This window comes from Enterocloster citroniae, from assembly GCF_040545455.1.
Taxonomy (GTDB): domain Bacteria; phylum Bacillota; class Clostridia; order Lachnospirales; family Lachnospiraceae; genus Enterocloster; species Enterocloster citroniae.
Genome location: NZ_JBEPLZ010000032.1, coordinates 1 through 53,638, shown reverse-complemented (window position 1 = coordinate 53,638; position 53,638 = coordinate 1). Strand labels below are relative to the sequence as shown.

The following is a 53,638-nucleotide window of genomic DNA, read 5'->3' as shown; positions in this document are numbered from 1 at the left end:
TCTTTTGTCTGGATATTCGAACCAATATATCTCTATATAAAATTCAAAATGGTTCCGGGTGCATCGCACCAGGAACCATTTTGTCTACAGTCTGAACCCCTGTAAACACAGGGGTTTTAATCAAGCCACTGGCCGGACTCGAACCGGCGACCCACGCATTACGAATGCGTTGCGCTACCAACTGCGCTACAGTGGCATCCGAACAGCTTTCACTGTCCAATAAGATGACACGAGGCTGTCGCATCAGCAACAGCCTCATCATCATGACCTGACCGGGAATCGAACCCGGGTTTACGCCGTGAGAGGGCGTCGTCTTAGCCGCTTGACCATCAGGCCTTAAGGTACATCGAGGCGACGTGATTCGAACACGCGGCCTCTGCGTCCCGAACGCAGCGCTCTACCAAACTGAGCCACGCCTCGATACCTTTGGTAGTATAATACAATTAAGCTGGAATGTCAACCATAAATTGTCAAAGTTTTTAAAATAATTTTGAAAATATTATACTTCCACTGCCGAGAAACCCAATCCGTCCAAAATCTCCACTGCTTTTGCCTCACAGGAACCGCATCCGTCAATGGTCACTGTCTTGGAATCCAGATCCACCTTATTGTTAATATCAGCGGCATCCAGCCCTTTTTTTATCCTGTTTACACAGCCCCCGCACATCATTTCCTCGCATTTGAACGTCTTCATCTCAGTCTCCTTTTCAGTCGTCATTTTATCAGTAGATATCATTGTAGTCATAGTTTGCATAGAAATCAGTGATTCTATCAAAATATTCCTCTTTATTTTCCCTGGTCAGCCGGTGCTCTCCCGCTGCCATCCATTCCAGAAGCTGGTCTCCCACCTTTTCCGAGTAGTGGATGACATCCATGTAATTGTCCAGATCACAGATAATTGAGAACTGGTCGTCAAAACCAAAAAGCCGGATATTGTCACACTCCGTCAGCATGTCCGTCATAAGCCTGAGAGCGGAAAGCTGCCGTTCAAACTCGCCTTTTGCGATCAGCTCACTGTGCCAATAGGCAATGCTGTAGGGCGGGATAAAACAATAAAAGGTAATGTCCGGGTTCGCCCTGGCTGTGGCCAGGATATTCTGCTCCACATTCTCCCGGACCAGTTCACGGTCCTCCTGGGTAAAGGGAACCGGCTCCTTGACTGAGTCAGGACGATCAAATGTTTTTAGCACTGCCTCCCTTCCCCATTCCTTGTCCGGAGCCCAGTGCATGTATTCGTCAAAGGTGGTCGTGCGCCCGCCCGCTCTGGTCCTGGCAAAGACGCCCCTCACATTTCCAAAGATCACTTCCTTGTTCCATATGTAATTCACATCATTCCAGGGATTCCTGTCATTTAAGTAATCGGGCGCCGGCGCCGTGGTATTCCAGGCATCCTTGTCATACATGAGGAAGCTTTTATCCAGGCTCCTGAACACCATTTTGATCCGGGGATGATAGGAAACAGCCCGCCTGACCGCCTCATCCACCTCTTTATAATATGCGCCTCCGTATGGTATCTTGATGGAGGTCACTCCAAACAGCCGGTCGAACTGGGACGCTTTAAAGTTCTCCGTCATAGAGGTGCCTGTCAGCACCGCGTCATATGTAAAATGCCGGCTGATGCCGTCATTCTGATAGCGCTCACTGTCAATGGAATAGGCCAGCCCCCGAAGGGGTTTGTGGTAATGGAAAAATGGATCCACAGCCACTACAATACCCCCCAGCAGGACCAGACCTGCCAGAAATATTCCCAGCGTAGCCCAAAGCCACCTTCCCCAGCCCCCCTGCTCTGCTTTTTTGCGTGTCCCCGGTTCACCGGTCTGTGTCTTTTCCCGGCCTTTGCCTGTTTTGTCCTCTGTCCGCATATCCAATGTCTTTTCTCCCGTAGCTCTTTTTAAAATTGAAAATAGATAAAGGTGGAGATCCCAGCAAGTGAGATCACCGACCACACCAAAAGCAGCGCGGTGCCTATACTCCTTAACAGGGTGGGCTTAAGTTCAGCTTCCCCCATATTCCTGGTATTCATCACCAGGTAAAGGGCTATGGCATGAATTAAAACTACACAAAAAACCCTGTGGCTCTGGATTGCCAGGGGCAGCTCTACCAGTTTAAAGCTTCCCAGCCATCCGGGACTCAGCTGCATGTTGTCAAGCCGCACCAGCTGTTTAAGGAACTGCTTTGCCTGGGAAATGCTGTCCGCCCGGAATATGACCCAGGTCATATTCACAAACAGAAAGGTTGCCATCCATTGGAATGCCGTGTGAAGCTGGTTCCACTGCTTCTCAAAGGCCCTGTTAAGGGCCTGGACCGCCCCGTGCAGTGCGCCCCAAAGGATAAAAGTCCAGTTGGCCCCGTGCCACAGGCCGCTGGCCAGAAACACAATCATGATATTCACATAGGTCCGCACTGTCCCCTTTCTGCTTCCCCCCAGGGGGAAATATATGTAAGTCCGCAGAAAACGCGTCAGCGTCATATGCCAGCGTTTCCAGAAATCCACGGGCGACAGCGCCTTGTAGGGCGAATCGAAATTTGGGGGCAGTTCCAGATTAAACATCCGGGATATCCCCATTGCCATATCACAGTAGCCGCTGAAATCAAAATACAGCTGGAACGCGTAGGCCAGCATTACAAGAAATGCATCCGTGGAGCTTAACATTTCCACCTGAGCATATCCCCAGGCGACAGGACTGGCAAAAAACTCGGCCAGGATCACTTTTTTAAACAGGCCCACTGCAAATACCATCAGTCCCTTGGACATGTGTTCCGGATTCATGTTCCTGCGGGATTCATCCCAAAGCTGTGGTATAAATTCCCTGTGCAACAGGATCGGACCCATGGCGATCTTCGGAAAATAGACCGTAAAGAGAACATAATCCAAAAAGCCGTATTCTCCCGTCTCACCGCGCCAGGAGTCCACCAGCCATGCAATCTGCTGGAAGGTAAAAAAGCTGATTCCCACGGGCAGGAGGATTTTTGACAGCACCAGATCCTGACGGAAGATCAGGTTCAGGTTTTCAATGAAAAAATTAAAATATTTATAATAGAATAAAAGGCCCAGATTGGCCGCAATTGCAATGGTAAGAAGCGCTTTGCCAAAACTGGGGCTTTGGGCAGGACGGTTGCCGTCATTTGCCCCGCTTCTATAAAACATACGTGAGATCCACCAGTTAAACACTGCACTGATCAAAAGGAGCACCAGATACCACGGGTTCCCATAGGCAAAAAACAGTAAGGACATGGCTGCCAGAAACATTCTGGCCGCCCTCTCCTTGCCAAAGTGGTGCAATCCGAAATACCCTGTCAGGGCCGCCGGAAGAAAGATCATTATAAAGAGATAAGAGTTAAACTGCATGGGTGTCATTTCCTTTGTCATTGGTTTTTACAATCAGAGTTTCAGATTCTTAAGCCGCAAAGCGTTTCCAACCACGCACACGGAGCTTAAGGACATGGCAAATCCGCCAAGCATGGGGCTTAACAGCGGGCCGCCCATCAGGTACAGCAGCCCGGCCGCCACCGGGATCCCCAGCGTATTATAGAAAAAAGCCCAGAACAGGTTCTGCCTGATATTGCGTATGGTGGCTTTGCTGAGCTTAATGGCCCGGTACACATCCATCAGATCGGATTTCATCAGCACCACATCACCTGATTCCAGGGCAATATCGCTGCCGTTTCCAATGGCGCATCCCACGTCCGCCTGGACCAAGGCCGGCGCATCGTTGATGCCGTCACCTACCATCATAACTGTTTTTCCTTCTTTCTGCAACCGGTTTACCACATCAGCCTTGTCCTCAGGCAGAACTTCCGCCACCACGTGATCCACATGGGCCAGCTTTCCGATATAACGTGCCGTTTTCTCATTATCGCCTGTGACCATGTGGACCTGGACACCCAGGCTTTTGATCTTTTCCACGGCCGCCACGCTTGTTTCCTTGATGGTATCCGCAACACAGATCAGCCCGGCCAGACGGCCGTCAATTACAATATACATGGGCGTCTTTCCCATTCCCGCAAATTCCGCGGCCTGGTTCCCTGTTTCCTCGGATACCGGTACATTCAGATGTTCCACCAGCCTGCGGTTGCCCACAGCCACCTTCCATCCCTTCCAGGCGGTAATAATGCCCGCTCCCGTCACACTCTCAAATGCTTCCGGCATCACCAGATCCATCTGCTTATCCCTGGCAGCGCGGACAATGGCCTGCCCCAATGGATGTTCCGACATCTGCTCACAGGAGGCTGCCAGGAAAAGCAGGTGTTCCTTCTTCTCAGCATCGGACGGCGGTGCTGCTTTGGTGGTGTCTGCGGGAGCGGATGCAGGCACGGTTCCGGGCACCAACGCGCTTTCCAGCTTCCATACCTGTTCCACCACCGCACTGCTGATCACGCTCACATCCGTCACCTTCGGCCTGCCCTCAGTGATCGTTCCTGTTTTATCCAGAATCACCGCGTCCACTTTATGACATATTTCCAGCGCTTCGCCGCTCTTGATCAAGATTCCGTGTCCTGCTCCCACCCCGGTTCCCACCATGATGGCAGTGGGTGTGGCAAGCCCCAGGGCACAGGGGCAGGCGATGACCAGCACCGCCACAAAGATGGTCAGCACAAATGCCAGATCCTTGCCGCCCACCAGCCACCACAAAAGTGCGGCCACCACAGCGATGCCCATTACTGCCGGCACAAAGTAACCCGCCACCTGGTCGGCCAGCTTGGAAATGGGTGCTTTCTTTCCCTGGGCATCCTCTATCATACGGATGATTCTGGAAAGCGTGGTATCATTTCCCACATGGGTCACTTCCACCTCCATGGCCCCGTTGTAGTTCATGCTTCCGCCGATCACCCGGTCACCGGACTGCTTTTCCACCGGAACGCTCTCCCCTGTCAGCATGGACTCGTCCACACTGCTGTTTCCGTTGATAAGGACACCGTCCAGCGGGATCCGGCTGCCCGGCTTGATCAGTATGTGCTGCCCCACACCCACCTGCGCTGTCTCCACCTCACGCTCCACTCCATTTTCATAAAGAATGGCTGTGTCGGGCGCCAGTTCCATCAGCTTGCGGATGGCTTCGGACGTCTTTCCCTTGCTTCTGGTCTCCATATACTTGCCCAGCATCACAAGTGTTACGACCACGGCCGCTGATTCGTAGTAGAGCTGATGGGCCCTCATATGGTTGTCCGGTACTCCCAGGGTCATCACAAGACTGTAAACAAACGCGCTTCCTGTTCCAATAGCCACCAGGGAGTCCATGTTGGGGTTTCCCTTTAAAAGGGAGCGGATACCCACCACATAGAATTTGCGCCCGCAGATCAGGATGGGCACTGTGAGGATCAGCTGTGCCAATGAAAAGTTCAGGGGATTTTGATCCATGGCGATCATACTGGGAAGGGGCAGTGTAAAGGGCAGCATATGTCCCATGGAAATATACAGCAGAGGGATGGCAAAGCAGACCGCGATCACCACCTGGCGCCTGGCGGCCTGCTGGTGTTTCTCCTGCCTTTGCCACTCCTCTTCCTCCGCCTTCCCGGTCAGGTCCTCCTTCTCCATCAGACTGGCGGCAAATCCGGCCTTTGCCACCCTGTCGCTGATCATGTCCGGGGTCACCTTACTCTCATCATAAGTAATGACCATACGGCCCGTGGTCAGGTTCACATCACTGCTCTCCACTCCGCCAAGTTTTCTTGTGACCCGTTCCACCGCACTGCTGCACGCCGCGCAGGTCATTCCGTCTATGTGATACTGCTTTGTTGTCATATGCTCTGCTCCTTTCCGGTTTTCCACGGTTAGTATGTCCTGCACGGAAAGGCTTTATCAGATTTTCTGTCCATATTGCTAAAAATTTCATACCGGCCTTTTTACTGCAAACCGGATCGTCCATGGTTTACATGGCCTTCTGCAGCATCCGGCGGAATATCACCAGGATCACCCCATAGCACGCGATCACTGCCATCAGGGTTCTGGATACGGTCAGGCTGATGAATCCGCTCACCAGAATGCCGATATAGAGCAGGATCATCACCGTATACCCGGTGTAGGCCCAGCAGCGCAGCCCCAACAGGCGGTTTCTCTCATCTGTCTCATAGATCTTCCTGGCCTTTCTAAGCTCCGGGTCCTTCAGATACCGCATATTCCTCATCACGGTTATGATGCCCGCAGCCATCAGCCCCACTCCGGTTCCTCCGTAGAATCCCGGGATGTATTCCCGGTAACCCGGTTCCAGATACAAAACAAACACATGACTTTTGGATATAAACGCCATTCCCAGGGCCGCCGCTCCTAAAAGTGCAAACAGGATTCCCGTTATTATGCGGCTTCTGCACCGCTTTTCAAAGTTAATTGGATTATCAATAAATAATTGACTCAGCCACATGGTCATTCCTCCTCATATAAAAAAATATCCTCAATGCTTTTCTCAAAAAACCTGGCGATCTTAAACGCCAGCTGAAGGGATGCGTTATACTTCCCATTCTCCAGGGAAATGATGGTCTGCCTGGTCACTCCCAGGGCAGACGCCAGCTCTTCCTGGGTCACCTTGTTCTGCTTTCGCAGCTCCTGTATCCTTGTCTTCAATCACATCACCCCTTGCCTGACTGTCATTTTATGCTTCGTAAATGTAAATCATGCTTTACATTTTTAGTATAGTCTGCTTTACATTAAATGTCAAGCTAATTTTACATTTACTGATAGATACATAAAAATACCCTTTTTTCCTCCACTATAAAAACAAACAGGCTGCCTGACCGCTTCCATGGCCAGGCTGCCTGTTGATCGTCTGTTATTTCTGACTCTGAATTAAAACTTATTTCACCATAAATTTTGATACATACCCCTGTATAAAGATGCCCAGCACGATCAGGGGCAGGATATAACTCACGTAAATCCTGGCCCAGGCCGGGAACTTGATCCCCTCACCCTCATTGGCCTCGGCCATAAATTTCTTAAAACCCCATCCATACCTGCTGGTACAGAACAGAAGGTACAGCATACTGCCAATGGGCAAAAGATTATTGCTGAGAATAAAATCCTCCAGATCAAGCACCGTGCTGCCCTCCCCCAGAGGCGCAAAGCCGCTCCACAGGTTAAAGCCCAATACACAGGGGACCGATAAAAGGATGATGACCACAATATTGCAGATGACTGCTTTTTTGATGGTGCATCCCGTCAGATCCGTTGCAAAGGATATGATGTTCTGGAACACTGCAATGATGGTGGAAAATGCAGCAAAGGACATAAACAGGAAAAACAGGGTCCCCCATATCCTTCCGCCAGCCATATGGTTAAATACATTGGGAAGGGTAATAAAGATCAGGGACGGACCTGCCTTGGACTCAATGTTGTAAGCAAAGCATGCCGGGAAAATGATCAGTCCGGCCATAAACGCCACCAGGGTATCTAACAGAGCAACACTGATCGCCTCACCTGTCAGAGTCCTCTCTTTTCCAATATAGCTTCCGAATATGGCCAGCGCGCCAATTCCAATGCTCAGTGTAAAAAAGGACTGTCCCAGAGCGGCAAATACAGCTTCGCCGATCCCTGCCTCCGCCATCTTGCCAAAATCAGGCATCAGGTAAAATTTAAGGCCGGGGCCGCCTCCGGGAAGGATCATGGAATGAACGGCCAATACCACCATAAGCACAAGCAGACATAACATCATGACCTTGGTGATCCGCTCCACGCCTTTTTGAAGACCCATGGCGCAGACGCCAAAGCACAGGAATACCACCGCCACCATAAAACCGCCCATGAGGGCCGGGTTTGCAAGCATGGATCCAAACTCCCCTGCCACCGCATCCGCCTCAAGTCCGGTAAAATCACCTTTCATCATCTTAAAAAAGTAAAGGAGCATCCATCCGCCAACCGTGGTATAGAACATCATTAACAGGTAGTTGCCTGCCATGGCGATATACTTGGTCAGGTGCCACTTGCTCTCCTTTGGCTCCAGCACATCAAATGACAGAGCAGCACTTTTCCGGCTGGCCCGTCCCACTGCAAATTCCATTACCACAATAGGCAGTCCCAAGATCAGGAGGAACACCAGGTAGACCAGCACAAATGCAGCGCCTCCGTATTCTCCCACGATATATGGGAAACGCCACACATTTCCCAGACCAATGGCACATCCGGCTGATATCAGGATAAAACCCAGTCTGGATGAAAACTTTTCGCGTTCCATATTTAATCCCCCGTTTCGTAATATAAACCTAAAGCGCCTTTACGGTGTGCTAAAACACACCTGAATCAAAGGCGCTTTCATATATTATCATATTATCGGTCAAATATCAACCGGGGATTCTCCAGAGCCCCCTTGTCTCTGTGAGCCCTCTGTGAACAGTGACAGGTTCATACATTTACCCCTTGTCTCTATAGATCTTATCTCTTAGATCTTACCTCTGCCCCTTGTCATAGGGAATGCCAGAGGCCCTTGGGGCCTGGGAATTTTTAGATGTGAATACCAGGACCACCAGGGTTGCCAGGTAAGGGATCATCTTATACACATAGCTGGGGATCCCGGTGGCTGCCAGGAAGGGGATCCCTGAATACGCTGCCGCCACTGCCTTCATCAGACCAAAAAACAGGGATGCCCACATGATCTTTACCGGTTTCCACTGGCCAAAGATCAGCACGGCCAGGGCCAGGAATCCATATCCCGCCACATCGGCATTAAAATTCGTGGAAGTGGGGACCACAAACACCAGCCCGCCAAGTCCGCCAAGCATACCGGAGATCAGCACCCCCGCGTACTGCATCCTGTACACATTAATGCCGGCCGCATCAGCTGCCTGGGGATGCTCCCCGCAGGAGCGCAGCCGAAGCCCAAACCTGGTTTTGTACAGCACCAGCGTGGACACGACCAGGATCAGGATCCCCAGGTAGGTGGTGATATAGGTATTCTGGAACAGCAGCGGCCCAAAAAACGGGATCTTTCCCAACAGGGGTACGGATTCAATCCGGAAGGTGTTGCTGAACTGGATCTGCTGCACCCCCTGGATCACCCTTGCCACAAAGATGGCAAAGGCCGGCGCAAACATATTAAGGGCCGTGCCGCTGATGGTCTGGTTAGCCTTCATGTTAATGGATGCATATGCATGGAAAAAGGCAAATGCCGCCCCGGTGGCCGTGGATATGAGGATGGCCAGAAGCAGCTGCGACTGACCGCTCATCCTTCCCCCGGTCAGGTTCAGAAACAGGATCCCCGTAAATGCCCCCATGGTCATGATTCCCTCCAGGGCAATGTTCACAACGCCGCTCCGCTCGGAGAACATACCGCCCAAAGCCACGATCATCAGCGGAATGGTAAACAGCATGGTCTGCTGGAAAATAAAATAGATCACACTCATGCCTGCCCGCCCCCTTTCTCCCGGTCCCTGTGGATCCGGCTCAGGATGGTCTTTACGATCAGTGCAAAGGCACTGAAGTAAATGATCACTGCCACAATGATATCAATGATCTCCGTGGAAAATTCAAAGAGCTGCAGATAAAATCCTCCCGCTGTCAGATATGCGATAAACAGCCCTGAAAAAAGTACTCCAATGGGATGGCTCAGTCCCAAAAGGGCTACTGATATTCCCGTAAATCCTTCGGAAGCCAGGACATCCTTAATTTCAATATGTTTTCCCGTACCGGCCAGGTACAGCAGTCCGCCCGCCATTCCCGCAATGGCTCCTGCGATCACCATACTCATGACAATACTCTTTTTCTCATTGATCCCCGCGTATTTGCTGGCGTCACGGTTAAAGCCCACTGCCTTCAGTTCAAAGCCAAAGGTAGTCTTATTGAGAATGATCCAGATCAAAAACACGGTGGCAATGGCAATCAGGATTCCCCCGTTGACGCTGGACTCAGGAAACAGCTTATCCATCCCCATCTTGGGGATCTGGGCCGTGACCGCCACATTCTTGGACTCATTGCGCAGGTTATTAAACAACGGCTTATAGCTTTTTGTAATCCAGTTGACCATGTACATTCCGATATAGTTCATCATAATGGAGGCGATGACCTCGTTTACATTAAAGTATGCTTTTAACAATCCAGGAACCAATCCCCAGACCGCGCCTCCCAGCACTGCCGCAAACAGGGCTGCGATCCAATGGACAGGTCCCAGTCCGCCGCACATGATCCCCACATACACAGCAGCAAAGGCTCCCACTATGAATTGTCCCGGAGTCCCGATATTAAACAGGCCTGTCTTAAATGCAAATCCCACGGAAAGTCCGGTGAGGATTATGGGGGTGGCATAATAAAACACCTGCCCAACGCCCTTTAACCCGTGGGTGAAGGCGCCTGTCAGGATGGTAATGAATCCCGGAAACGCCTGGGATGGATTGCAGATCAAAAGTATGATGAGTCCCACCAGCAAACCGATGATAATGGCAAATACAGATGACAGCACACCCACATGATCCTGTTTACCCGATCTTTTACCCTTGCTCATTACGTGTCACCTGCCTCTCCGTCCGCCTCTTTGTGCGCTTCTCTGTCCGCTTCGCTCTGCCGCTTGGCGCCTGCCATATACAATCCCAGTTCCTGGACCGTGACTTCATGGGGATTCAGATCCGCCACAATGGCTCCCTCAAACATCACAAGGATGCGGTCACTCAGGTTCATGACCTCCTCCAGCTCCAGGGATATGAGAAGGATGGCGGTCCCCGCGTCCCTCTGTTTTACCAATTCCCTGTGGATGTACTCAATGGCGCCCACGTCCAGTCCCCTGGTGGGCTGTACGGCCAGCAGGATGTCATGTTTCCTGGAAATCTCACGGGCCACAATGGCCTTTTGCTGGTTTCCTCCCGACATGCTGCGGGTCACGGTGTCCGCTCCTTCACCGCTGCGGATGTCAAAATCCTGGATCAGCCGGTCCGCATACCGGTAGATCTCCTCATTGTCCAGAAAGCCGCAACGCTGGAATCCGGGCTCAAAATACTGCTGCAGCACCAGGTTGTATGCCAGATTATAATCCAGGACCAGGCCGTGCTTGTGCCTGTCCTCGGGAATGTGGCTGAGTCCCTGAGTGTTGCGCCGGCGTATACTCTTTCCTGTAATGTCCTCCCCGTTTAATGTGACCTTGCCGGCGCTTATAGTCCCCAGACCTGTAATGGCATGGACCAGCTCAGCCTGACCATTGCCGTCAATCCCGGCAATACAGACGATTTCTCCCCTCTGCACCCGGAAGCTTACGTCATTTACAAGGAGCTTGGCGTGACCTTCCATGCTGGACTGGACGGACAGATGCTCCACTTCCAGAACGGTCCGGTCCGGCTTTGCCTCGGTCTTTTCCACGGTGAGACTCACCTTTCGCCCCACCATCATCTCCGACATCTCCTCTTTGGAAATGGAATCCACCTCCACGGTACCGATATATTTTCCACGGCGCAGCACCGAGCACCGGTCAGCTACCGCCTTGATTTCTTCCAGTTTATGGGTAATGAACAGGATGGATTTCCCCTCTGCCACCAGACTGCGCATGATCTGCATAAGTTCGTCTATCTCCTGGGGCGTCAGCACCGCAGTGGGCTCATCAAAGATCATGATTTCATTGTCCCTGTACAGCATTTTGAGGATCTCCACCCTCTGCTGCATGCCCACGGTGATGTCTTCGGTCAGGGCGTCCGGATCAATATAAAGCCCGTACCGTTGGCTCAGTTCTATCACCTTTTTCCTTGCATCATCCATCTTTAAAAAGCCGTGTTTGACAGTCTCCATGCCCAGAACAATATTCTGCAGCACGGTAAAATTATGCACCAGCTTAAAATGCTGGTGGACCATACCAATCCCCAGGGCATTGGCGTCCAGCGGCCCCTTGATTTTCACTTCCCTGCCCCTGACCTTTATGCTTCCTTTTTCCGGCTGATAAAGCCCGAACAATACACTCATCAGCGTGGACTTACCTGCTCCGTTTTCACCTAACAGGGCATGTATCTCCCCTTTTCTCAGCTGAAGGGTAATGTTGTCATTGGCAATAATGCCGGGAAATTCTTTTGTAATGCCTGACATCTCAATAATATAATCATCCATATGGTTCTCCATATACTAAAACAGGGTGCCGCGCAAAACGGCACCCTGTGTGTCATGAATCCCTGCCGCAGGTTATGTCAGGCGGACGTTTCTGTCCGCTGTCCTGTCTGCATTTATTCTACAAATGTAACTTTACTGTTAGTCAGTGAGGTCAGATCCATGGTAGGATTATTGTTATCCTGTGAGAACTGGACCAGGGTGATCTCCCCGTCCGCCAGTTTCTTATAGATGGCATCGTACTGCTCCTGGGTAAATTTCTCAAACTTGGAGGTGTCCATGGGAAGACCCACGCCGTTGTTTGCCACTGTAAAAACAGAAGTCTTGCCCCCTGGGAAGGATCCGTCATAGAAATCCTTTACCCCGTCATAGACGGAGTTGGAAAGCAGCTTCATAGCCGATGTGATCACTGTCTCGGATTCGCTGCTCTGGTCAACGTCCACGCCGATCACCTTGGCATTCTTCTCCTGGGCCGCTGCCATAACAGAGTTTCCAACCGCGCCTCCGCAGCCAAAGATCACTTCCGTCCCATTCTGATACCAGGAAGCTGCCATGGACTGTGCCTCAGGTGTCGCGGCAAAACCGCCTGTGTAATTGTACATGATCTCAATGCCTGTAACACCGTCTTCTTCCGCCGCATACTCAGCGCCCTGTACAAAGCCGTAGCCAAAACGGATCACGGCAGGAACAGCCATGCCGCCCATGAATCCCATCTTGGTATAGCCGTCCTTCACAGCCGCATAACCGGCCAGGAAACCGGCCTGGTCTTCCTGGAACAGGATGGGCATTACATTGTCGCCCGTCTTATAGTTATAGTCCGCGTCATGGGGCTCACCGTCCAACAGGATAAAGTGGATATCCGGATACTTATCCTGGGCCATGAAAATAGGTTCCTCAAACAGGAAACCGGGACACACCACCAGTTTGGCACCGCCCTCTATGGCCAGTCCGATGGTCTCCAGGTATGAATCCGTAGTCCCTTCCTGGGGCTGGTAATACTTATATGAAATGCTGTTCTCCTCGGCGTACTTTTTCAGTCCCTCCCAGGCGCCCTGGTTAAAGGATTTATCGTCAATGGTTCCAAGGTCTGTCACAAGGGCCAGTTCGTACCCGCCGGAACCGGACTGGGATGAAGCTGCCTCTGAAGCTGCCTTTGTGGCTGCCCCGCTCTCTTCGCCGCTCTTTTGTTCAGGAGCCTGGGTGGCAGCTGGTGCCGCCGTGGTGGTACCTCCGCCTGAGCCGCCGCATGCAGCCAGGGAACCGGCCATAACTGCTGTCAGCGCCAATGCCAAAAGTCTTTTTTTCATAAGCTTAATTCCTCCTCTTAAGATGTGGTTGAATGTTGCTATGTACCATTGTAGCTGTTCAGGACGGCTCATCTTTTTGACCGGAAAAGCCGGTCATGAACTGTTACGTATAATTTAAATTTACCATATATTACAAATTAATACAACCATTCTCTTACAAATCGAACAGGGACAGCTGGTTGGAGCGGGGAAGGTCCTTTAAAAGTCCCAGGTCTGACATCAGGGTGCAAAGGGTGCCGTTGACCTTGGAACGGTTGCTGAAATCCTCAATGGACAGAAAGGCGCCGTCCTTTACCGCATCCACCACTGCGTCGGCCGCCTTTTCGCCCAAACCGTCAATACTGCTGAGTGAGGGCATCAGCTTTCCGTCAATGATCTGGAAATGCCTTGCCTTTGCACGGTAAATATCAATGGGCATAAAATCATATCCCCTGGCATACATCTCCTGGACAATACGCATATCCCTCAGGGTATCCTGCTCTTTCTTGGACAGGGTATCCACCCTCTTTTTGTAATCCGCCAGATAGTACTCCAGCTTATCCCGGCCCTGGCACATGATCTCATAGGAAAACGCATTGGCACGGATACTGAAAAAAGCCGCATAGTAAGCCTGGGGATAAAAGATCTTACAGTAAGCAATACGCCACGCCATCATAACATAGGCGGCCGCATGGGCTTTGGGGAACATGTATTTGATCTTTTTACAGGACCAGATATACCAGTCCGGAACATCATGGGCCTTCATTTCCGTCTCCCACTCGGGCTTAAGCCCCTTGCCCTTACGCACGCTCTCCATAATGGTAAAGGACAATCCTTCCTCCAAGCCCTGGGCAATGAGATAGACCATAATGTCATCTCGCGTACAGATAGCTGTCTGAATGGTGGCCTTTCCCTCCTGGATCAGGGTCTGGGCATTGCCCAGCCACACATCCGTACCATGGGCCAGACCGGCAATACGCACCAAGTCGGAAAAATACTTTGGTTTGGTATCCAAAAGCATCTGCATGGCAAAATCCGTACCAAACTCCGGCACTCCCAGGGCGCCCAGGGGACAGCCCCCAATGTCGTCCGGCGTGATCCCCAGGGCCGATGTGTTCTGGAACAGGCTCATGACCTCCCTGCTGTCCAGGGGAATATCTTTAACCGGGTCAATGCCGATCAGGTCCTGAAGCATACGGATCATGGTGGGATCATCATGTCCCAGTATATCCAGTTTCAGCAGGTTATGGTCAATGGAGTGGTAATCAAAATGGGTGGTTATGGTGGAGGTGGTCATATCATTGGCCGGGTGCTGCACCGGGGTAAAGGAATAGATCTCCTCCCCCAGGGGAAGTACAATAATGCCGCCCGGGTGCTGCCCCGTTGTACGCCTGACCCCCACGCAGCCCTGGACAATGCGGTTGATCTCGCAGTTGCGTTTCCTGGTCCCCCGCTCCTCATAGTATTTTTTCACATAACCAAATGCAGTCTTATCCGCCAATGTACCGATGGTCCCGGCCCTGAAGGTCTGTCCCTTTCCAAAGATAACCTCCGTGTAGTCATGGGCCTTACTCTGATATTCTCCGGAAAAGTTAAGGTCGATATCCGGCTCCTTATCCCCCTTAAATCCAAGGAACGTCTCAAAGGGGATATCAAATCCATCCTTTTCAAGGGGTGTGCCGCACACAGGGCAGGATTTGTCCGGCATATCGCAGCCCGCCATACCGGAGAACTTTTTTACTTCCTCTGAATCAAAGTCATAGTAACGGCAGTTTGGACAGTGGTAATGAGGGCTTAAGGGATTTACCTCCGTGATACCCGACATGGTGGCCACAAAGGAGGAGCCTACGGAGCCACGGGAGCCAACCAGGTATCCGTCCTCATTGGATTTCCATACCAGCTTCTGGGCAATGATGTACATAACCGCAAACCCGTTGGTGATAATGGAATGAAGCTCCCTCTCCAGGCGGTCCACTACGATCTTGGGCAGATCCTCGCCGTACATCTCGTGGGCTCTGTCATAGCAGATCTTGGTCAGCGTCTTATCGGAATCCTCAATGACAGGAGGGCACTTATCCGGGCGGACAGGGGAAATCTTCTCACACATATCCGAAATCTTCCTGGTATTGGTGACCACCACCTCATGGGCTTTGTCCGGTCCCAGGTAAGAAAATTCCTTCAGCATCTCTTCCGTAGTCCTAAGATACAGGGGCGCCTGGTCATCCGAATCCTTAAATCCCTGGCCCGCCATGATGATCCGCCGGTACACCTCGTCCTGGGGGTCCAGGAAATGCACATCGCAGGTGGCACATACCAGTTTGTTAAACTGTGTGCCCAGCTCCACTATCTTTTTATTGATCTCGATCAGGTCGTCCTCGGACTTTACCGTACTCTTCTCATCCCGGAGCATGAATCCGTTATTGCCCAGGGGCTGTATTTCCAGATAATCATAGAAGTTCACCAGCCTTGCGATCTCCGCATCCGGGGCACCGCGAAGCAGGGCCTGATACAGCTCACCCGCCTCACAGGCGGAACCGATGATAAGGCCCTCCCTGTACTTGTCAAGGATGCTCTTGGGAATCCTGGGCCTTCTTGCATAGTACTCCAGGTGGGACCAACTCACCAGGCGGTACAGGTTGACCCTCCCGATATCATTCTTGGCCAGGATGATCACATGATAGGTGGGCAGCTTTCGGATGGTGGCCGTATCCATGGTGCTCAGCCCATTCAGGCCGTCCAGATCCGTCACCGACCGATCCCTGAGCATTTTTACAAAGGCAGCAAATATCTCTGCCGTGGCTCCTGCATCATCCACTGCCCGGTGATGGTTTGCCAGGGAAATGTTCAGCGCCTTTGCCACTGTGTCCAGCTTAAAACGGTTCAGGTTGGGAAGCAGCAGCCTTGCGATGGTCACCGTATCCAGGACCGTGGGGTTAAAAGGCAGCCCCTGCTCTTCGGCAAAATGGCTGATAAATCCCACATCAAACCCTGCATTATGGGCTACAAGGACCGAATCCCCCACAAACTCCAAAAATCGCGGCAAAATCACATCGATTTTTGGGTGAGGAAGCACCATTGCATCATTGATGCCCGTAAGTTTTTCTATGTCAAAGGGAATGGGCACATCCGGGTTTACAAAGGCTGAAAACCGGTCGGTTATCTTACCGTCCACCACCTTCACTGCGCCGATCTCTATGATCTTATTTTTCTTGGGACTGAATCCAGTGGTTTCTATGTCAAATACCACAAAACTGTCCTCAAAGCTCTGTCCCTTTGAGTTTTCAACCAGCTGCTTGGTGTCATCTACCAGGTATCCCTCCACGCCGTATATGACCTTAAAGGTATCCCCTTTGTCCAGGGAGTGGTTGGCGTCCGGGAATGCCTGGACGCAGCCATGGTCAGTCACCGCCACTGCCGGCATCCCCCACTGTTTGGCCCTTTTGATGATGTGTTTTACCTCCGACACGCCGTCCATATCGCTCATCTTGGTGTGGCAGTGGAGTTCCACCCTTTTCTCCAGGCTGTTGTCCATGCGCTTACTGGTAAAATCATCCGTCTTTTTGATGCCCACAATGGAGCCCAGAGTCAGTTCACCGTCAAATTTATCAATGGTGGTCACGCCCTTTACCTTGATAAAGATTCCGGGGGTGATCACTGACTTTACCTCGTCAAAAAGTTCGGGCCGGATAAACATTTTTACGGTCAATGTGTCCGTAAAATCACTGACATCAAAAGTCAGGATAAATTTACCGCTGCGCAGTTCCCGGTTTTCACAGGTAAGGATCTTTCCTCTTAAGGTCACCTCACCCATTTCCCCGTCCACTTTCTCGATCTCCATGGGTTCATCCTCAAAATCACGACCATACAGCACATCGGGATTATTGGAACGCTTGACGGAATACTTCTTGTCATCCCCAAAACCGTTATCCCTATCCTTGCCCCAGCCCTTCCTGCCTTTATTAAGCTGCGGTTTTTCCCTAGCAGCACCTTGTGCCCCTTTTTGGGAAGCCGCTGCGCCTGGTGCGCCGGAACTGTCAGGACCTGCGCCTATATCGCCGCTGGCAGCCTGGGCCATAAGGGTATCCCAGGGAGCGCTATCCGCCGCGCCGGAGTCCATGAATTCCTGCTTTCCTCCTGTGGCGCCTCCGGATACCAGTTCCTGGCCCTCCAGCCCCTCGGTGGAAAAGGAAGCCCCCATGGCTGCCAGCTCCTCCTTGTGATTCTGCCAGTAAATGGCTTGGGCCTCCCGCTCCATTTTAAGCTCAATCTGCCGCCTGCGGTCACTTCCCTGCGGTTCCACAAAGGCAAATCCCACCTCTACGGGAAGGCCGCAGCGCTCAGCAAACACTTTTTCAAGCACACGTTTAAGCTCACCGGTCTTATCCCGGTTGACAATGGTGTCCTCCACTGACAATACCATCAGATCTTCCTTGTCAAAGCGGATATCCGCCTTGCGGAACATGGTATATTCAATGATGCTGTAATTCTTAAGTTCCAAAAGCAGGCTTTCCTTGTACATATCCAAAAGCTTCTTTGGGGTATACTGCTCCGACAGCCTGTACTTTTCCTGGATCTTTATGGTCACCTGCTTGTCCGGGAACAGCTGGTCCTTGATCCCTTTTTCCAGGTCATATATATTCTGTTTATGTATCAGTCTTGGACTTTTCAGATAAATGCGGATAGAGCTTCTATCCCTGGTGGTGGTAACCTTTTCCACCAGCACCAGGCCTAAAAGCTCTTTTAATGATTCCGCGATATTGAGAGTTGGAAATACTTCCAGGAAACTTTTTTCCATATATCCCTACTTCTTTCTGTATGCTCTCCGTTGTTTATTCCTTTTTTGATTCATCAGTTTTATGCGGCTGTTTAGGACCGCATGGACTCCAGTTCTGAGCGCAGCACCGGCAGCAGCTCTGCCTCCGGTACCTTTCGAATGATCTCCCCTTTCTTAATGAGAAGGCCCTCACCCACACCGCCTGCAATACCGATATCCGCTTCCCTGGCCTCACCCGGTCCGTTTACCACGCAGCCCATAACAGCTACCTTCACATCCAGGTCGTCAAACTCAGAGACCATGGTTTCCACCTGGTTTGCCAGCCCGATCAGATCGATCCGCGTGCGGCCGCAGGTGGGACAGGATACCACTTCTATCCCCCCGCTCCTCAGTCCCAGGGTGCGCAGGATCAGTTTGGCCGACTTGATCTCTTCCACCGGATCCCCTGTGAGGGACACCCTTATGGTATCCCCGATCCCCTGGTAAAGGATGATCCCCAGGCCCACCGATGACTTGATATTGCCGGAAGAAAGGGTTCCTGACTCCGTGATTCCCACATGAAGGGGATATCCGGTTCTGGAGGCGATCAGTTCATGGGCTTTGACACACATCATCACATCAGATGATTTGATACTGATCACCAGGTTGTCATACCCCATATCCTCAATCAGCCTTACCTTATCCAGCGCGCTCTCCACGATCCCTTCCGCCGTCACACCGCCGTACTTTTCAAGCAAAGATTTCTCCAGGGAACCGCTGTTCACACCCACCCTGATGGGAATGTCATATTCCCTTGCCTTATCCACAACTGCCTTTACCTTTTCACGGTCTCCGATATTGCCGGGATTGATGCGTATCTTATCCGCCCCGTTCTCAATGGAGGCAATGGCCAGACGGTAATCAAAATGGATATCCGCCACCAGGGGAATGTGTATCTCCTTCCTGATGCAGGATAAGGCCCTTGCAGCCTCCATGGTGGGGACCGCCACCCGGATGATGTCGCAGCCCGCCTGCTCCAGTCTGTGGATCTGGTTCACAGTGGCGTTTATATCCTCTGTCTTTGTATTGCACATGGACTGGATCAGGACGGGATTGCCGCCCCCTATGACCCTGTCTCCAATTTTGATTGTTTTTGTATGATTCCTGAACATGTATCTTTCATCTCCCTTTGCTAAAACAGCTTGCGTACATCATTAAACAGGATGAGTACCATCAGCGCCAGGAGCACTACCATTCCCGCCATGTGTACCATTCCCTCTTTCTCCTTGTCAATCGGCTTTCCTCTTACCGCCTCAATGATCAGGAACACCAGTCTTCCGCCGTCCAGAGCCGGAATGGGCAAAAGGTTCATCACTCCCAGATTGGCGCTGAGCAGGATGGTCAGCTGCATCAGCATCAGGACCACGGCCGATACGCCGTAGGAGGACGCCTCGTCCACAGAGCTGTCTATTACCGTAACGATCCCCACCGGACCGCTGATATCATTAAGGGACACCAGCCCGTGGAACATCATATAAAATGTGTCAAACACATAGTGGATCCAATACTGGACCTCATACAAACCGTGAAGGAGCAGCTGTCCCACATGTTCCACCTGTCTGGGGGCCGGGTCAAACTGCACACCGATCATATACTGATCGTTCTCCTGGGAATAAGCAGGCGCCAGCTCTGCGCTGTAGGTCTGCTTTGCCCCGGACGGATCAGTCCTGCTCCAGGTGACCTCCACCTGTTTTTGGGGGTGAGTGAACAGGTACATATTAATGTCCCGGTAGGAATGCACCCTTCTGCCATTGATGGACCGGATCACATCCCCTGCCTGCATTCCCGCGGCCTGGGCCGGATAGCCGTCCAGCACACCGTTTAACTGTGTAGTGTCATATCCGGTAGCCCCGATCAGGGCCATGGACAAAAGGAAGGCCAGAAGAAAGTTGAAGATGGGTCCTGCCGCCACCACGGAGATCCTGGCCCAAACAGATTTGTTGTTGAATGCGTGCTCATCCGCTTCATTTTCATCTTCTCCCAGCATCATGCAGGAGCCGCCAAAGGGCAGTATCTTAAAGGAATACCTGGTGCCGCCTTTTTCAAAGCTTATAAGCCTTGGTCCCATACCAAGGGAAAATTCGATCACACCTATCCCATTTAATTTTGCAAATAAAAAATGGCCGAACTCGTGAATCATGATAATGATTCCCAGCATCAGCACCGCTATGATTAAGCTCATCCGGCTGTCACCTGTCCATCTAACCTTTCTGTTTCATTTTTATACCACAGTCTAAAATCCGCTCTTTATGAATTAAATCTGCTCTTTATGAATTAAATCTGCTCTTTATGAATTCGTATGTTTCCTGTTCCGCTTCCAGGATCCCCGCAACATCCGGGTTCTTTTGTATCTTGTGATGGGCCATGGCTTCCCCGATCATATCGACAATGGTCAAAAACCCGATCTCACGCCTTAAAAACATTGCAACCGCCATCTCATTGGCTGCATTAAATACCGTGGGCATGGAACCGCCCTGCCTTCCGGCCTCATATGCCAGTTTAAGTCCGTGGAAATTTTCCATGTCCGGCACCTCAAAAGAGATCTGGGTCAGCTTTGTAAAATCCAGCCGGTCCCCGGGAAGATACCGGCGCTTAGGATAATAGATGGCGTACTGGATCGGAAGCTTCATATCCGGCGTGCCCATCTGCGCGATCACCGCACCGTCCTCATATTCTACCATGGAATGAATAATACTGGCAGGCTGTACCACCACCTGTACATGATCAATGGGAACATGAAACAGCCAGTGTGCCTCCATTACCTCCAGGCCCTTGTTCACAAGGGTGGCGGAATCAATGGTGATCTTATGCCCCATGGACCAGTTGGGATGTTTAAGGGCATCCTCCACCCGGACAGAAGCCATCTGCTCTCTGGTCCATCCCCTGAACGGCCCGCCCGATGCTGTCAGGAGTATCTTATGGATTGCACTCTGCCCCTCTCCTCTCAAGCACTGAAAGATGGCTGAGTGTTCCGAATCAACCGGCAGGATCTTCACGCCCTTTTCTTCAGCCAAAGGCATTATGATGTGGCCCGCTGTGACAAGTGTCTCCTTATTTGCCAGGGCAATGTCCTTGCCCGCTTCCATGGCGGCAATGGTGGGTTTGATGCCGATCATGCCGACCACACCGGTGACCACGGTCTCTGCGTGGCTCTCCGTTGCCGCCTCGATCAGTCCGTTCATCCCGCTGACCACCTTCACATCCAGATCAGACACCCGCGCCTTCAGTTCCATGGCCTTGTTCTCATCCCAGAGACAGGCCAGCCTGGGTTTAAATTCCCGGATCTGCCGCTCCATAAGACAGACATTGCCGCCTGCCGCCAGGGCTGTTACCCGGACATCCTGATTGTATCTTACAATATCCAATGTCTGGGTCCCTATAGAACCTGTGGAACCCAGAATTGCAATGTTCTTCATCATAACTTATATTCTCCCTATCCCGAAGAAATACTCTTTTCGTTTCATTTATTTTAAAAAAGTCAGGGCAAAATAAATGGCAGGCGCTGTAAATATCATGCTGTCAAATCTGTCCAGAATGCCTCCATGGCCGGGAATCAGCTTGCCGTAATCCTTTATCCCGTGATTCCTCTTAATAGCAGAAGCCGCCAGATCCCCGATCTGGGAGATGACCGCAGCTATGGCACAGGCTATGGCGCAGGATGCCTGGGGGTTTTGGAACTCCGACATCCGGGCGCCAAAAAAGGCAGCGTACACAAACCCCAGCAGCGCGGCTCCCAGGGCGCCTCCCACCGCGCCCTCTATGGATTTCTTTGGGCTTAAAACAGGCGCCAGCTTATGGCGTCCCAAAAGCATACCGCTGCAGTAAGCACAGGTATCGCATCCCCAGGAACTGATAAGGATCAGCCATACCAGGTAAGCACCGTCACTCATAACCCTTGTCTGGTACAGAAAAGAGAGCATCACCGGTACATAACACACGCCGAAAAACGCTCCTGTAATCTCTTCCGTCTTATATTTGGGAAAGGTGAACACATAAAGCGCCATCATGACCATCAGTGACGCAATAATTAAAAGGGTCATATAACGCTGACCCTCAAACCACAAAATTCCGTAGTAGGAACAGGCCGTGGCATATCCGATGACCGCCAGGGATCTTTTCTCTATGCCAAGAACCCGGTACAGTTCAAACAGACCAATAACGGAAATCAGCGCCGTAACACCAAAAAGCAGGGCACCTCCCTGCCCGACAATCACAATGGACAGAAGCACCAGTATGATTCCGCTTATTAATCGGGTCGTAAACATGGCCTTCTCCTTTCTTGCAATGCATTACTTTACCGCTCCGAACCGCCGGTCTCTTTTATTATATTGCACAATAGCTTTTTCTAATTCCTCCTGATCAAAATCAGGCCACAGGCAGTCTGTCACAACAATTTCCGTATATGCCAGCTGCCACAGCAGGTAGTTGGAAAGCCTCAACTCGCCGCTGGTGCGGATCAGCAGATCCGGATCCGGCATATCCGCAGTGTCCAGGTAGGAGGCAATGACCGCCTCATCGATCCGGGATGCATCCGCCTTTCCAGCCACACAGTCCTGGGCAAGCCGGGCCGCTGCCCTGCGTATCTCATCCCGTCCTCCGTAATTCACGGCGATCACAAAGGTGAGTCCTGTATTATCCTTTGTCTGGCTCTCCAGACGGTTGATCCCTTCTATGATATCTGAATCAAATCTGGTCCTGTCCCCAATCATCCTCACCCGCACATTGTTTGCAGTCGCGATCTTAAGAAGACGTACCATGTAATACCTGAAAAGCTGCATCAGCGCCCCTACTTCTTCCTTGGAACGCTTCCAGTTTTCAGTGGAAAAACCATATACGGTGAGATAGCGGATGCCCATTCTGGCAGCGATCTCCACTGTTTTCTCCACTGTGACACACCCTTCCTTATGGCCCATGGTCCGGGGAAGTCCGCGCTTTTTCGCCCACCTTCCATTGCCGTCCAGAATCAGCGCCACATGCTCCGGTATTACCATATTCTCATCTAATGCCATGCTCCTCCGCCTTTCCATTTGTCATGGGTAATCCGCATTTGAATGTTGGAAAGTACTTGCACCTGACCGGCAGTTTAGCCCTCAGGTGCAATGATCTTCCAAACACGCTCCAGCGTGAAACAAGAGGCAGGAGTCCCTCCTGCCCCCTGTATTCACTTATATGGATTAAACTGTCATGATTTCCTTTGTCTTTTCTTCTACCGCCTTGTCGATCTTCTCAACCATCTTATCGGTCAGCTTCTGCATACGCTCGGTAGCCTCGGTCAGATCATCCTCGGACATATCCCCTGCCTTTTCCGCTTTCTTAAAAGCTTCATTGGCATCGCGGCGGATATTGCGCAGTGCAACCTTGGCTCCCTCGCCTTTTTTCTTTACATCCTTGGAAACAGCCTTTCTGCGTTCCTCTGTCATCTCAGGGAATACAAGGCGGATGCAGTTTCCGTCATTAGTTGGGTTGATACCCAGTTCAGAGGTAAGGATCGCCTTCTCGATGGGCTTTAAAAGGCTCTTCTCCCATGGCTGGATCACGATCATGCGGGCTTCGGGAACAGATACGTTCCCCACCTGCTGAAGGGGGGTCGGAGTCCCGTAATAGTCCACTTTGATCTTATCCAGCACATGGGGATTGGCACGTCCCGCGCGGATGGTTCCAAAATCGGATAACAGCACATCCAGTGTCTTATTCATCTTGTCCTCATAAAGTTTTAATTCTTCCATAAGTTCCTCCTGTTAATGCAGCCTCATCGCTGCTTAATAATATTCCTTCTTAAGCTGTCACAATGGTTCCGTTGATCCGTCCCTGCATTGCATTGGCGATTCCATTCTTCTCATTCAGGCTGAATACCGCCATGGGCATCTTGTGCTCCATGCACATGATGGATGCGGTGAGATCCACCACTGCCAGCTGCTGATCGATCACTTCCTGAATGGATATGGTGTCGTACTTCTTAGCCTGTGGATTTACCTTGGGATCACTGTCATATACGCCGTCAATGGCTTTCGCAAGGAGAATACAGTCAGCATCCATCTCAATGGCCCTGAGAGCGATTCCGGTATCTGTTGAAAAATACGGATGGCCTGTCCCTCCTGCAAAGAATACCACCATCCCTTTTTGAAAGTACTTATTTGCCCTGTCCTTGGAAAACAGTTTGGTCATGGAGCCGCACTCAAAGGGAGTGAGGATCTGTGTCATCATCCCCTCGTTCCTAAACAGTTCCGACACATAAATGCAGTTCATCACAGTTGCCAGCATTCCGATCTGGTCTGCTTTCGTCCTGTCAATGGCCTCACTGGTGCGTCCCCTCCAGAAGTTACCCCCGCCGATCACAATTCCTACCTGTATACCTGCATCTACAGAGAGTTTCACCTGTCTGGCTACTTCCTTCACGGTTTCTTCATCAAAACCGGTCTTTTTAGGGCCTGCAAGAGCCTCTCCGCTCAATTTCAAAAACACACGATTCATCTTCATAAAAGCTTTTTCTCCTTGTTGCAATATCTGTCGCTATTATAACATAGTTGGGTCAATTTGCAAAGAAAAAGAAAATATTTCTGTTTTTTTCCTTTTCGTCTCACATTTCACAAATAAAAATTGAGATTTTCTGGCTTTTATATTATAATGGAGGAAACGTATTACAGGCAGGTCACTGCCTGTGAAGCATAAAGGAGGAAACAATCATGGGTTTGTTTCAGCACAAAAAAGATAAAGTCCAGGCAGAACTGCCACCCAATCCACCTGAATTCACTCCATCGGAACCTGTTGGGGAGGGACGGGCCGCCTGTATGAACAGGTTGGAGACAATTCTGGGCGCACCTTCTTCCAAGGGCGTTGTGTTAAAACTCTATCTGGAAAACTTTAAAAGCCTGAACAAGACATTTGGCTATGAATACTGCGAGGAACTCCTGTCACAGATCACAGGATACCTGACCGAACTGGCCGAAGGCAATATATACCGTTACATAGGCGTTGAATTCATTGTTGTATTGGAGCAGTTCAGCGAAGGCCAGGCATCGGATCTGGCTGACGAGATCCTGGAACGCTTTGGGAATGTTTGGAAGATACGGGATGTGGACTGTCTCTGCTCCGCACAGATCGGTCTCTGCTCCTATCCGGGCCACGCAACGGCCGTGGACGAGCTGATCAAGCGTCTGGATCTGGCTGTGGCATCTGCAGCTGAATGCGGTCCTAACCAGATGTCTGTATATGACAGCAACATGCACACCCAGTTCGTGCGCCGTCAGGCTATTGCCATGTATTTACAGACCGCTCTGGAAAAGCATGAGCTGGAAGTCCGCTACCGTCCCACCTATAATTTGAAGGAAGGCCGGTTTACAAGAGCCGACTCCTATATGAGGATCTTTATCCAGGGAATCGGGCTTGTGGGCGCAGGCGAATTTCTTCCCATTGCAGAGGATTCCGGCCAGATCCGCGCCATTGGCTATTATGCCCTGGATCATGCCGGTCAGTGCATTGCAGACCTGATCGCCTCGGGCAAGGAATTTGATTCCATCTGTATCCCGGTATCCCCCATTCTTCTGGTACAGGAGGATTTCATTGATCAGGTAAGGCTGGTCATTGAAAAATATGATATCCCGGAACGCAAGCTGGCCCTTGAAATCGATGACAGCGCACTTTCAAGCGTATACCTGAACGTAAATATTACCATGCAGGAACTGTACGACATGGGAGTGGAATTGGTCATGAATAATTTTGGTTCCGGCTGTGCGCCTGTTACCAGCATCCTGGACCTGCCGGTCCACACCGTAAAGCTGGAGCGCATGTTCGTATGGCAGCTGGAGACCAATCCCAAGTCAGCCTCCATTGCAGGCGGCCTGATCCAGATCGCCAAGGAGCTTGGCATCCACATCATTGCCGAGGGCGTGGAAACAGAGAATCAGCTGAACGCCCTTAACAGTTACTCCTGCGAGTATCAGCAGGGATTCTACTACGCTCCTACCATGGAGCTGGATGTACTGAAAAAGGTACTGGGAACCACCCTGGAGGAATCCCGGGTAACGGTTGAGGAAGAAAAGATGAAGATGAAGCGTTAAAGCTTGGCTTTAACATGATTCTTGTATAAAAGATCGAAACGGACATGGCACTGCGGCAGTATTACGCAGTGCCATGTTTTTGTATGGATCCTCTCTTTTTCCGTATAATTTCCGCCTGATCCGGACTTTTTCCAACAAAAAAAGTGTTGGCTTCTTGTCCAACACTTCTTTCTGACATCCAACACTTCTTTTCTTAACAAGGTCACCCCTTGTCACCAAAGGCTCTCCGGCAGATCGGAAGTCCCCTGTCCGTAATACCGGAATATCTCTACTGCCCTGTCCACCTGCTCTTTAGTGAGCAGGGGAACATGGTGGTTCATTCCGTACGCAATACTGTAGGTTTTTGCTGCCTCCTCCAGGTAAACACAGGCATACAGGGCCTGCTTCAGACTGTCGCCCACGCTGATCACCCCATGGTGTTTCAGAATGACAGCCAGCCTGTCGCCGATATTTTCCACAACTTCAATCCCCATCTGCATGCTTGCAGCAGAGGAATAAGGGCATACCTTCACAGCGCCTCGGGTAGCGTTTGCCAGGGTCGTGAGATTACAGGGAAGTTCATCTGTCACCAGCCCCACGGCCGTGGCATAGGGCTGATGGGTGTGGATGACGGCGTTCACCTCAGGCTTATGGGTTAATATGTAAAGCAGGGCTCTCACATCCACTGATGGTTTCCGTTCCCCCTCAAGCACATTTCCCTCCAGATCCATGACCAGGATATCCCCGGGAACCATGTCCTCATACACCATGCCGGATGGGGTGACCAGAACGGTCCCGTCAGTCATGCGCAGGGTCACGTTTCCCCCGGACAGGGCAACCAGCCCATAGCGGTCCAGTTTGATCCCTGCATTAATCAGTTTCTTTTTTTCTTCTTCAAACATATCCAGCTCTCTTTTCCTTTTTTTCCGTTGTCAGGAGACGGGTTTGCTTTTGCCTCTGGCCCAGGCCTTTATGGAATCCGGATGGATCAGGCACTCCCTGTCCACAATGGCGTTGTACAGTTCGTCCGTGTCATTGAAGTAATAACAGTGCAGCCAGTACCTTCCTCGAAAGAATCCTGCCTGGTTTATGCGGATGAACAGTTTCCTGGCGCCCGTCAATTCCTTGACCCGGAATTGACTGATCTCATTCCAGCCGTACCTGTGTTCCCTTCCATAAGCACTGAATATAATTTCATGTTCATCCATTCTCACCTGCCTGGGGTTGCTCAGGGATATGAATGTCTCCCATACTGTATAGGCGGCCACAACCCCCACACCTGTCCACACAGGCAGGCTGCCTCCTGCCAGGATCCGGACTCCTGCATAAATAAGCACCGCTGTGCAGAATATCCCGATCAACGTAATCTTTCTGGCGTAAATTGCCGAATCATATGTATACGTACGCAAACCTGAGTCATCTCCCTTTATATTGTACATTTATTCTGCCGAACGCAGGGTAGCTGCTTCTTTCTTGATCTTTTTCCTGTTGACCAAAGCCATGGCCAGCGCCACCGCGCCCACAGATGCAATGCCCACAATGGGTGAAACCCCATGAAGGCGGACAATCAGCCATGTCAGCGGATTGGCTCCATCACAGATACTGGAAATTGCAGTGGCAGTACCCATATCGTAGTTTGCCAGCACGGCTGCCTGTGTGATAAGGGGGGCCAGGTTGGTTGCAATATACAGTCCGGATGTAACAGTTGCAAAGCCAATGACCAGGGCGCGGAATCCATTTCCCTTAACAACGGGTGTGATCAGCACAAACATCCATGGGAACACTGCCAGGTCCGCAAAGGGCATTACCTTGTTTCCGGGAAGCACCACTGCCAAAAATACTGCCAGGGGAACCAGGATCAGGGCCACTGACAGGGTCAGGGGATGGCCTACACCAACGGCGGAGTCAAGACCAATATAGATTTTGCCGCGGTTGGAAAACTTCTTCTCAATAAATTCCGATGCAGCGTCTGAGATGGGAAGAAGTCCCTCCATGAGAAGGGCTGCCATCTTAGGGATCAGCACCAGAACAGCGCCCAGGTTCACGCCCAGCCCCAGAATACCCATATCACCCGCATAGACTTCGCTGGCTGCCGTGGGAGCGATCCCGTATCCTGCCAGAACACCGATCACAAGACCCAGCACCGTACCTACCAGGATGGGTTCGCCGAACACGCCAAACTTTTTCTGCATTTTTTCCAGGTCAAAATTAATCTTATTAATCCCCGGAATCATGTCAATGATCTTGTTCAGTGCCATGGCAATAGGGGCATAGGCTGCAGTAAAGCCGTGGGGAAGAGATACGCCCGGAAGTCCCAGAGTCTCCTCCACACCCTTGGCAGTCCAGTCACCCAGCACCATAACGATCACCATGTTGAGGATCGCAGCGATCACTCCGTAAATCTGATTGCCTGTCAGCACTGCCACAAGCGCCCCTGTAAAAGCAAAATGCCAGTAATCCCAGATGTCCACATCCACGGTCTGCGTTGTATTGGTGAGCAGCATCACTATGTTCACCACCAGGCACACAGGAATGATCACCATTCCCACAGTGGATGCAAATGCAATGGCGGCCGCGGACGGCCAGCCCACATCGATCACGGAAAGTTCCAGACCGAACCTGCTGACCATCTCCTGCACCGCTGCTCCCAGGCTGCTTCCCATCAATCCGGTGACCAGATTCAGACCAATGAAACCAATCCCCACCGTAAGCCCTGCCCGGATGGATTTGCCGAATCCTGCCCCCAGTGCAAGACCCATAATACAGATGATGATCGGCATCATGGTGGTTGCGCCTAAATCCTTAATATAATTAAAGATACCCAATATAAAATCCATACTTCTCCCTCCTCGTTGTAAGCCAGTATTTATCGTGACAGTATTTCTACGATTTCATCCACCAGTTTTTCCGTATTCCGCCCCAAAAGGAACTGGGTTCCGATGATCAGCGGGCAGTGGCATTCCCCGCCCAGGACCGTGGTGGATATGCACAGGTCATAATTGGATGACTGGCCCGCCACCTCCGATGCCTTTCCCTGGGTGATCTTGTACTGCCCTTTTAATCCCCTTTCATCCAATGCCTTGCTTACCTTCTGATTCACTGCCGTGGATGTACAGATCCCGGAACCGCATACCAGTAATATTCTCTTCATTTCACCTATCTCCTTTTTATTGATTGTTGTCAAAAAAATTTCTTAAACCGTTCGGCCGCCTCTGTAGGGTCAGCCGCATGATAAATGCCGGAAAGATTTCCCTCCTTTTGGCAGGAGTCGATCATATGGCTCAGGAAGTCAAGCTGTTTATCCGGTTTGTTGATGGCCAGCATGAACATAAGCTGCACATCCAAAGCTCCATCCAGTTCGCCCATGGTGCGGAACCTCACGGGCTTTTTCAGGATTCCGATCCCTATGGCCTGACGGTTCACATGGACCGCATCCGTATGGGGCATGGCTACCCCCATTTCCTCAAATCCAAGACCGGTAAAAAATTCCTTTTCACGTTCCTTTACCGCCTGTATATAGCTTTCTTTCACATATCCCTGATCATAGAGCATCCTGGCCATGATACCGATCGCCTCCTGGTCCGTCTCCGCTTCCAGCCCCATAATCACCAATTCAGGGGAAACCACTATATCATCTAAAACATTTACCGCAATGTCAGCCATACCACCTATTCCTTCCCATATCCTATATTTTTATAACGCATACTCAAATTCTCCAATGATCCTGGCAGCCTGCGCAGCTGTTGACGCACGTGTCAGCGTTTTCTTAAACTCATCATTTTCCAACAGATTTACCAGATTGATAAATGCCTGGAGATGTGTCTCATTGTCCACTGCGCTGAGACAGCAGAAAAACCTTACCGGCTGCACGGAACCGAACTCCACAGGCTCCTTTAGGCGGATCAGGCTCATCCCCGCCTTTTTAGTCCCTTCATCCAGCCCGGCATGGGGCATGGCAAATCCCGGGCTTATAACAATGTACGCGCCATGCAGTTCAATATTATGGATCATCGCGTCCACATAACGCTCCTCGATGTATCCAAGCTCCAGCAGCTTTCCGGCCGACTTAACAACTGCTTCCCTCCAGTTCCTGCACTCCACATCCAGCTCGATGAACTCAGCTGTCAGCAGGTCTCTGAGTTTTAAGGCAGTCTTCTGTTCCCTGATCCCATCTTCTTTGTCCAGAAAGGATATGACCTCATTGCAGATTGCCTCCTGCAAATCCCCGGACTGGCGGACCCCATACCGCTCCAGCACATGTTCCACACACTCTGCCAGAGCTTCTTTGGGAAAGGCAGGTGACTTTTTGAATTCAACCGTAAAATTCCCCTGGGCCCGAAGCTTATCCTCTGCCTGTTTTATGATCTCACAATCTTCCGCTCCCAGCATGGCTGAGACCTCCACCACCGGCACAGGCAGATCCTCCAGGGGCACCGTGGATACGACCATGTCTGCCTCAGACTGCCTCAGATACCTGGCTTCATGTGATGATATGACCTTGACGATCTGAAAATGAAACAGATTCTCCAGCTTCGCGGCCAGGAGCTGGGATGTTCCCACGCCCCCATTGCATGCCAGCACGACCCGGATGGGCCTGACGTGATTCTGTTTTCTCTCCAGCGCAGCGCAGATGTGGATGGTAATATAGACGCTCTCGATGTCGGTCAGCTTTCTGCCGATATATTCCTCCAGTATATTCTGGTTGTTGCACACAGTCTGGTACACATCCGGATTCTTCCTGGTGATCTCAAAAAACATGGAATTGGTGGAGAACATATTGGAATCCGCATCCAGGCTTGTGGCCAGATGGCTGGACAGGTTTTCAAACAGATAATAGTCCTTATTCAGATTGCTGTTCAGTTCCCTGGATACGGCCTCTATAAACTGCCTTGTAACGATCTGGATGCTCAGGATCTTTTTATCCATTTTCCTCCGCTTCATGTAGCGCAGGCTCTTTAACACCGTTCCCAGATAAAGCTTTTCATGATCCGTAAAGACGAGCCGGCAATACTGGGAAATATATTTTAGGATATCCCTGGCCATGCTGTCATACACCGTGCCTGAGTCCGCGCATTCTTCAATAAAATTGCCGTCATGCACCCGTTTCATCATGATCCACAGGTAACTCAGAAGGGACTCATAGGAATCATCCGTCAGGTACAAATCATGGGAATGTTCCTGTTCCTGTATGATCTTGCGGATCACATTGGTCTCCTGCTCCGGGTTTGTATAGGCGGCACTGACCACAATCTCCTCGTGCATAAACTCCTGGTTCTGGTTATACTCCTGCCACAGCAGCAGCCGTTTTGCGCTTTCAGGGCCTTTTACCTGGAATCCTTTGTTGGGGTGGGAAATAACGGTTATTTTATATTTCTCCAGATGGCGTTTTACGTCCTCCATATCATTTACAACCGTAGCCCTGCTGACGCATAATTTGTCCGCAACAGCCCCCAGAGTCACAAAGCTGGGTGCAAGCACCAGGATCATGGAGATCATGGACCTGCGCTCTTCCTTAGACAGTTTGTAATTATAAAAGTCGTTCTGCTTTAACAGATCCTTCATTTTGGAAAGCTCCACGCTGCAGCTGCAGAATCCATAACGGTCCATATCAATGATGGCAAAGCTGTTCTTTTCCAAAAACAGATTGATGGTATTGATATCGTTTCGTATGGTCCTCACAGAAACCCCATACTTTTCAGCCAGCTCATTGATAAGGATCCGATTGCCCATCAGGCTCTGTAAAATGTCAACACTTCTCCTGTTCACTTTATCTTCTCTCTATCTGTATCATGGGTTATTCACCCATCACAACAATCTTGCACTTCCTGGACCTGGCCCTCATTCTGTCAAAATCCACAAAGTATATGTAACCTGTAACCCCTACTCCCAGCTTACCTTCCTCCACCGGGAATACCTGGCTGGATCCCAATATGGTGGCCTTCAGATGGGCGTCCCCGTTTAAAAGCTGTGTCTTGTCCCCTCCCGGAAGATAGAATTCCACATCCGGCCACTGGGCCACTGCGTCAAAATGTGCCTGGCCCGGATACATGTATTCCCCTTCAGGCGGAAGCTTGGTCTGGTTTGGAATGATCTTCTGGAGGACATGGTCCAGGTCTGCCTGGAGATATTCTGTTCCATCCTCCGTCACATCATGGACAAATTCCTCAAAGAAAACCGAGCAGGTGGTATGGGGTGATATAACGGTTACGATCCCTTCCTTGATCCCGCTTTTGGCAACAGCTTCCTTGACCTGAGGTGTTATATTGATATAAGAGGGGGTACGGCCGTGTGACATCAGCCCGATCGTTTCCCTGTATACTGCCATTTTCTTCCTCCTTTTACTGTTCCTTTTTTTCTTGCTGCGCTCTCACGATCGCCTCTGCCATCTCCCTGACCCGAAGCTCCGGTGAGGGCGCTTTCAGAATGCCGGAGGTGGCGCCGGTTCCATCCGCTCCCAGCCTGATGACATTATAGCAGTCATCCGCCGTGCTGATACCGGAACCGATCATCACCAGGACATGGGGATTCACTTCTTTGATGCCCTTTACGGTTTCCACCACATAGGAGTCATCAGCCGCGGTCCCTGTACCGATCAGGTCCGTGGGTTCCGCCAGAAGGATATCCGGATCCATACAGGCCAGTGCCTTTGCCTCTACCGTGGAATCCGCACACACAATGGTCGTCATCCCCAGCTCTTTGGCCCGTTTGATGGCAGCATATAGGCCGCTTACTGTTTTCGGATTTTCCGCATGATTCAGGAATACGGCCGAGGCCCCCGCTGCTCTCAATGCATCGGGCAGCACATGCCCCATCCCTCTTCCGGGATACAGGGAATCCATGGACTGTGCCGTGATGATCAGATTCCTTGTATGTTCCTTTAAAAGGCGGAGATCTGCGTATGAGCAGGTAAAGTAGATGGGAAGCCCCGTATCCTCTGCCACCTCATCGGCCGCCCTGGCCAATTTAAGCAGTTCCTCATCATACAGATATGATTTGACATTAACAATTAAAAATGGACTGTTCACCTGTGTCATCATGCTCTCCTTTTCTTTTCACTCCACTTTTCTTTTCATTTCAGTGCTTCCAGGTAACGCTCAGTGCCGAACACATTGTAATAATGCTCCAGGCATTCCATCATTCCCTGGCGCTGTGCATCTCTGAGATCATAATATCCGTTTGCATGGCATTCTTTTGCACGGTTAAATGCGGCCACGATCAGATCCGTATAGATATTGATCTTGCTGATCCCGCCCTCTGCGCACCGCCTCAGGTTCTCATCGCCGGAGGAGGAACCGCCGTGAAGCACCAGGGGGGTGCGGACCGCGTTCCTGATCTCTGCCAGACGCTCAAAATCGATCACCGGCGTCCCCTTGTATGCCCCGTGGGCCGTTCCAATGGAGATTGCCAGGGAATCCACCTCTGTCAGGTCTGCAAATCGTTTTGCTTCCTCCACAGTGGTGTAGATGTTGTCGCAGTTTGCGGCATCCTTGTACTCATCCCCTCCGCCCACATGGCCGATCTCCGCCTCCACCACCGCTCCCCTTAAATGGGCATAGGCAACAATCTCCCTGGTCTGTCTCACATTCTCCTCAAAAGGCTGTGAGGATGCATCGATCATAACGGAACGGAATCCCTGGTCAATGGCTCTAAAAATCGTCTCCTTTGTCTGTCCATGGTCCAGATGGAGGACCACCGGCACCTTGGCCTTTTCAGCATAAAACCTGCCAATGGCCGCAGCCTCGTCAAAAGGCAGATAGGTCTGATGCGCTTCCGCAAAAGCCAGTATCACCGGAAGCCCCAGCTTTTCCGCCGCCGCAATGTGTGCTGATGCGGAAATCTGATCCACATAGTTTGGGGCCGGGAATGCAAAGTTATGCTTTCTCGCAGCCTTGAATAATTCTTTTGAAGTAACGATCATATATTCAACTCCCCTTCTTATACTTTCGTTAACATATTTTCCAGGATCAGATCCGTGTTTGCTGCAGTCAACCACAGAATATATCTTTTATCGTGTTCTAATCCTTAATAAAATTCTACCATAAGTAAACTTTACAAAAAAGATGAATGTTTTTCCGCTATTTTGGTAAAGTTTTAATTTAATTTAATTCTTTTCCTGATGAAAGGTAAATAATTATACTTTTTGCCGTAAAATTCGGAAATCACTGAAAAATAGGGCAAAAAAAAGAGGAGCAGCACTAGCTCCCCACTCCTCTTTTTATAATTCACCACTGGTACTTGTTACAACATGTACATGCCTGTATGGGATTGAAATCCCTTCCGCGTCAAAATTCATTTTGATCAGCCTTCGTATTTCGCTACACGCGGTAAAATTATCGTCAATATTCTCAGTCCACACCGTTGCCTTTAAAATGATCCCGTCCTGGGCAAGCTCCTTTACAGCCACATTCACCTTATTCCCCACGGTCCTATCCTCACGGATATCCGCCACCAGAGGATGGGATGCAATGGTGTCCCGCATCACCTCAATGGCATGGTCCAGGTCGCTTTCATAGCTGACTGCTATCTCCATGTAATTGCCGATATAGTCATTGTTATAATTACTGTTTTCCACGATTGCCTTGTTGATCACACTGTTTGGAATAATCATACGGCTGTTGTGATAAGTACGGATCACCGTGTGCCGGACCGTCAGGTCCTCCACAATGCCTGATATCCCCAGGCTGCTGATATTAACCTTTTCCCCAAGGTTAAAGGGTCTGGACCAGCTGAGCATAACGCCGCTGATCACATCTGCCAATACCTGCTGGGCCGCAAAACCCACGATCGCCACCAACAGGGAGGAACTGGTGAGCAGGGTGGCGCTTAACGCCTTTGTGGTGGTAAAAAGGCCGCTGATGCAGATACATGCCATGATGGACAAGAGTACCTTTGATATACTGCGCAGGAATTTGATATGAATCTGTTCCTTACGCTTTAGGATCATACTGAATATTTTATTGAGGGCAAACATTCCTGCACTCCATAGAACAGCTATGACCGCTATTTTAATGAGCAATAGTTCCATTTCAACATCCTTTCTTTTATCATTGCCGCTCTATCAGTCTAACATAAAGACCGGTGATTGACAATCCCGGTCTTTTTTGCAATCCTTTTTGCCTGTTTGCAATTCTTTATGGCTGAGTCATCCATCCCTCATACACGCCTGTCTCTTCTGCTGCTTCCAGCCACTCCATACACGATCCATGCCACCTTTCCCAACTCTCTTTATACCGGCGGCACAGGTTTTCATATTCCCCTTTCTCCTGCCATTCCCCGCCGTCCCAGAATGCTTTGGAATCTGTCCATGCATCATGCATTCCTTCCATGGAAGCGGCTATGGCTGCCATCTCTTCCCCTGCCGCATAGAGACGGTCCAGGACCGGTCCCATTTTCCAGTCTCTGTACGCCGCATCTGTGGAAAATTCTTTCAGCTGATGGCGCTCCGCCTTTGGGACTGCCCGCATCCCCGCGATCAGAGCCTGCTCCTCCGCTTTGATCTGGGCCGCTATGGGCGCGCCATCCCGCATCCTGTTCTTGCGCTCCAGGTAATGTTCATAGCCAAATGGGTAGTACATCACGGACTGGTTTTCAAATATCAGCACCGCGTCAGCCACCTGGCGGATAAAATACCGGTCATGGGACACAAACAGAATGGTCCCTGTGTATGCCCGGAAGGCTGATTCCAGGTTTTCTTTTGCCTGTATATCCATATGGTTGGTAGGTTCGTCCAGGATCAGGAAATTGGGACGGCTCTGAAGCAGTTCGGCCAAAACAAGACGTGACTTCTCACCTCCTGAAAGGGAGGCGACCCGCTTCTCGGCCTCCCGCCCGCCAAAGAGATATGAGCCCAGAATACTTCTGGCCTCTTTCTGGGTAAGGGAGGGAAATATCCCTGTAAAATGTTCAAATACAGAGCAGTCTGCCTGTATTGCTCCTGCCTGCTGGTCGAAATACCCAATAGTAGTATTATTTCCCAGTGAAAACTCTCCCTCCACAGGAGGAATAAAACCTGCAATGGTTTTTAAAAATGTAGTCTTACCCACGCCATTTGAGCCAAGTATGGCAATCTTTTGTCCCCGCCGGATCCGCATAGTGACCTCCAGCAAAGCTTTCCCGTAGCCGATCTTTAAATGTTCCGAAGTAAATATCCATTTGCTGCCGGGAATCTCCGGTGTGATCTCACCGGTAAATATATGGGTATCCTCCTCCAAGGGCTGTTCTACCCGCTCCATCCGGTCCATGGCTTTGCGTTTTGCCCTTGCAAACGCCGCTTTATTGGGTTTATGCTTAAAGCGCTCTACCAGGCCGCCCAGACGCTCCAGTTCCTCCTGCTGTTTCTCGTATGCCTTTTTCTGAAGACGGATCCGCTTTCCCTTTTCCTCTTTGTAGTGGGTGTAATTGCCCGGGTATCTGGTCAGACTGCCGTGGGACAGCTCGTAGACCACCTCTGCCGTGCGGTCCAGAAAAAAGCGGTCATGGGATACCATCACCACTGCCTTCTCATATCGCTCCATATACCGTTCCAGCCATTCACATGTCTCCATGTCCAGATGGTTGGTGGGCTCATCTAACAGCAGGATATCCGGCCTGCCAAGAAGAAGCCGGATCAGTGCGATCTTTGTCTGTTCTCCGCCGGAAAAATGGGAAATAGGCTTTTTCTTGTCCTCCTTTGAGAATCCCAGCCCGGTGAACAGGATATCATATTCCCGCTCGTATTCAAACCGTCCCCTGTCAAAACTGTCCTTGCAGGGGCAGGAGCTGAGAAGCTCCTCCTGCACGGTCCTGTCCATGTCTGAAAAGACCTGCTGAGACAGCATGCCTATCGTCACCTGCCTGGAACAGGTGATCCCGGGCCCCTGGCGCCGGTCATCCCGGTCCAGGGAAAGCTCGCCTGCGATCAGCTTCAAAAGGGTGGTCTTACCCGCGCCGTTCTTGCCAACCACCGCGATCTTCTCAGTTCCGTGTATCTGAAAATTTATATGGGACAGGATCACCTTCCCTCCCGCTGAAACAGTTCCATCCGTAATCTGATATAACATATTTGTATACTGGTACAGCTTGTGTACTAGTTCCTTCCTCCCTGTATACTGTCAATAAAACGTTCTGTCATTTCCTCACATTCAGGGTTGTCCGGATAAGAAAATGCCATTTCCATCACCATATCATCGATCTTTCGTGTGAAGTTCTGGTGCCCGTACCCCCATGCCTTATATTTGAAACCGCTGAATCCATGCCCGCCGATCACGCGCTCAGTCTCCACAAACGGTCCCGGATAGCGGTATTCATGGATCAGGTCATAATTATGCTTTCTCATCTGGTCCCCTGCTGGGATCTGAGGGTCATTGTCCTTATGATACCAGATAAACAGGGAATATCCGCCGTATTCTGCGGTGGCCGCTGTTCCAATGTCATAATAATTCTGCCCCCTGGCTTCCTCATCCCTGTACTCACTTACAATACTGATATCACTGTCCGGTGGGATCAGAAGTCGGTAATCGGACCATTTATTCACCAATGTGCTGTCGCTGAGCAGAGCCATCCCAAAAGGGATTCCGGTCAGTTCCCGGTCCATGGTTTTTGTCTGTGTCCCCTCTTCTGTCATCCACGCTCCCCATGGATCCACCTGGTACCCATCTGGAGTTGTGGTATTCTGGTACATATTCCCCTGGGAATCAAAACAATAACACTCCGCCGTCCCGTCCATATCCCCATCAATCCAATACCAGCCGTCTTTCAGCAGATCTCCGTCCGAGTACCTGTAGCTCCAGATTCCCAGGTGATCCTGCTCCCACTGCCCTGCCTGGGATACAATTCCGGATACCAGCCCGGTCAGCACCAGTACATTGCCCGCTGCAAAAGCCATGGCAGCTTTTTTTACAAGTTTTATCATTCCTTTTATCTTTCTGTGATTTATAATAGGATCCATTTTTCACACCTCCCCACTGGAAATTATACCACATTTTCCCTTCCTGCAATAACATATTTCATTTACAAACTTCTTACAATCTGTTCATATTTCATCTATATTCTGCTCACATTTTATGGATATACTATATTTTGTAAAGAACATTGCTTATAAGACTTTTTTTCATAATACAGCCGGAGGGAGAAATCCCTGCCGGCTCCTCCCTATTTATAGGGGTATTTTATCCAATATTGCGTTTTACCGTTTATGGTGGTACAATAAAAAAATCACACCAGTTCCGGGAGGAGTGCGGTTTTTCCCGTATCGCAGGTGTCCGGTCTCACATTGATCATCCCGGGAACACGCTGCGGCTGGTGTGATTTTGATGTTTATTTTGATGTTTTAGTATATAGATTTATATGTCTGTCAGTGTTTCCAATCAGCAGCTTCGGATGCTCTTAATACCTCCGGCATAATGACCACCTGATCTGCAGCATCCTTTCTCTGGTATGTTCCTGCCCAGATCTCATTGAGTTTCTGAACACAAGTGCGGGCATAAACCTCTGGGAACATGGCAATACTGGCGTAGAAGGTACAGTCAGGTCCCTCGTTCCTCATAATTTCCAGATGGGAACTGGTTGCATCATAGCCGATCACATATACGTCTGTTGCGCTTGCCGACTGAAGGGCATACCACACGGAGGTGGCACAGTCTCCCCAATTACAAAAGAACAGATCCACATCAGGATACGCTGCATACATATCCAGCGCCCACTGGTAGCATCCATCATTGGTACGGTCAGTGGTGCGGTTCTGGACCAGTTCTACCTCAGGATGGTTTTCCTTGATGTAATCGATAAAGCCATTGTTTCGCAATCCGCTGGTCATAATGGAAGGTTCTGCCTCAAACATGACAATGGTCGGTTTTTCCACTCCCTCCAAAGCTTTCATGGCTTCTTCTGCAGCCATCTGTCCTCCCAGATAATCATTATAAACAACATCCATGTCCGCATTTCCCTCAGATGCACAGCAGTCATAGTCCACAATCAGGATTCCGGCCTCATGTACCCTGTCTACCAGGGAAGACGCTGCAACGGTATCAATTGCTGTAAATATGATCCCATCCACTCCCTGAATGATCAGGTCTTCAATATTCTGCTGCATTTTGGTCCAGTCCCCATCCGGGTCATAGACGGTAGCCTCCCAGCCCAGCTGTTCGCATAGCCTCTTGCTAGTTTCTGCACAGGTGGAATTAAACTCTTGAGCCATGGACCATGGAACAATTCCTATCTTCTTTTTTCCCACATCCGTATAAGTCCAGTCTTCATCAAAACCTTCCAGATTTACAGCCTCCTGGGACAACTGCTGCTCTGATTCCGTCTCTGCCTTCTGTTGCGCTGCGTCCGTCTTTGACGTATCCTTCTCCTGCTCGCCCTGGGCCGCGGTTTCTCCCGATATCCCTTGTGTGTTCCCCGCAGTATCCTTTCCCTGACATGCGGTTAAAGAAAATGTCATGACTGCTGCTAAACATAATGCAATACCTCTCTTCATATAAAGTACCCCTCCTCTTTTGCTTGTGAAAGCAGCATCGCAACTGCTTTCCCTATTAATTATTTGTTCTTTTTGGTCCTGGTTGCCAGTTGAGATATCCACATGGAATAGAATACCGCAACAATCATCAGGATCCCTCTTGTGATCATCTGCCAATTAGAGCCGATATGAAGCAGATTCATTCCATTGGTGATCATGCCCATCATGACTGCGCCCAGAAGCACCCCTATAATTGTCCCTGAACCTCCATCCAGGGAAACTCCTCCCATGGCGCACGCAGCAATGGCAATAGTGGAATAGCCATCTCCGGCACTTGGAGTTGCGGCACCAACACGCGATGTCATCAGGATTCCAGCTATTGCAGACAAACCCGCACATATTATGTATACAATAAGCCTCACTGCTTTTACATTGATCCCCGACAGATAGGCCGCCTGGTAATTTCCTCCTGTGGCGTATATCTTTCTTCCGAAGGATGTTCTGGTCAGGACTAAAAAGGAAACTGCAAATATAAAGATCATTACCAATGTTGACAGGGGTATTCCTCCAACCTCTTTGTTACTGATATCAGTAAATGTCTTCGGAAGTCCTGTCACCGATGTATTATTAGCAAAAATATATAAAATTCCCCGTAGGTATATATCAGCTCCCAATGTCACAATAAAAGAGGGAATTCTTGTCTTTGAGACAATAAATCCATTGACCGCTCCAAAAACACAGCAGACCGCTACTGTAAACAATACTGCTGGCATAAGGGACAGCTGAAGTCCAAAAAAACCGTCTGTAATCAATCTGGCACATATCACGCCGCCCAAGCCGGCCATGGCTCCATTGGACAGGTCAAAGGTCCCTCCGATCATAGGAAACGCCAGAGCACATGATAAAATACCGTACACAACAATCTGTTTTGAAACATTCTTTATATTAGCCACGGACAGGAAGGTGCTGTTCTGTGACTGCACGATCAGACAGTATGTGACGATCAGGCATATAATACCTAATAACTCCACATAGCTGGAAGACCTGAACGTATCCCACAGGTTTGCAGGAAAGTTGGATTTTCTATCTTTTTTCATCAGTTGTACCTTCTTTCATTCCTAAATAGCCAATGTCATGACTTGTTCCTCAGTAACGACTTCCGTATTAATTTCCCCGGATATCCGGCCCTCCCGCATAACGATAATCCGGTCGCTTACAGCAATCAATTCCGGCAGTTCGGATGAAACCATGATAATTGCAAACCCTTTGCTGGCCAGGTCATTTATGATCTTGTATATTTCAGTTTTTGCCCCCACATCCACTCCACGGGTGGGCTCATCCAGCAAAATGACACTGGGATCCGGCGCCATGCATTTGGCCAGAACAACCTTTTGCTGATTACCTCCGCTGAGCATTCCTACTTTTTGCTGTGCCCCGGATGTCTTTATATTCAAATTTTCGATAAATGTGCCGACTGTCTGTTTTCCCTTTTTGCCGCTCAACAGCCCCATTTTTGAAATCCGGTCCAATATGGTCATCTGGATATTGTTCTGGACGGAATGGGAAAGTATAAGCCCTTTATCTTTCCGGTCTTCGGGAACCATGGAAAACCCTCTGTCAATCGCCGCCCTGGGAGACGTGTTTTTGATCAGCTTGCCTTTGTAGTAGATTTCTCCTTCATAGTTGTCCACACCATATATGGCCTGCAATAATTCTGTGCGGCCGGCTCCGATCAAACCGCCGAATCCAACCACTTCCCCGGACCGGACCTGGAAGGACACATCTTTTACCCGCTGGCTGGTCAAATTTCTTACTTCAAGGACAACCTCTCCCGGCTTGTTGGTTTTCTGTACAAACTGCTGCCCGATATCCCTTCCGATCATCATTTTTATAATGTCCTCCACCGCCACATCCTTGACCATTGCTTCTCCGGAATAGCGTCCATCTTTCAGTACATATATCCGGTCCCCTACCGCATAGATATCCTCCATCCTGTGGGAAATAAATATAATGGAAACCCCTTCCTGCTTCAGTTTTCTGATGATGTCATAGAGCATCTTAGTTTCATCCAGTGTTAGTGCAGCCGTTGGCTCATCCAATACAATAATTGATGAATCATAGGACAATGCCTTCATGATTTCGATTAACTGTCTTTGAGCCACGGAATATTGACGGATCCTGGCATCCGGATTATAATGGATGCCAAGGCGTTCCATCAACCGGTTTGTCTTTTCCGTCAATGCTTTATAGTCAATGAAACACCCCTTTTTATCATATCGGCCCACAAATATATTTTCCGCAATTGTCATATCCGGAATCTGCACCAGTTCCTGGTGGACAATACTGATTCCCTGGCGGTACGCATCGATCGGCCTATTTATATGGGCAAGCCTTCCATGAAGATAAATTTCACCTTTCGATGGTTTTTCCACCCCTGTGAGAATTTTCATCAGGGTGGACTTTCCTGCACCATTCTCTCCGCAAAGACATAGGACTTCTCCCTTTTTCAGGTTAAAGTTCACATCCAGCAGTGCGTGTATCCCCCCATAATCCTTGGAGATATGCTTCATCTCAAGTATATGATCTTCCATTTGCTCACCTCCTGCTCCCCTATGCCAATTGCTTCATCAAATCCATGATTTCGTTTTGTGTAGGCGGATTCCCGTAATACTTGGAAATAAATACAGAGGCAAAGGTTGATGCAAATTCCAATGCGTTCCTGGAATCCATCCCGATCTGGAACATAGCATGGAGAAAACCTATATTAAACAGATCACCGGCTCCTACTGTGTCCACAGGTGTCACCGGATATGCTCCTGCCCGGAACAGCTTATCGCCATCGATCAGCGCAGCCCCCTCCGCTCCCAGTTTTATGATACACAGCCGTCCATCACCCGAACCATGAATTCCCATCATTTTCTTTACCTGTATCACGGCCTTGTCAAAACCGGTTTCTCCTGTGAGGGCATGCAGCTCCGATTCATTCATAAAAAGAATATCAATTTTGTTTAGAAAGTTTGTAAGCTGATTTTTATGACTCCAGGTATCATCCGACCAGATCAGGTCGGTAGAAACAATCTTCTTTTCTCCCTTCCAATATTCAATGCACTTTATCAATCGTTCTTCCTCAACACGGGGCGGAAGGCACCAGCCGCCTAAGAAGACGATATCTGTTCCGACATTGCTCTTTATCATAGTACTCTCAATACATTCCAGAGTTCCCTTATAGGTAAGCATAAAACGTTCTCCGTCATTTCTCAGGCATGCGTACGTCTTGCATGTACTTTCCTGATCCGTAATTTCAATATTCCCGGCGTCCAGATTGAGTTCCTGGATTCGGTTCAGAATAAAACTTCCATCTTCATCTTTTCCAACAATGGAAAAAATCCTGAAATCACTGTTCAGAGCGCTTGCCCCCACAGCCATATTGCCGATATTTCCTCCGAGACGTAATATGGGTTTTCCAATTTCCACTTCCTGACCCCATTCCGGTATGCGGGATAAACCTGGTATAATAATATCGACTGTCAAATCACCGATCGCACCAATTGTCCGTGCCATATAGTCACTCCCTTCGTGTCACCTTTCCCACTAGGGAAGGCTGCAGGTCATCCATCCCCCGTGCCTTTGCAAATCCGGCAAATATCAGCTGCATTCCAAGTGTAAACAAAACACTGGATATCTCAATGGGGCTTCCAGGCAGTCTCATCACCGGTATGCCGCTCACAAACCTGTGCTTACTATTTGTTAAAACCGCCACCTGTTTCCCGCTCTGCCACAGTTCCTCCGCCAATACGGATTTTCGTTCCAGTGTGTGATCGTCCGGAATCAGAAAAAGTGTTATAATTCCTTTATTTTGTGTAAGTTCAATAGCACCATGGCGCATGACTCCTCCAACCACCGGAATCCCCACTGTCTGTGTCTCGTGAAAGTCCTGGGCATATTGTTCAACAATTCCCGATAGATACCCCTGGCCCTCGATCATAATTCCGCTGGATTTCGCGATAATCATACCTATCTTATCCGCCTGTCCTTCCAGCTCAATCACAGCTAATGCCAAATGACAAACCTGTTCTAACAATCCATCCAACGAGACACTTGGCTCATAGCCCAATCCCACCGAGATTGCCAAGGTATAGAGTTGTGATATGGTAAAGGAAGCAGTGTTAGAAAATGCTTTCTCCCGGGCTTCAAATTCCAAAAGGCAGGAGGCTCTCCTTGCAAGCATACTCTCCCTATCCTCCGTCACCCCAATTACCGTTCGTTGGTCATTAATGTTTTCCAGAAGACGCCTTGTTTCCGCCGACTCTCCTGACCTGCTTACAACCACCAGCGGACGGTCATCCATCTCTTGAGGATACCAGTAATCCAGAAGGTCGCATGTATTGATTAGCTGTACATGACTCTTTTTCTGCATGTTAAGGAGGTAATACGCACTTTTTAAAGCAGACAAGGAGGTGGCGATCCCTGTCATGAGAACGGAGTTATCCCGAACCTCAGACCGGACTTTTCCGGGAATGGATAATATTCTTGATCTGTGGAGGGCAAACAGTTTCGGCTGGCCCAGAATGTCATTTGTTAAATCTGCCATATCTATATTTACCCCTCATATCCGTATAATTCCTGTGCCTTTTCCCGGGTTACTTTCTTACAGGCGATATCCTGTTCCAACTTCTTCCTATCCCGCTCCAGAGGATTTCCATAGCCTGCCCCACCGCCAAGAGCCATCTCTACCCGATCTCCTGCCTTCAACACCGCATGGCCTTTTGCTCGCATATGTTCTACTAAACCGTCTGCACGCTGTATCTTCAAATATGCTGTCGCTCCATCCTGCCCTCCTTTTGCACCGCGTGCCGGATATTTGAAACGGTCGGAATAAAATGTCATGTCCACATGGTCTTTAAGGAACTCATATTCCCTGATTGCTCCCAGACCTCCTCTCATCTTTCCCGCTCCTCCTGAATCGGGACGCAGATCATACCGAAGGATCCTGAAAAATTTCTGGGCAATTTCCAGGGATTCGACAGGGGAGTTCTTGCAGTTACCCAGGGGATCATCAATCAGATCCGCCCCGTCATTATACATTCCGGCCCCATAGCCGCCTCCCAGTTCATCGCTGATGGCCACAAACGTATCCCCCTGCCACTGAAGATTGATCTCTGTACGCTGGTCATATCCTTGCGCAGGCACACGTTCCGGAAGCACATCCTCAAATGCCTTTAAAATCGACTGGAATACCCTCATGATTATAATATTTCTTCCCTCCACAGGAGCATATTCCCTGGGATTCAGGATGCAACCCTTGGGTGCAGTAACATGAATAGGTCGGTAAGCCCCATCATTAATGGGCACAGTGGGATCGGTCAGGATCATCTTTAAAGCTGAATAAGTGGCTGACACCGTAGATGCAATGGGACAATTGATTGCAGTCACTACCTGGTCGGATGTGCCTTTATAATCAACCATCATAGAATCCCCCTGAACCGTTACCTTTACCTTGATAATAATCGGATCATCATGGATCCCGTCATCATCTGCCATACACTCCCCATAATAATCCCCGTCCGGAATCTGTTCAATGGCTATTCGCATGGCCCGCTCCGCATAATCCAGCAGCTGTTCGGAAACTTCCATGAATTCATCATATCCGTACCGGTCCACAAATCCATGTATCCTTCTCCTTCCGGTCTCGTTCGCTACCAGTTGTGCATTAAAATCACCGATGGTATCTTTGGGAAGCCGAAGATTCGCCCGCAGGATCTGCTCTAAAATCCCTCCGTTCCAATCCCGGGAAAGCGAAAATTTCATAGGGGTAAAACGAAACCTCTCCTCAAATATATCTCTGGCATACAGATTGAATCCCGCCGAATGACCAAGATCAGCGTGGTGGCCGGCACTGCCCGAGAAGGCAACCAGTTTACCCTCATGTACAACGGGGGAAAACATATAGACGTCTGATTGATGCTGCCCTCCGTTATATGGGTCGTTGAGAATGATCACATCATCCTCTGTCAAGGCGGACGTGTCTACCTTACTCAATGCCCCTGTCAGCGCTGAACTGACGGAATTCATATGAAGAGGGATATTCTGGGACTGTGCCAGTACCCTTCCTTTCGCGTCCGCCAGAAAGGTAGAGGCATCTGCTGCTTCGCGTATAACAGTGGAATATGCACTTCTAAGCATATCTGCACTCATTTCTCTGGCAACTGCAAGCAGGTTGTTCGTAAGAATATTAAATAACGCAATATCTTTTGCCATAATTAATTCTCCTCCCTTTTCAGCAACAAGCTCCCGTTATCCTGCAGTAATCCAATCCAGTTCTTCGGGATAAAGCAGGTAGTCGTATCATCCTCAACCACAGCCGGCCCCTGTATCCTGGCGTCCTGTGGCAAATTTGACCAGGTATAGAAATCACAGTCGATCCATTCCCCATCAACCAATACTTTAGAACATGTTGTATCGTAGCGGTCTGTCTTTGCATTATATTTCATGCTTTCCAACAGTTGATTATCCTGGGGTATCACAGTTTTTAGACGATAGTTGACTATCTCCACATCATTGTCCGGTGAATTGCAGCCGTATCTTGCAAGATGCTTTTCATGAAACACCTCTGCTAACTTTCCAGCACTTTCAGGAATTTCATCGAAATCCAGCTGAAGTTCAAATGCTTGTCCCAGATATCTTGCGTCCACCGCATATTTAAAAATAATCTTTTCCCTGTCGAATCCGTAAGAAACCATATTGTCTGCCGCATGTTCTTGTATTTGTGAAAACTGTTCCCTGAGCATTTCCGGCGTTGTATCAGTGCATCGTGTAACATGTGTCTGTACATAATCCCTGATCACATCCGCCACCAACAGGCCAAAGGACGAAAGAATGCCTGCATAACAGGGCACAAGCACATTTGTGATTCCCAGCTCTTGGGCGATATTGGCTGCATGAAGGCCTCCGCCGCCGCCAAAAGCAACCATTGTATACTGGCGGGCATCATACCCCCGTTCTGTCGAAACCAACCTCACCGCCTGCATGGTATTTGCCTCCATGATCCGGATCACAGCCTCTGCTACCTCGTCCGGTGACGCATGTACCTGATCTGCCAGCTCAGCCATGACATGCCTGGCATTCTCCACGTTCAGAGGATAATTGCCTCCTGCAAAATGCTCCGGACGTATAAATCCCCTGTATGCCAGCGCATCACTCACCGTAGGCTGATCGCCACCCCGGTCATAGCAGGCCGGTCCCGGAATTGCCCCGGCACTTCTGGGGCCAACCTGGAGCATACCTCCATTATCCAACCATGCAATACTTCCCCCGCCTGCTCCTACTGTCACAATATCCAGCATTGGAACAGCAATTGCAGAACCGTCAATCTTATTCTCCGTTGATACCAGAGGCTCCCCATTATTAACTAGGCACACGTCCGCACTCGTTCCCCCTATATCCAGGGTAATAATATTATGAATCCCCAGCTGACGCGCCATAAACGCCGCTCCCGTCACACCCGCAGCAGGGCCGGATAACAGAGTCCTGGCAACTTCCTTCCGCAGTGCTCCCATGGGGATGATACCTCCATTGGATTGAGTGATGAAAATCTCTCCCTTAAAATTCCTATGCTTTAAATCCCCGTATAATTTCTCAATATAATTCACCATAACAGGCGCTATATAAGAGGTGATTGCCACAGTGCTGGATCGTTCATATTCCCGGAACTGGGGAAGTATTTCATAGGATGCAGTTATGATGGCATTGGGAAGCTCTTTTTCAAGTATCTCCTTTGTCCTGGCCTCATGATCTGCAAACGCATAACTGTGGAGATAACATATTCCCACAGACTTGACATCCTCCCTTTTTAACTCCTGGGCAATGGACCGTATCTGATCTTCCTCCAAGGCCTTCAATACATCACCATCTGCAGTAACCCGCTCTGTTACAGGATACACCATATTGCGCGGTATGATCGGCTTACGCCTCTGGTAAAACAGATCGTAAACATTTTCCTTATCTCCCCGCTGTATTTCAAGGACATCTGCAAACCCTTCCGTCACCAGCAATGCTGATTTTACACCCTTTCGTTCCAGGACTGCATTGGTGGCAACCGTTGAACCGTGAAGCATCTCTCCCATGTCACTCCATTCCGGTATCAGTTTATCCGCACCTTCAATCACTGCCTGCTCCGGCTGTGCCGGGGTGGATGCAACCTTTAATGTCTCCAGTACAGACCTTCCGTCTTTTTCCTGGAAATAGATAATGTCTGTAAAGGTGCCCCCTATTTCGGCTGCAAATTTCCTTTTTACATGTTCCATAATGTATCTCCTTTCATATAATTATGCTTTAATTATCTGCACAGCTGCTTCAATTTTGTTTCTGCAAAGCGATATAATACCATCCAGATTCTTTTCCGCGATCACATCATCAATGATGATTGCCGGGACATAATCGCTGTGGATATAGTTGGAGATTTCGGACTGTATCTTAGGTATGTCATCCTTTGACAGATGAGGAGTTGCCACTACCATCAGGTCCGGATCCATGACACAGCAGATGTTAACAAGAAGACGCGCAACCAGAGTTATGATACCATCTTTATTTCCCGTCTCAAGAGCCTGCGCAAGGATCGCATCCGCACACCCGCATTGATTAGGCTTTCGGTTATACTCTCCCAATGCCATATAAGCCAGCTCACCTGCAAAACTGTTACAGCTGTTATAAAGCTTTCTGTTAATGATAATGGCTGAGCCGATATGATCCAGAATACTTATATACGCCATATTCTGGTTGTTCTCATGTAAAAACTGGCTGCATGCCCCCATGGTGGCTGATTTAATGTCATTTTCAATCCATACCCTGCATGGATATTTCCTGGATATCAGATCCTTTAAATCCATCCCTTCCCATTCAGGAATGGCCGGAATATTATAGATCCTGTTGTTGGTAACAGTACCGGGAACCGCGATTCCAATTATCTCAATCCGTTCCGCATCGATTTTACGGGTCATGGTTTCCAGCACCTTAAGCAGATTCCCGGACCAGTCCAAGTCCTGATTTCTATGGTAAATCTGCGAAATGATCTCCTTTTCCATAATATTGGTAATTTTACAGTGAAATTGGTCTCCCTGGATATAGATGCATACAATATATCCCTTGTTTTCATTCACTTCATAGACTCGTGCTCTGCGTCCTCCTGTGTATGTGCTGATGCCGGTACATATTACCGACCCTTTCTCTTCCAGACTTCGCACCACTTTATTCACGGTCTGCAGACTCAGTCCTGTGGAATCTGCAATCTGCACCTGTGACACTCCAGGGCTTGATGCAATTGCATTCAAAACAATATTCTCATTCACCTTCTTGATTGTCTGGGGTTTGCCAACATATGTATCCATTCTTTATACACCTCATTTTTCTTTCACTTATAAGACCCATTCTTCTTCAATAAACTTTATATACTTTATTTATTAAGTTATTTTTATTATAGCACACGCTAAAACCATGTCAATATGATTTGTACAATATCGTGTTAATTCCCAATTATACACATATTTTTTAGTCAATTCGCCAGCTTCTTATCAATCTTCAAACTTTTTAAACCTACCAAAGTCTACAAATCTCCCCACAAAAAAAGAAAACCTGGCGGCCAGTTCCACGCCGTCAGGCCAATCTGATTCTCAATCCCCCAGATAATAAACAGCTGTAAAATGTCCCCTGCTGTTATAATACAGGTGATTGCCAAAAACATCCGTTTCCCCCCCGCTTCTCTCTCCGGCCCCTTTGGACGCAAAGATGAGACGCTGGTTCTCTGAGGCGCCCTCCAGGCTTACATCTCCCCCTGTGACCGCTCCTTTCAGCAGGTAAATATCTCCACGGTAAACGGTTTTCATCACCGTGTCCCCGCTGGTCTGCCACAACTGATACGTCCCGCTTTTATAATCCGCCCATAAGCCGGTCTCACATCCTTGGTCTTCAGCATACTCCCTAAGGATATATCCATAGACTGGAGCGGCCGCGTTTCCGCTGGGATCCAGAGTCAGGATCCCGGCCTCACCTGTCAGCTCATCCAATACCACTTCCACCTCTTTTCCAGCCTTCACCCCTTCCAGCTGTTCCGGTGTAATAGATGCAGGAACGGAAATACTTCCCTGGACCACATAATATCCGCCCATATCTTTTGCCTGTGTCAGGTCCGCGCTTAAGCCGGTTTCATCATATTTACCCAAATAAGAAAGGTAGGGGGCAAAAGGCAGGTCCTCTATTCCATAATGGTTGCTGCCATCCAGCATGGCCCGGTTTGGATCATCTTCCATCTCCTTGATAAGGGCAACGTTCTTTTTTTCCACATCTGACAGGATATCCTCTGAAAATGCTCCCGGCTCCGTGGTTCCCCTGTACCAGGAGTATGTTTCAAAATATTGCCGCAGCACCTCGTTCTGGAATATCCGCCCATGAAGGGCATAGATCTCATTTCTGAGCAGCCACAGATCCTCTGTGGGATACATGCAGAGATCCGCCTTGGTCAAGTACCGGAACATCAGACCGGAGCCCTGGAAAACACTTGAGGGGTAATAATCCCCATCCAGTTCGCGCAACCCTTTCACAGAGATATACGGGCCTGCAGGACCATCCAGGCAAAAGCGGATCTCACCGGATTCTGCCTGCATGTAACTGCTCCCATCCGGAAATACAGGCTCTATCTCATAGGAACGCCTGCCCTTTTCCGTGGAGATCTCAACCGATGCAATACTGTCATAATAAGAGGAATGATCTGCATTGCGCATGGAAAAGGCGCACTGTATACGGTCTGATTCCATCCCCTCCCGTGTCAGGTCAAAGGATACCTGGTAACGGATATCCCCTGCTTTTAAAAAGGCAGCGGACAACAGTTCATTTCCGGTTTCCAGGTTCTGTATCGCCTTGATGTGAAAACCGCCATCTCCTTGATCCCTTTCTTCCCCTTGTTTCAGGGGATTCCGGGCAACTTCCTCCTGGCTTTTCCCCCTTTCCTCTGCATCGGATACATCACCGCTTTCCTGTGCCGCGTTCTCTTTTTCCCAGCTCCCCTGTTCCCGGTTCTCCTGTTCCAGACGCTCCTGTGCCAATCTTTCATTGCCAGCGCCGGACTGACAGGAACACAGTGCCAGACTAAATACAGCCGCATATAGTGCCATAGTTCCCTGTTTTTTTCTCATACTCCCATCTTCCTCCCGCAAGAAAAACAATTTGTGACCCTTATCTCAAGTATACACCTCTCCGGTATGGCGGTGTATTAATTTTTCTTTGCGATTTTGCAAATATTGCTTACTGAAAATCCCATGCTCTTAGATGATCCTACATGGCCCCGCAGAACCCTACATAATCCTACATGGCCTTAGATGGCCTTAGCTAATCTTACATAGTCCGGCGGATATGATCCTCAATAAATGAGTCCATCTCATATTCCGGAACCTGCAGCGCTTCTGACAACATGCCGTAAAGTTTGCCCCTGGCTTCCCCGGCCATGGCATCTTCCTCAGGTGAGGGGTATCTTCTGGCCGACTTGTCGTTTCGCCTTATATAATGTGTCTTTATAACCTTAACCCACTCAACCGGATCATCAGAATGCAGCGCCTCCTGGTAAAATTCAGACCGGACCTTATCGGCGGCCACCTGAATGGTCCTGATATACGGCATTCGCTCAACTAACTCCAATGCATCTTCTCTTGTCATGTGTTTCCTCCATTCTGTTTCAAATTTATGTTACAGAAGCTTTTATAATAAAAAGGAGCAGCCTGACAACTGGACTTACACCGTCAGGCTACTCGCTGTACTTATATTATACTAAAAATAATCCTATTTTTCCAGACATTGATCCGGATCATACCGCATCAGATAATGCCCATAAAATACTCCACACCAATGGCCACAATCACCACCAGAGCCGAGATAATAAATCCATGGAGCATGGGTGCTGCGCCTGACTGGTACATTTCCTTAAAACTCGTATTCAGGCCAATGGCACCAAGGGATGCCACCATCAGGAATTTACTCATCTCCTTTAGGGCCAAAGACAAGGACGGTGAAATGAATCCCAGGCTGTTTATAAACGCCAGGGCCAGAAATCCTAAGATAAACCATGGAAACAGGGATGAGAATTTTATATTTGCCCTTATATCCCCATTTAAACCTGTTGCCGCCGCTTCTTTGCGCTTGAGGCGAACCTCAATCAATGCAAAGATGATCACCGTGGGTATGATGGACAATGTGCGCGTCAGCTTTACCATGGTGGCAAAATCACCTGCCGCCTCAGAAAAAGCATATCCTGCCGCCACAACACTGGAGGTGTCATTGACTGCTGTTCCCGACCACAATCCATAGGCCATATCGCTCAGTCCCATTGCCCTGCCCATAATGGGAAACAACAGAATCATTGCCATATCAAACAGGAAGGTGGCAGACATGGCATAGGCAATGTCCCTGTCCCTGGCATTTACCGCCGGTGCAATGGCGGCTATGGCCGAACCTCCGCAGATACCTGTTCCGGCCGAGATCAGATTTGATAACTTCCAGTTTAATCCCAATGCCTTTCCCACAAAGTAACCGCCTCCAAAGCAGGTGAGCAGCGTAAAACACATCACAACCAGAGAATACCGGCCCACATGCAGGATGGTCTGTATGCTCAGGGATGCTCCCAGCAGTATGATGGCAAGCTTCAGGATCTTTTTCGATGTAAATCTGACTCCCGCTTGTGCGGCAGGTACCGGCCTCCAGAAATAATTCAGAAGCATTCCCAGAAATAAAGCAATGACCGATGCGCCAATGAGATGGACAGGCAAAAGGGACTCCAGAACCACTGCTGCTGCGGCAATGGTCAGGGAGAGTAAAAACCCGGGTCCGATCTCATATATTTTTTTCAAACAGTCCATACTATACACTACCTTTCTTTTTTTGTCCTCATTACTATAACAGCCCTTTTCGATAATGTCTAATTATCATTTTTTTATCTTCGATAAATTAATCTTATCACAAACAGGAGGAGTCTTTATGCTTGATTATCGGATGGAAACATTTCTGACCTTATGCCAAACCCTGAATTACCGCGCCACTGCCCAGATGCTGCATATTACGCAGCCGGCTGTAACCCAGCAGATCCACTGTCTGGAGGATTACTACGGGTGCCGCCTGTTCTCCTACGACAAACGTCATCTGTCCATGACCCCGGAAGCTGAACTCATACGCCGGCATCTGAATTCCATGAATTATCAGGAAAAACACTTACTGCGCACCTTAAAAACACCAAAGGGTCATGAATTGAAGATCGGTGTCACAAAAACCATAGGGGAATATGTGATCACAGCCCAGGTGGAAGGTTTTCTGAAGGAAGAAAACAACCGCATCAGCGTGGAAACGGACAACACTAAGCGGATCCTGGAATATCTGGATCACGGGGAAATTGATTTTGCACTGGTGGAAGGCTTTTTCAGCCGTTCCAAATACCAATGCAGGCAATATCTGAGGGAACCCTTTGTGGGATTCTGCAGTTTGGGACATCCCTTTGCCGGAGAGATCATCCCCATGGAACGGCTGTTTCAGGAAAATATCATTGTTCGTGAAAAAGGATCCGGTACCAGGAGCATATTAAAAAGGATGCTGGAAGAAAACAACCATACCCTGTCTGACTTTTCCCGTGTCACCCACATAGGAAACTTCAGGCTGCTGCAGCACCTTGTGGCCTCCGGGTGCGGCATTACCTTTGCCTACCAGGCGTTTGAAAACAGTCATTTCCCCATCTCCCCGTTCCAGGTGGATGGGTGGAACATATCCAGGGATTTCTATTATGTGTATCTTCCCAATACCAGCGCACTGCAATCGGTGGAGTTGTTTGAGGCTTACCGGGTATGATCCTTGGGTGATTCTGTACTAACTATACGAGGGAATTCCAGAGAAATTTCCTATGATATCATAAAAAGGTTCCAAGACACGTTAAACCGTATCTTGGAACCTTTTTTATTGTGTCACAGTAAAAATAAACCACCTGCTCTGCAGGTGGAGGGAATATCTTCAGATAAAAGCAACTCCTGTGCTAAACTAGATGTAGGT

The 53,638-nt window shown here is 49.5% G+C and carries 44 protein-coding genes and 3 tRNA genes; 2 read left to right on the top strand and 45 right to left on the bottom strand.

Going from position 1 to position 53,638, the window contains the following annotated elements:
* Positions 1 to 123: 123 nt before the first annotated feature.
* The 22 genes from ABID13_RS25790 to pyrH form a co-directional block, all read right to left on the bottom strand.
* Positions 124 to 196, bottom strand: a tRNA-Thr gene (locus ABID13_RS25790).
* A 68-nt stretch (positions 197 to 264) separates the two neighbouring features.
* Positions 265 to 336: transfer RNA gene (locus ABID13_RS25785), tRNA-Glu, on the bottom strand.
* Between the two features lie 10 nt (positions 337 to 346).
* Positions 347 to 420 (bottom strand) — tRNA-Pro (locus ABID13_RS25780).
* Positions 421 to 499: 79 nt separating this feature from the next.
* The gene (locus ABID13_RS25775; RefSeq protein ID WP_007857951.1) at positions 500 to 694 is read right to left on the bottom strand and encodes a heavy-metal-associated domain-containing protein; all 195 of its coding nucleotides are present in this window, start codon (positions 692 to 694) and stop codon (positions 500 to 502) included.
* Between the two features lie 28 nt (positions 695 to 722).
* A complete protein-coding gene (locus tag ABID13_RS25770; protein ID WP_048931236.1) occupies positions 723 to 1,862 on the bottom strand; it encodes a hypothetical protein in 1,140 nt (379 codons plus the stop codon).
* Positions 1,863 to 1,891: 29 nt separating this feature from the next.
* Entirely contained in the window at positions 1,892 to 3,349 is a 1,458-nt protein-coding gene (locus tag ABID13_RS25765; protein WP_048931201.1) for an MBOAT family O-acyltransferase, read from the bottom strand.
* Positions 3,350 to 3,382: 33 nt separating this feature from the next.
* Entirely contained in the window at positions 3,383 to 5,743 is a 2,361-nt protein-coding gene (locus ABID13_RS25760) for a heavy metal translocating P-type ATPase (protein ID WP_048931202.1), read from the bottom strand.
* A gap of 127 nt (positions 5,744 to 5,870) precedes the next feature.
* Complete coding sequence (locus ABID13_RS25755; RefSeq protein WP_048931203.1) at positions 5,871 to 6,359, bottom strand: hypothetical protein; 489 nt, start codon at positions 6,357 to 6,359, stop codon at positions 5,871 to 5,873.
* Between the two features lie 2 nt (positions 6,360 to 6,361).
* Positions 6,362 to 6,559: a helix-turn-helix transcriptional regulator gene (locus tag ABID13_RS25750; RefSeq protein WP_048931204.1), complete on the bottom strand. Its 198-nt coding sequence runs from the start codon at positions 6,557 to 6,559 to the stop codon at positions 6,362 to 6,364.
* 229 nt (positions 6,560 to 6,788) lie between these two features.
* Positions 6,789 to 8,162: a sodium-dependent transporter gene (locus ABID13_RS25745; RefSeq protein WP_007857959.1), complete on the bottom strand. Its 1,374-nt coding sequence runs from the start codon at positions 8,160 to 8,162 to the stop codon at positions 6,789 to 6,791.
* 211 nt (positions 8,163 to 8,373) lie between these two features.
* On the bottom strand, positions 8,374 to 9,327 hold the full coding sequence (locus ABID13_RS25740) for an ABC transporter permease (RefSeq protein ID WP_048931205.1): 954 nt from the start codon (positions 9,325 to 9,327) through the stop codon (positions 8,374 to 8,376).
* A complete protein-coding gene (locus ABID13_RS25735; RefSeq protein WP_048931206.1) occupies positions 9,324 to 10,421 on the bottom strand; it encodes an ABC transporter permease in 1,098 nt (365 codons plus the stop codon). The genes ABID13_RS25740 and ABID13_RS25735 overlap by 4 nt, the downstream gene beginning before the upstream one ends.
* Positions 10,421 to 12,001, bottom strand: a complete 1,581-nt coding sequence (locus ABID13_RS25730) for an ABC transporter ATP-binding protein (protein ID WP_048931207.1) — start codon at positions 11,999 to 12,001, stop codon at positions 10,421 to 10,423. The genes ABID13_RS25735 and ABID13_RS25730 overlap by 1 nt, the downstream gene beginning before the upstream one ends.
* Positions 12,002 to 12,114: 113 nt before the next feature.
* Positions 12,115 to 13,305, bottom strand: a complete 1,191-nt coding sequence (locus ABID13_RS25725; protein ID WP_007857976.1) for a BMP family lipoprotein — start codon at positions 13,303 to 13,305, stop codon at positions 12,115 to 12,117.
* Between the two features lie 154 nt (positions 13,306 to 13,459).
* Complete coding sequence (locus tag ABID13_RS25720) at positions 13,460 to 18,079, bottom strand: PolC-type DNA polymerase III (RefSeq protein ID WP_048931208.1); 4,620 nt, start codon at positions 18,077 to 18,079, stop codon at positions 13,460 to 13,462.
* 71 nt (positions 18,080 to 18,150) lie between these two features.
* Positions 18,151 to 19,209 (bottom strand): flavodoxin-dependent (E)-4-hydroxy-3-methylbut-2-enyl-diphosphate synthase, encoded by a 1,059-nt coding sequence (gene ispG, locus ABID13_RS25715; RefSeq protein ID WP_045092561.1) that lies wholly within the window; start codon positions 19,207 to 19,209, stop codon positions 18,151 to 18,153.
* 20 nt (positions 19,210 to 19,229) lie between these two features.
* The gene (gene rseP, locus ABID13_RS25710) at positions 19,230 to 20,279 is read right to left on the bottom strand and encodes an RIP metalloprotease RseP (RefSeq protein WP_007857982.1); all 1,050 of its coding nucleotides are present in this window, start codon (positions 20,277 to 20,279) and stop codon (positions 19,230 to 19,232) included.
* A gap of 85 nt (positions 20,280 to 20,364) precedes the next feature.
* Positions 20,365 to 21,516 (bottom strand): 1-deoxy-D-xylulose-5-phosphate reductoisomerase, encoded by a 1,152-nt coding sequence (dxr, locus tag ABID13_RS25705; RefSeq protein WP_197092220.1) that lies wholly within the window; start codon positions 21,514 to 21,516, stop codon positions 20,365 to 20,367.
* 45 nt (positions 21,517 to 21,561) lie between these two features.
* On the bottom strand, positions 21,562 to 22,362 hold the full coding sequence (locus ABID13_RS25700; protein WP_045092560.1) for a phosphatidate cytidylyltransferase: 801 nt from the start codon (positions 22,360 to 22,362) through the stop codon (positions 21,562 to 21,564).
* Between the two features lie 24 nt (positions 22,363 to 22,386).
* A complete protein-coding gene (gene uppS / locus ABID13_RS25695) occupies positions 22,387 to 23,106 on the bottom strand; it encodes an undecaprenyl pyrophosphate synthase (protein ID WP_048931209.1) in 720 nt (239 codons plus the stop codon).
* 165 nt (positions 23,107 to 23,271) lie between these two features.
* On the bottom strand, positions 23,272 to 23,823 hold the full coding sequence (gene frr, locus ABID13_RS25690; RefSeq protein WP_007857990.1) for a ribosome recycling factor: 552 nt from the start codon (positions 23,821 to 23,823) through the stop codon (positions 23,272 to 23,274).
* Between the two features lie 49 nt (positions 23,824 to 23,872).
* A complete protein-coding gene (pyrH, locus tag ABID13_RS25685; RefSeq protein ID WP_007857993.1) occupies positions 23,873 to 24,574 on the bottom strand; it encodes a UMP kinase in 702 nt (233 codons plus the stop codon).
* 206 nt (positions 24,575 to 24,780) lie between these two features.
* On the opposite strand from pyrH, the gene ABID13_RS25680 reads away from it, so the two are divergent.
* A complete protein-coding gene (locus tag ABID13_RS25680) occupies positions 24,781 to 26,154 on the top strand; it encodes a bifunctional diguanylate cyclase/phosphodiesterase (RefSeq protein ID WP_007857994.1) in 1,374 nt (457 codons plus the stop codon).
* A gap of 212 nt (positions 26,155 to 26,366) precedes the next feature.
* On the opposite strand, the gene ABID13_RS25675 is transcribed toward ABID13_RS25680, so the two are convergent.
* The 23 genes from ABID13_RS25675 to ABID13_RS25565 form a co-directional block, all read right to left on the bottom strand.
* Positions 26,367 to 27,035 carry a class II aldolase/adducin family protein gene (locus tag ABID13_RS25675; RefSeq protein ID WP_007858011.1) on the bottom strand — a complete coding sequence of 223 codons (669 nt, stop codon included), beginning with the start codon at positions 27,033 to 27,035 and terminating at the stop codon, positions 26,367 to 26,369.
* A 30-nt stretch (positions 27,036 to 27,065) separates the two neighbouring features.
* Entirely contained in the window at positions 27,066 to 27,542 is a 477-nt protein-coding gene (locus ABID13_RS25670; protein ID WP_007858012.1) for a hypothetical protein, read from the bottom strand.
* Positions 27,543 to 27,572: 30 nt separating this feature from the next.
* Positions 27,573 to 28,970: a PTS galactitol transporter subunit IIC gene (locus ABID13_RS25665; RefSeq protein WP_007858013.1), complete on the bottom strand. Its 1,398-nt coding sequence runs from the start codon at positions 28,968 to 28,970 to the stop codon at positions 27,573 to 27,575.
* Positions 28,971 to 28,999: 29 nt separating this feature from the next.
* A complete protein-coding gene (locus tag ABID13_RS25660) occupies positions 29,000 to 29,284 on the bottom strand; it encodes a PTS sugar transporter subunit IIB (protein ID WP_007858014.1) in 285 nt (94 codons plus the stop codon).
* A 29-nt stretch (positions 29,285 to 29,313) separates the two neighbouring features.
* The gene (locus tag ABID13_RS25655; protein ID WP_007858015.1) at positions 29,314 to 29,796 is read right to left on the bottom strand and encodes a PTS sugar transporter subunit IIA; all 483 of its coding nucleotides are present in this window, start codon (positions 29,794 to 29,796) and stop codon (positions 29,314 to 29,316) included.
* 30 nt (positions 29,797 to 29,826) lie between these two features.
* Positions 29,827 to 31,899, bottom strand: a complete 2,073-nt coding sequence (locus tag ABID13_RS25650) for a BglG family transcription antiterminator (protein WP_007858016.1) — start codon at positions 31,897 to 31,899, stop codon at positions 29,827 to 29,829.
* A 28-nt stretch (positions 31,900 to 31,927) separates the two neighbouring features.
* The gene (locus ABID13_RS25645; RefSeq protein ID WP_007858017.1) at positions 31,928 to 32,458 is read right to left on the bottom strand and encodes a YjbQ family protein; all 531 of its coding nucleotides are present in this window, start codon (positions 32,456 to 32,458) and stop codon (positions 31,928 to 31,930) included.
* 13 nt (positions 32,459 to 32,471) lie between these two features.
* Positions 32,472 to 33,170, bottom strand: coding sequence for a triose-phosphate isomerase (locus tag ABID13_RS25640; RefSeq protein ID WP_330363633.1), 699 nt, complete (start codon positions 33,168 to 33,170; stop codon positions 32,472 to 32,474).
* Between the two features lie 32 nt (positions 33,171 to 33,202).
* Positions 33,203 to 34,051 (bottom strand): class II fructose-bisphosphate aldolase, encoded by an 849-nt coding sequence (locus ABID13_RS25635; RefSeq protein ID WP_007858033.1) that lies wholly within the window; start codon positions 34,049 to 34,051, stop codon positions 33,203 to 33,205.
* A 297-nt stretch (positions 34,052 to 34,348) separates the two neighbouring features.
* The gene (locus ABID13_RS25630) at positions 34,349 to 35,158 is read right to left on the bottom strand and encodes a mechanosensitive ion channel family protein (protein WP_007858047.1); all 810 of its coding nucleotides are present in this window, start codon (positions 35,156 to 35,158) and stop codon (positions 34,349 to 34,351) included.
* Between the two features lie 106 nt (positions 35,159 to 35,264).
* On the bottom strand, positions 35,265 to 37,172 hold the full coding sequence (locus ABID13_RS25625; protein WP_048931210.1) for an ABC-F family ATP-binding cassette domain-containing protein: 1,908 nt from the start codon (positions 37,170 to 37,172) through the stop codon (positions 35,265 to 35,267).
* 26 nt (positions 37,173 to 37,198) lie between these two features.
* Positions 37,199 to 38,059 (bottom strand): hypothetical protein, encoded by an 861-nt coding sequence (locus tag ABID13_RS25620; protein ID WP_007858051.1) that lies wholly within the window; start codon positions 38,057 to 38,059, stop codon positions 37,199 to 37,201.
* 405 nt (positions 38,060 to 38,464) lie between these two features.
* Entirely contained in the window at positions 38,465 to 39,589 is a 1,125-nt protein-coding gene (locus ABID13_RS25615; RefSeq protein ID WP_053095384.1) for a sugar ABC transporter substrate-binding protein, read from the bottom strand.
* A 59-nt stretch (positions 39,590 to 39,648) separates the two neighbouring features.
* Entirely contained in the window at positions 39,649 to 40,665 is a 1,017-nt protein-coding gene (locus tag ABID13_RS25610) for an ABC transporter permease (protein ID WP_007858054.1), read from the bottom strand.
* Between the two features lie 21 nt (positions 40,666 to 40,686).
* Positions 40,687 to 42,159 carry a sugar ABC transporter ATP-binding protein gene (locus ABID13_RS25605; protein ID WP_007858057.1) on the bottom strand — a complete coding sequence of 491 codons (1,473 nt, stop codon included), beginning with the start codon at positions 42,157 to 42,159 and terminating at the stop codon, positions 40,687 to 40,689.
* A 19-nt stretch (positions 42,160 to 42,178) separates the two neighbouring features.
* Positions 42,179 to 43,129 carry a carbohydrate kinase family protein gene (locus ABID13_RS25600; protein ID WP_007858058.1) on the bottom strand — a complete coding sequence of 317 codons (951 nt, stop codon included), beginning with the start codon at positions 43,127 to 43,129 and terminating at the stop codon, positions 42,179 to 42,181.
* 4 nt (positions 43,130 to 43,133) lie between these two features.
* Positions 43,134 to 44,159: an SIS domain-containing protein gene (locus ABID13_RS25595; protein ID WP_048931211.1), complete on the bottom strand. Its 1,026-nt coding sequence runs from the start codon at positions 44,157 to 44,159 to the stop codon at positions 43,134 to 43,136.
* Positions 44,160 to 44,167: 8 nt separating this feature from the next.
* Positions 44,168 to 45,826: a hydantoinase B/oxoprolinase family protein gene (locus tag ABID13_RS25590; RefSeq protein ID WP_007858060.1), complete on the bottom strand. Its 1,659-nt coding sequence runs from the start codon at positions 45,824 to 45,826 to the stop codon at positions 44,168 to 44,170.
* A gap of 2 nt (positions 45,827 to 45,828) precedes the next feature.
* Positions 45,829 to 47,871, bottom strand: a complete 2,043-nt coding sequence (locus tag ABID13_RS25585) for a hydantoinase/oxoprolinase family protein (RefSeq protein WP_048931212.1) — start codon at positions 47,869 to 47,871, stop codon at positions 45,829 to 45,831.
* Between the two features lie 21 nt (positions 47,872 to 47,892).
* On the bottom strand, positions 47,893 to 48,951 hold the full coding sequence (locus ABID13_RS25580; protein ID WP_007858063.1) for an ROK family transcriptional regulator: 1,059 nt from the start codon (positions 48,949 to 48,951) through the stop codon (positions 47,893 to 47,895).
* A gap of 282 nt (positions 48,952 to 49,233) precedes the next feature.
* A complete protein-coding gene (locus ABID13_RS25575; RefSeq protein ID WP_053095385.1) occupies positions 49,234 to 50,751 on the bottom strand; it encodes a DUF4454 domain-containing protein in 1,518 nt (505 codons plus the stop codon).
* Between the two features lie 199 nt (positions 50,752 to 50,950).
* Entirely contained in the window at positions 50,951 to 51,268 is a 318-nt protein-coding gene (locus tag ABID13_RS25570; RefSeq protein WP_048931213.1) for a hypothetical protein, read from the bottom strand.
* A 158-nt stretch (positions 51,269 to 51,426) separates the two neighbouring features.
* Positions 51,427 to 52,464 (bottom strand): YeiH family protein, encoded by a 1,038-nt coding sequence (locus ABID13_RS25565; protein WP_007858074.1) that lies wholly within the window; start codon positions 52,462 to 52,464, stop codon positions 51,427 to 51,429.
* A gap of 118 nt (positions 52,465 to 52,582) precedes the next feature.
* On the opposite strand from ABID13_RS25565, the gene ABID13_RS25560 reads away from it, so the two are divergent.
* The gene (locus ABID13_RS25560; RefSeq protein ID WP_007858076.1) at positions 52,583 to 53,440 is read left to right on the top strand and encodes a LysR family transcriptional regulator; all 858 of its coding nucleotides are present in this window, start codon (positions 52,583 to 52,585) and stop codon (positions 53,438 to 53,440) included.
* Positions 53,441 to 53,638: the final 198 nt, after the last annotated feature.

Bases quoted from the DNA above. Each gene is read 5' to 3' on its own strand.
- ABID13_RS25665 (WP_007858013.1), bottom strand. From the start codon at position 28,970: ATGGATTTTATATTGGGTATCTTTAATTATATTAAGGATTTAGGCGCA.
- uppS (WP_048931209.1), bottom strand. From the start codon at position 23,106: ATGGCATTAGATGAGAATATGGTAATACCGGAGCATGTGGCGCTGATT.
- ABID13_RS25760 (WP_048931202.1), bottom strand. From the start codon at position 5,743: ATGACAACAAAGCAGTATCACATAGACGGAATGACCTGCGCGGCGTGC.
- dxr (WP_197092220.1), bottom strand. From the start codon at position 21,516: ATGATGAAGAACATTGCAATTCTGGGTTCCACAGGTTCTATAGGGACC.
- ABID13_RS25660 (WP_007858014.1), bottom strand. From the start codon at position 29,284: ATGAAGAGAATATTACTGGTATGCGGTTCCGGGATCTGTACATCCACG.
- ABID13_RS25605 (WP_007858057.1), bottom strand. From the start codon at position 42,159: ATGGAAGATCATATACTTGAGATGAAGCATATCTCCAAGGATTATGGG.
- ABID13_RS25565 (WP_007858074.1), bottom strand. From the start codon at position 52,464: ATGGACTGTTTGAAAAAAATATATGAGATCGGACCCGGGTTTTTACTC.
- ABID13_RS25600 (WP_007858058.1), bottom strand. From the start codon at position 43,129: ATGGCACGGACAATTGGTGCGATCGGTGATTTGACAGTCGATATTATT.
- ABID13_RS25770 (WP_048931236.1), bottom strand. From the start codon at position 1,862: ATGCGGACAGAGGACAAAACAGGCAAAGGCCGGGAAAAGACACAGACC.
- ABID13_RS25680 (WP_007857994.1), top strand. From the start codon at position 24,781: ATGGGTTTGTTTCAGCACAAAAAAGATAAAGTCCAGGCAGAACTGCCA.
- ABID13_RS25620 (WP_007858051.1), bottom strand. From the start codon at position 38,059: ATGGATCCTATTATAAATCACAGAAAGATAAAAGGAATGATAAAACTT.
- ABID13_RS25595 (WP_048931211.1), bottom strand. From the start codon at position 44,159: ATGGCAGATTTAACAAATGACATTCTGGGCCAGCCGAAACTGTTTGCC.
- ABID13_RS25570 (WP_048931213.1), bottom strand. From the start codon at position 51,268: ATGACAAGAGAAGATGCATTGGAGTTAGTTGAGCGAATGCCGTATATC.
- ABID13_RS25580 (WP_007858063.1), bottom strand. From the start codon at position 48,951: ATGGATACATATGTTGGCAAACCCCAGACAATCAAGAAGGTGAATGAG.
- ABID13_RS25635 (WP_007858033.1), bottom strand. From the start codon at position 34,051: ATGATCGTTACTTCAAAAGAATTATTCAAGGCTGCGAGAAAGCATAAC.
- ABID13_RS25560 (WP_007858076.1), top strand. From the start codon at position 52,583: ATGCTTGATTATCGGATGGAAACATTTCTGACCTTATGCCAAACCCTG.
- ABID13_RS25755 (WP_048931203.1), bottom strand. From the start codon at position 6,359: ATGTGGCTGAGTCAATTATTTATTGATAATCCAATTAACTTTGAAAAG.
- ABID13_RS25735 (WP_048931206.1), bottom strand. From the start codon at position 10,421: ATGAGCAAGGGTAAAAGATCGGGTAAACAGGATCATGTGGGTGTGCTG.
- rseP (WP_007857982.1), bottom strand. From the start codon at position 20,279: ATGAGCTTAATCATAGCGGTGCTGATGCTGGGAATCATTATCATGATT.
- frr (WP_007857990.1), bottom strand. From the start codon at position 23,823: ATGGAAGAATTAAAACTTTATGAGGACAAGATGAATAAGACACTGGAT.
- ABID13_RS25675 (WP_007858011.1), bottom strand. From the start codon at position 27,035: ATGTTTGAAGAAGAAAAAAAGAAACTGATTAATGCAGGGATCAAACTG.
- ABID13_RS25720 (WP_048931208.1), bottom strand. From the start codon at position 18,079: ATGGAAAAAAGTTTCCTGGAAGTATTTCCAACTCTCAATATCGCGGAA.
- ABID13_RS25655 (WP_007858015.1), bottom strand. From the start codon at position 29,796: ATGGCTGACATTGCGGTAAATGTTTTAGATGATATAGTGGTTTCCCCT.
- ABID13_RS25625 (WP_048931210.1), bottom strand. From the start codon at position 37,172: ATGTTATATCAGATTACGGATGGAACTGTTTCAGCGGGAGGGAAGGTG.
- ABID13_RS25590 (WP_007858060.1), bottom strand. From the start codon at position 45,826: ATGGCAAAAGATATTGCGTTATTTAATATTCTTACGAACAACCTGCTT.
- ABID13_RS25640 (WP_330363633.1), bottom strand. From the start codon at position 33,170: ATGATGACACAGGTGAACAGTCCATTTTTAATTGTTAATGTCAAATCA.
- ABID13_RS25725 (WP_007857976.1), bottom strand. From the start codon at position 13,305: ATGAAAAAAAGACTTTTGGCATTGGCGCTGACAGCAGTTATGGCCGGT.
- ABID13_RS25775 (WP_007857951.1), bottom strand. From the start codon at position 694: ATGAAGACGTTCAAATGCGAGGAAATGATGTGCGGGGGCTGTGTAAAC.
- pyrH (WP_007857993.1), bottom strand. From the start codon at position 24,574: ATGAAGATGAATCGTGTGTTTTTGAAATTGAGCGGAGAGGCTCTTGCA.
- ABID13_RS25765 (WP_048931201.1), bottom strand. From the start codon at position 3,349: ATGCAGTTTAACTCTTATCTCTTTATAATGATCTTTCTTCCGGCGGCC.
- ABID13_RS25575 (WP_053095385.1), bottom strand. From the start codon at position 50,751: ATGAGAAAAAAACAGGGAACTATGGCACTATATGCGGCTGTATTTAGT.
- ABID13_RS25585 (WP_048931212.1), bottom strand. From the start codon at position 47,871: ATGGAACATGTAAAAAGGAAATTTGCAGCCGAAATAGGGGGCACCTTT.
- ABID13_RS25745 (WP_007857959.1), bottom strand. From the start codon at position 8,162: ATGGAACGCGAAAAGTTTTCATCCAGACTGGGTTTTATCCTGATATCA.
- ABID13_RS25700 (WP_045092560.1), bottom strand. From the start codon at position 22,362: ATGTTTACGACCCGATTAATAAGCGGAATCATACTGGTGCTTCTGTCC.
- ispG (WP_045092561.1), bottom strand. From the start codon at position 19,209: ATGTTCAGGAATCATACAAAAACAATCAAAATTGGAGACAGGGTCATA.
- ABID13_RS25630 (WP_007858047.1), bottom strand. From the start codon at position 35,158: ATGGAACTATTGCTCATTAAAATAGCGGTCATAGCTGTTCTATGGAGT.
- ABID13_RS25645 (WP_007858017.1), bottom strand. From the start codon at position 32,458: ATGGCAGTATACAGGGAAACGATCGGGCTGATGTCACACGGCCGTACC.
- ABID13_RS25615 (WP_053095384.1), bottom strand. From the start codon at position 39,589: ATGAAGAGAGGTATTGCATTATGTTTAGCAGCAGTCATGACATTTTCT.
- ABID13_RS25610 (WP_007858054.1), bottom strand. From the start codon at position 40,665: ATGAAAAAAGATAGAAAATCCAACTTTCCTGCAAACCTGTGGGATACG.
- ABID13_RS25730 (WP_048931207.1), bottom strand. From the start codon at position 12,001: ATGGATGATTATATTATTGAGATGTCAGGCATTACAAAAGAATTTCCC.
- ABID13_RS25740 (WP_048931205.1), bottom strand. From the start codon at position 9,327: ATGAGTGTGATCTATTTTATTTTCCAGCAGACCATGCTGTTTACCATT.